The organism is Streptomyces sp. PTL18 (genome assembly GCF_059510295.1).
This window is the reverse complement of record NZ_JCAJZO010000006.1, coordinates 1-56,164: the sequence shown is the minus strand read 5'-3', so window position 1 is coordinate 56,164 and position 56,164 is coordinate 1. Positions and strand designations below refer to the sequence as shown.

The following is a 56,164-nucleotide window of genomic DNA, read 5'->3' as shown; positions in this document are numbered from 1 at the left end:
ACCGGAATGTAAGAGTCCGCACCATGCGGGCCCATAGCGGGCTTACGCTCAGCTCATCCACACCGGAGCTTCACACTTGGAGCACCGGTATTCCGCAAGCCGCACCAAGGGGGGAGGCGGCAGCCGTTCCGTGGTCCGGAAGGGGGTGGACCTCGCGTGGACCGCGGGGTACGCACCGGACCGCGGAACGGCTGCCCCCGCTTTGCCTCCCTCAGCTCCCCTGGCGGCCGTCCTCGGCGGCGGCTTCGCTCCGCCCGCGCCTGCGCAGCGCGTAGACCCCGCCGGCCAGCAGCGCCGCCGCTCCCCCGGCTCCGCCGATCAGCCCCCACGACGAGCCGCCGTGCGCCGCGGCGGCCGCCCTGTGGGACGCCTGCGGCCCCGGCGCGGGTGTCGCCCTCGCCCCGCCCTCGCTGAGCGGCTCGACCAGGGTGCCGACGGGGTCGGCCTTCCCGGCCTGCGCGAAGCCCCAGTCGAGCAGGGAGGCGGTCTCCCGGTAGACGCCGTTGCCACCGGGCTCGGGGTGCAGAACGGTCACGAGGAGGGTGCGCCCGCCGCGCGTGGCGGCGCCGGTGAAGGTGTTGCCCGCGTTGCTGGTGTACCCGTTCTTGACGCCGATGAGCCCCTGGTAGGGGCCGAGACCCCAGGCACCGGTCAGCAGACGGTCGGTGTTCTGGATCTGGAACGTCTTCTTCCCGCCCGCCGGGAAGTCCGCGGTCCGCGTCGAGCAGTAGCCGCGGAAGTCGCCGTTCTTCAGGCCGTGACGGGCGAACAGCGTCAGATCGTAGGCGGAGGAGAGCTGCCCGGGATGGTCGAAGCCGTCGGGGCTCATCACATGGGTGTCGAGGGCCTGCAGATCCTCCGCCTTGGCCTGCATCTCGGCGACCGTCCTCGCGATCCCGCCGTTCATGTGGCTGAGCACGTGGACCGCGTCGTTGCCGGAGCGCAGGAACACGCCGAGCCACAACTGCTCGACGGTGTACGTGATTCCGGGCTTGATGCCGACGAGGCTGGACCCGGCGGGGACGTCCGCGAGGTCGGCGTCGGTCACCGTGTGGGTCCCGGTCCGCTCGAACTTCTTGAGCACCGTGTCCGCGAACAGCATCTTCAGTGTGGAGGCGGGCGCGAGCCGCCGGTGCGCGTTGCACGCGGCGAGCACCTCACCGCTGTCGTGGTCGGCGACGAGCCAGGCGCGGGCGGTGAGCTTCTTGGGCAGCGCGGCGGCCCCCTGCACCTGGACGCCGGCCAGGCCCAGCCGTTCGCCACCGATGGTGGGGGCCGGCGCCGCGGCCGCGGGCACGGACAGGGTCAGCGGCGTGGCGGCGGCGAGCCCGAGGACGGCGCGCCGGGACAGTCGCGCACCGGACGGGGAAAGAGAAGAGGAAAAACGCACCCCGGGACGGTACAAAGCGAATCCCCGGCGACACACAGCGGGATGACAAAGGCGCGGCAAAGTCCGGGTTGTGTCCGGAAACCGTACGTGGCGCAGAACACACCACTCACCAGCGATTTCCCGGAACCACACCGTCAACGGCCGCAGAATGCGCTGTCTTGGGGAAATCCGACCCCTGACGCCCCCGGGCAACGCTTTCTGAAGCCCTCACACATTTCTTACTCCGACCGCGCAACGCCTTCCCCCCGCCGTGTGTCCGCGCCGTGACCGCCCCCACGGCGGGCGACCGGCGGATGCCGGGGTGCGCTCACCTCCCCAGGATCCGGTCCACCTCCTCCAGTTGCCCGGCGGTCAGCGGCCCCTTCCCGAGTGCGCCGGCGTTCTCCTCGGCCTGGGCGACCGAGCGGAAGCCCGGGACGGGGACGGTGAGCGGGCTGCGGGCCCGGATCCAGGCGAGGGCACCCTGGGCGAGCGTACGGCCGCCGCTGGTCAGGACGTCCCGGAGGGCCTCGACGCGCCGCAGCCATTCGGCGTCGGCACCCCCGCAGTTGGACCGCACGCGAGGACAAGCCCTGGTGCGCACGAGGGCAGGCCCTTGCGACCGGATCTCTGCGCCTCGCACCCGGGTCGCCGCGCCTCGTGCCACCCGAACGGCATCGTGAACAGGTCGGCCGGTGTGAGGGGTGGGACGGTGGGAACGCGGAGGGGACTGTTCCTGTTGCCTGCCAGGGGAGTGACCGTGACCTGTTGCGACCGACGTGACGTGGGCCTGCTGCTGCTCAGGCTGGGCGTCGGCGGGGTACTGGCGGCGCACGGCGCGCAGAAGCTGCTGGGCTGGTTCGGCGGGGGCGGCCTCGAGGGCACCGGGCAGTGGATGGAGTCCGTGGGCTATCGGCCGGGCAAGCCGAGCGCGCTGGCCTCCGGGCTGGTGGAGGCGGGCGGCGGCACCCTGCTGGCACTGGGCCTCGCGACACCGGCGGCGGGCGCCGCGGTGGCCGGCGGAATGGCGGGGGCCACCGCCGTGCACGCCCCGCAGGGCTTCTTCGCCCAGGGTGGCGGTTACGAGTACCCGGCGTCCCTCGGCCTGACGGCGGCGAGCCTGGCGGTCACCGGACCGGGCCGGATCTCCCTGGACGCGCTGTCCGGTCACGCCTTCAACCGCGACTGGATGGTCCCGGCGGCGTTCGCGCTGGCGGCGGCCGGGACGGCGCTGGTGGTGGGGGCGCGGGCCAGGCGGCTGCGGCAGAAGACGGGGGGCGAGGGCGAACAGGAGGCGCTCTTCGAGGAGTAGCGCTCCGGGGAGTGGCCGCGCCATGGCAGTCTGCGGGCATGAGCGAGCAGGTGATGTCCCCGGACCTGAAGCAGTCGGACCTCTGGGATTCGATCGGCCGGCTGCACGCGTGGCTGGACGCGAACCGGGCGCGTGACGGCGCGGACGGGCTGCTGCTGCGCGTGCTGAAACTGTCGGAGGAGGTCGGCGAGGTCGCGCAGGCGGTGATCGGCGCGACGGCGAGCGGCGCATCTGGAAGGCGGGCGCGGTCGACCGGGACCGGGACGGCACCTGGACCGTTCTCGGCTTCTCGCTCCCGGAGTCCTGGCAGCGTCAGCGGCACGATCTGCGCTCGCAGCTGACCTGGGCGGGGTTCGGGGCGCTGTTCAGCGGGCTGTGGATCGCGCCGGGCGAGGTCGATGTCAGCGCGGCGGCGGAGGCGGAGGGTGACGGGGAGGAACGGACCGTGCTCGCCGCCGGGTGAGACGGGATGGCGGGACACGCAGCCTCTCGCGGGCCCCGGGTGTTCGCCCCCGGAACCGCGCTGCCGGCCGAGCGACAGGGCGAAAGCCGATTGACCGCGGCCCGAGCGGGCACACAAAGGGCATGGTCGGCGACACGGACGACGACAGGTCGATGCGCCGGCAGGGCTCGAGCGGCCACCGGACGGTGCCGCACACCGCCGATGTGCGGATCGAGGCCTGGGGCGTCAGCCGGGAGAGCTGCCTGGCGCAGGCGGCGACCGGCCTCGTGGACTGCTTCGCCGACCTGTCCACGGCCCGGCCCACCGCCGTGGAACGCGTGCGCCTGGCCGAGAACGACGACGACGATCTGCTGGCCGCGCTCCTCGAGGAGGTCGTCTACCGGCTGGAGGTCCACGGCCAGGTGCCTGTGGACGTGGAGGCCGAGGCCGACGACGACGGACTCGAGGTGCGGCTGACGGTCACCGGGCTGTCGGACGTGGAGATCACCGGTGCGGTGCCGAAGGGCGTGTCGTGGCACGGCCTGCACATGGGCCCGGACCCGTACGGCTGGTCGTGCACGGTGATCGTGGACGTGTGAGGCCGTGGTCGACGGCCGTCGATCCGTGTGGTCCGCAGGGGTTCCGTGGCGTCATCCCTTGACCACGCCGAGCGGTTTCAGGCGGGCGACGACACGGCACAGCCCGGCACTCTCACTCGCCGCCACCACCTCCCCCACGTCCTTGTACGCCTCCGGGGCCTCCTCGGCCAGGCCGCGCCAGGAGAGCGGACGCGCAGCGATGCCGTCCCGCTCGAGCCTGGCCCGCAGCTCCCTGCCCGTGATCGAACGGGCGGCCTGGTGCCGGCTCATCCTGCGCCCCGCCCCATGGCAGGTGGAGAAGAACGCACCACCGCCGGGCACACCCGCCAGGACGTAGGAGGCGGTTCCCATGGTCCCGGGAATGAGCACGGGCTGTCCCTGCCGGCGGAGGTCCTCGGGAAGGTCGGGATGCCCGGGCGGGAACGCCCGGGTGGCCCCCTTGCGGTGCACGCACAGCCGCCGCTGCCGCCCGCCCACGTCATGGGTCTCCAGCTTGGCGAGGTTGTGCGACACGTCGTACACGAGGGACAGCCGGACGTCGGCGGCGCGACGGAAGACCCGCCGGGCGGCTTCGGTGAGCAGCTGGCGGTTGGCGCGCCCGTAGTTGGCGGCGGCGGCCATCGCCCCCAGGTACGCCTGCCCCTCCGGTGACGTGACCGGGGTGCAGGCCAGCTGCCGATCGGGCACGGCGATGCGGTACCGCGCCATGGCCCGATCCATCGCCCGCACATGATCGGTACAGATCTGGTGACCGAGCCCGCGCGACCCGCAGTGGATCATCACGGTCACCTGCCCGCGAGCGATCCCGAAGGCGTCGGCGGCCGCGTCGTCGTACACCTCGGCGACCTGCTGCACTTCCAGGAAGTGATTGGCCGATCCGAGGCTCCCCACCTGCCCGAGCCCCCGCTCCCGGGCCCGCCCCCCGACCTGCCGGACATCGGCGTCACGGACCGCTCCCCCGTCCTCGCACCGGACAAGATCCCGTTCTTCCCCATGCCCCTGCTCCACGGCATGACGGGCTCCGCCCTCCAGCACGCGCTCCAGCTCCCCGCCGCCGCTGAGCCGCCACACGCCACCGGGCCCGGCACCGCGCGGAATCGTCTGGCCGAGCCCGTCCATGACCGCGTCAAGGGCCGGCCGGAGCGCGTCACGATCACAGTCCGCAACCAGCAACCGCACCCCACAGGAGATGTCGAACCCGACCCCTCCCGGCGACACCACGCCCCCGTCGTCGACGTCGGTCGCGGCGACACCGCCGATGGGGAAGCCGTAGCCCCAGTGGATGTCGGGCATGGCGTAGGAGGCGTCGACGATACCGGGCAGGGTGGCCACGTTGACGACCTGCTGCAGAGCCTGCTGGGCGTCGCTGAGAAGGGCCCGGGAGGCGAACACGACGCCCGGGACGCGCATGTCGCCGTGTTGCTGGATGCGGAAGCGGTGGGGGGCTTCTTCGAGGAGGTCCACGGTGGTCTCCTGCGGTGCTGACGACGCGGGTCAGTGTCCGGCCAGTGCCCACCCTGCTCGGGTTTCCGCCGTGAACGGCACCGCACAGGGGACCGCTACGGCTGAAGGTGCCGGTCCCCCGTTCCCACGTCGACCATCCCCGCGGCGAGCGTCGCCCCGTCCTGCGGGTCGATGAGCAGGAACGAGCCGGTTCGTCTGTTCTCCCGGTAGTCGTCGACCACGAGGGGCTCGGCGGTGCGGATCCGTACGCCGCCGATGTCGTTGACGGAGAGACCGTCCTCGCAGGGCAGCCGACGGGCGTCGGTGACGTCCATACCGTAGTCGATCACCTCCACCATCGCCTGGACCGTCCGGGTGGTGTGCTTGAGCAGCACACGCTGTCGCGCCCGCAGCGGGCGATCGTGCAGATGGCACACCTTGGCGGTGATGTGCCGCAGCAACTGTGGAGCAGGGCCCGCGGTCAGCATGTCGCCCCGGGAGATGTCGACCTCGTCGGCGAGTCGAACGGCCACCGACTGCGGTGCCCGCACGCTGCCGGTCTCCCGGCCGAGCACACTGAGGCCCACGACCGTGCTGGTCTCCCCGGACGGTTGTACGACGACGCGGTCGCCGACCTCGAGGACACCGGAGGCGAGTTGCCCGGCCGGCCAACGCTCCACCACCTGCCGGTGCTCCGAGGGGTGCCGGATCACGTACTGCACCGGCAGGCGCAGCGGCTTGCCCACCGGATCCGCTCCGACCGGGACGTTCTCCAGATGGGACAGCAGTGTGTCGCCGTCGTACCAGTCCATCCTGGTCGAGGGTTCGACCACGTTGTCGCCGGTCAGCGCGGACATCGGGATGGCGGTGACGTCCGCGATCCCCACCTCGCGCGCCCGCCGGGCGAACTCGTCCGCCATCGCGGTGAAGGCGGACTCCCGGTAGCCGACGGTGTCCATCTTGTTGACCGCCAGCACGACGTGCGGCACCCGCAGCAGAGCCGCGATCGCGCCGTGTCGCATCGTCTGCGCGACCACGCCGTTGCGCGCGTCGACCAGGATCACCGCCAGGTCGGCGGTGGAGGCGCCGGTGACCATGTTGCGCGTGTACTGCACATGGCCGGGGGTGTCCGCGAGGATGAACCGGCGCGCGGGGGTCGCGAAGTAGCGGTAGGCCACGTCGATGGTGATGCCCTGTTCCCGTTCCGCCCGCAGGCCGTCGGTGAGCAGAGCCAGGTCGGGGCCGTCCTGACCCCGTCTGCGGGACGCCTCCTCGATGGCCGTCGCCTGGTCGGCGAGGACGGACTTGGTGTCGTAGAGCAGCCGTCCGACCAAGGTGGACTTGCCGTCGTCGACCGACCCGCAGGTGGCCAGCCGCAACAGGCCACCCGAGAGCCGGCCGGTGGAGCACGTGTGATCTGCCGTTTCGGCGACGCCTGTCGACATGTCTAGAAGTACCCTTCTCGCTTGCGGTCCTCCATGGCTGCCTCGGACAACCGGTCGTCGGCCCTGCTCGCGCCGCGCTCGGTCACACGGCTCGCGGCGATCTCCGCGATCACCTCGCCCACCGTCGAGGCGGACGAGTCGATCGCGCCGGTGCAGGACATGTCACCGACCGTGCGGTACCGGACCCGGCGCTCGCGCAGGGACTCGTCGTCCCGGGGGCCGCCCCAGTCGCCGGGCGCCAGCCACATGCCGTCGCGCCGGAACACCTTGCGCCAGTGCGCGAAGTAGATCTCCGGCAGTTCGATGCCCTCGTGCTCGATGTACTGCCACACGTCCAGCTCGGTCCAGTTGGACAGCGGGAAGACCCGGAAGTGCTCGCCGGGCTGGTGGTGACCGTTGTAGAGCTGCCACAGTTCGGGCCGCTGCCGGCGCGGCTCCCAGGCACCGAACTCGTCCCGCAGGCTGAACACCCGTTCCTTGGCGCGTGCCTTCTCCTCGTCGCGCCGGCCGCCGCCGAACACGGCGCCGAAGCGGCCGTCGCGGATGGCGTCCAGCAGGGGAAGGGTCTGGAGCGGATTGCGGGTGCCGTCCGGGCGCTCGCGGAGCCTTCCGTCGTCGATGTACGACTGCACGGACGCCACGCCGAGCCGGAGGCCGTGCTTCTCGACGATCCGGTCGCGGTAGGCGATCACCTCGGGGAAGTTGTGACCGGTGTCCACGTGCAACAGGGAGAAGGGCAGTGGTGCCGGGGCGAACGCCTTGAGCGCCACGTGCAGCATGACGATCGAGTCCTTGCCACCGGAGAACAGCAGCGTCGACCGGTCGAACTCCCCCGCCACCTCGCGGAAGATGTGGGCCGCCTCGGCCTCCAGCGTTTCGAGGTGCGTCAGCCGGGGCACCGGCACCCGTTCCACTCGCGGGCCGATGCGTCCGGGACGGCCGGCGGGCGCGATCCGCGCCGGGGCTGTCACGACAGACCCCGTGCCGTGAGCAGCGCGCGCACCTGGCGGACCGACTCGTCGACCGTCCGGTGCTGGGTGTGGACCCGCAGATCGGGATCGACCGGCGCCTCGTAGGGGTCGTCCACGCCGGTGAGACCACTGATCTCACCTGCCGCCTGCCTGGCGTAGAGGCTCTTGACGTCCCGGCCGGCGCAGACCTCCGCCGGGGTCGCCACGTGCACCTCGACGTAGGGGACGCCGCGCGCCGCGTGCAGGTCGCGGACCGCGGCGCGGGACAGTGCGTAGGGGGCGATGACCGGCACCAGCACCGTGACGCCGTGCTCGGCGAGCAGCCCGGCCACGTAGCCGATCCGCCGCACGTTGGTGTCCCTGTCCTCCTTCGAGAATCCGAGGTCCGCGGAGAGTGCGGCTCGGACCTCGTCACCGTCGAGCACCTGGACCCGGTGTCCACCGGCGCGCAGCCGCTCGGCGAGACCCACCGCGATGGTGGTCTTGCCCGCGCTCGGCAGGCCGGTCAGCCAGACCGTGCCGCCCTGCCACTTCGCTGGTGTGCCGTTCGGTTCGCTCATGTGGGGATCTCCCTCTCGCGTGAGCTCTGGGTGGGCGCCCCCGCACGGGAGATGCGCACTGTGATGCCGGTCCCCGTGCGTACTCGTGACGACGGTCGGCGGATGGGTGGTCACGATGTCTCCAGTCGGCCGGGGTTCACAGGGGGTGGAGACCGGGGAAGGTCAGGCCGAGGTTCTCGGGCCGGCCCATGCGGATGTTGAGGCACTGCAGGGCGTTGCCGGCGCCGCCCTTGACCAGGTTGTCCAGGGCGGCGATCGTGGTCAGGCGACCGCTGTCCGCATCGACCGCGTAGCCGACGTCGCAGTAGTTGGAGCCCAGGAGGATCTTGGGGTCCGGGTAGCGGAAGGTGCCGCGTTCATGCGCGACGACCCGGACGAAGGGTTCCTCGGCGTACTGCTCGCGAAAGGCCCGGCGCACGGTCTGCTTGTCCACGCCGGGGCGCAGCGTGGCGTGGCAGATGGTCTGGACCCCGCGGACCGCTTCGACGCCGGTGGCGGTCATCGCGGCCGACAGGCCCAGGTGCCGCGAGATCTCGGCTTCGTGGCGGTGCCCGGTGGGCGCGAACACGCGCATGGAACCGCTGCGTTCGGCGTGCAGGTTGGCGGAGCCGGCCGTGGCCCCCGAGCCGCTGGAACCGGTACGGGCGTCCAACTGGGCCCCTTGCTCCGGATCGATCAGATCCAGGGCCACCAGGGGGTACAGGGCGAGTACGCCGGCCATGGCCATGCAACCGGGAACACTGATCAGGTCCGCGGTGCGCAGACGGTCGCGGTGCAGTTCGGGAAGGCCGGGCACGAAATCGCCCAGCAGATGCGGGGCCTGGTGCTCCTCGCCGTAGTAACGCCTGAAGACTTCGGTGTCATCGAGCCGGAAGTCCCCGGTCAGGTCGAGGACCAGCTTGGACCGCTGCGTCCAGTGATCGATCTGGGTCATCGCCACCCGGTGCGGCAGCGCCAGGAACACCGCGTCGCACTCCCCGACCTCGTCTGCCGAGCAGAACGTCAGATCGGTGGCGGACCGCAGGTTCGGATGCACACCGTCGACCCGCTTCCCCGGGAAACGGGACGAGACCGCGCCCACCACCTCCACCTCGGGATGTCCCAGCAGCAGGCGCAGCAACTCCCCGCCGATATAACCGGCCGCACCGGCCACCGCCACCCGCATCACGACCGCATCCCCCTCGCTGCAATACGCCGACGCACCACCACGACTCCTTTCGGTCCGAACGACGACCCGTGCGAAGAAAGCTACGAACCCGTGCGCCCCACCCGCGTCCGCGACGAGCACAGCCTCGAGGAGGCGTTCGACTTAGATTTCCGTCGCGCGGCTACGCACCTCGATTACCCGACGTGAGCGCCGTGTGTGCCAGTCTTGAGATCGGCCCCTATGCGTCGTGGAGTTCAGTGCGGCGTCGCCAGCGCTGCCATCACGTCACCGAGAGAGAGACGGACCAGATGAGGGTCACTCAGAACCCTGACTTTCGGCGGCTGCGGGCCGCGCAGGGCGTCAGTCAAATAGGCAGCCAGATCGGCTTCCTGGCGCTGCCGCTCGCCGCCCTCCAGGTGCTGCACGCCAGTGTGTTCGAGGTCAGTGTGCTCACCGCCGCGCAGATCGTGCCCTTCCTGCTGATCGGGCTGCCCGCCGGGGTGTGGGTCGACCGGATGCCCCGAAGGCCCGTTCTGATCAGCACCGACCTCTTCCGCGGGCTGCTGCTGTTCACCGTCCCGCTGGCCTACGCACTGGACATGCTCACCCTCGGCCAGCTCTATGTGGTCGCGTTCGGGCAGGGTGTCGCCACCGTGTTCTTCGACGTCGCCTACCAGTCGTATCTGCCGGACGTCGTCGAGGCAGATCAGCTGACCGAAGGCAACGCCCAGCTGGAGCTGGCGCGGTCCGCGTCGCAGTTGATCGGTCCCAGCGCGGGCGGCTGGCTGATCTCGGCGTTGAAGGCCCCGGTCGCGCTGGGCGTCGACGCTCTGTCCTACCTGTACTCCGCGTTCATGGTGTCGCGCATCCCCGCCGAGCGGGAGAAGCCGGTGGTGATGGACGGCAACCGGACGACCTGGTCGGTGCTGTGGAAGGAGGTCGGCGAGGGACTGACCTTCGTGCGTCACCACCGCCTGCTGGCCCCGCTGGCCGGGGTCGGGGGGCTCCTCAACTTCTCCTACGGCATGGTCGCAGCCATTTTCACCACCTACACGGTGCGTGAACTGGGCTTCTCCGCCGCCAAACTGGGCACGGTGATGGCGATCGGGTCGCTCGGCGTCGTCCTGGGAGCCGTCGTGGCCCGCCGGTTGTCACAGCGCCTGGGCACCGGACCGAGCATCGTGCTGGGTGCGCTCCTCAACGGCGTCGGCCCTCTCTTCACCCCCGCCGCGCCCGCCTCGGCCCCCGAAGTGGTCATCACCTGCGGCCTGTTCCTGCAGTCGTTCGGCGTGGTCCTCTTCAACGTGAACCAGGTCAGCCTGCGTCAGAGCATCACCCCGCGACCGCTCATGGGCCGCATGACCGCCACGATCCGGTTCGTCATGTGGGGCACGCTTCCCGTCGGATCGCTGTGCGCCGGTGCGCTCGCCTCGAACATCGGCCTGCACCGCGCCCTGTGGGTGTCGGCGGCGGTCGGCGCCCTGGCGTTCCTCGGGGCGCTGTTCTCCGGCGTGCGGACCGTGGGCACGAGGAAGGTTCCGCTGCCGGCCTCGGCAGCCGACAGCGCGGTGGCCGACGAACCGGCAGAGCAGTGCGAGCGCACCGACGTCAGGTGAGTCCGCGACGAACGCACTCGCGAGCGTGTTGACCCGAATTTCCTGCGGTTGAGCCTCTCGATTACCACGATGTGACCCCGGTCCTGCCATTTTTGATGCCGGCCCGTTTTCTTGGTGCCAGACCTGGATGTGAGATCTGGAGGTCGCTCCGTGAAATCCGTACTCATCCTCTCCAAATGGAATGCCGGCGCGGTGGCCCCTGCCGCCGATCAGCTGCGAGCCCGCGGACTCCGGTCGGTACTGATATCCGAGATTCCGGACACTCGCCACCGCGACGCATGCGATGACCATGTCGTGGTGGACTGGGACAGCGAGGACCTGCCCACGCTCATCGCCCGGCTCGACGAGCGCGACATCGTCCCCGTCGCCGTGGTCAACCTGATGGAACCGTTGCTCCCCTGGCAGGGCGGCCTGGCCGCGCACTACGGCCTTCCGGGCGCCGGCGTCGGCCTCGATGTGCTGGCCAGCAAGACGCTGGTCCGGGAGCGTATGCGAGACCTGGGGCTGTCCTCCATCGGCTTCTGCGACAACCCGGCGGAGGTGGACTTCTTCCCCGCCATCGTCAAGCCCTCGCGGGAATCCACGGCCTCGCGGTTGGTTCGCCGGGTGGACGGCCCGGACGAGCTCCTCGCCTATGAGCGCCACCTGGCGGAGCGCGGCTTCGGCGACACGGAAATGATCATCGAGGAGTATCTGCCCGGTGTCGAGTTCTCCGTGGACGGACCCGTCGTGGACGGCCGCTTCCATCCGGTCCTGGCGGTCGAGAAGCCCGACCACGACGACGTCAGGCACCACGACGCGGGGCTTCGGGTCCATCCGCCGCAGCAGGATCACGTGCGTGCCGGTGTGCCTGTCCTGACCGAGATGCTCAACGCGCTCTGCGCCGCCCTCCGCCTCGACCAACTCTGGCTGCACGTCGAGGGCCGGGCCGACGAGAACGGCCGGACGGAGCTGGTGGAGATCAATCCCCGTTTCGGTGGCGGCATGTATCCGACGGCGATACGGGAGATCAGCGGGATCGACCCGGTGGAGGCGATCGTCTCCATGGCGCTGGGCGAGTTCACGCTGGAACGGGTGGGCCCGCTTCGCGACCGGACGATCATCGGGTGGGTCGACGTGGAAGCCGAAGAGCTCGGCCGGGTGGAGGTCGGCGCCACGGAGGACGACCTGTGCGCACTCCCGGGCGTCATCAAGGCGGTGGTCGTCGACGGCTACCGGGTGACCGACCTGGAGCAGGAGAACTACTTTCTCCGCTTCGCGATCACCGCCGATTCCGTGAGTGAGTTGCGCGCTCGCGCGGCACACGTCCTGGGCACCGTCGGTGAATGGCACGTCGTATGAAATTCCCTGAAGGTCAACGCGATGCGTCCCCGGTGATAAGTCTGCCACGGACGCGCAACGCACCCGCACGCCGGTAGCGTCCCAACAACGCGGCAGCTCGCATTCCTGCCCCTGACCGGAGGAGACCGAGAGAATGGATGGACTGAATTTCACGCTCGGCAATGCGCGTGACGACCTGCTTCGGGACAGTGACGACTGGGACAAGTTCAGCCAGTTCTGGGAGGACCTGCCGCTGGACCCGTACATGGGAGACGGCGGCACTTATCGTCGCCGCAAGCACTCCGTGATCTCATACACCGTCGCCGACGGCACCGTCGCGTCGGTCGCCCAGGACGGCTTCCTGCAGAGCAGGGAGATAAACCGTCTGAACGGCGGCGTCGTCCGCCGCTTCGAACCGGTGGACCAGGCTCTGCTGGACACTTCCGTGTTCCGGCGGATGCTGGCGCACTTCGTCGCGCGCATCGCGGAGATCACGCCAGACGGTGAACCTGTGGCTCCTGTCCGTCGGATCAACATCCATCAGCACCGCATCGTCGCCACCGAGAAGGAAGCCGGGAATCCGACCCCGGAGGGAATCCACCGGGACGGGGTCGAGCACATCGTCATGATGCTGATCGCACGGAACGGCATCACCGGCGGGGCCAGCACGCTCTACGACAACGCCGAGTCACCGGTACTGACCCACACCCTGAGCGACCCCGGGGACTACATATTCCTGGACGACCGCACAGGTCTGCATTCCGTGTCTCCGGTACGGGTGGCCCCGGCGGCTCCGGAGGGGTACCGCGACATGTTCTTCCTGGAGTTCTGCTGACGAAGAGGAGCTCCCGAGACAGGTGCACCCGGCCGGCGCCGGGGAACACGTGGAGCGGGGCGGAGCGGGCGGAGGACCCCCGGTGGTCCGGGCCCGGCAGCCCGGCGAGGACCGCTGTCGCTGCTCCGCCCCGCCGGGTACCCGGCTCCTTCGCGCAGCCGGGCGGAAAGGCGCCGGGGTCGAACGCCGCGGGTGATCCGGGCGGCACGGGCGGGTCACCTCACCGGTCCGCAGCGTCACCGGGCCGAGCCGGCAGTGGACCATCCGGCCGCTCCGCCGGATCGGGCGGCTGCCCGGAGCGGCCGATCGCCGTGGCTCGGGGCCCGGTGCACGCCTCCGCCGACGCCCGACCGCCCCCTGGCTCTCGTTCTCGGCCAGGGGGCGACGTGACGCCTCACGACGATCACCTCGGCGCGGGTGGCGACGTTCTCGCGGGTGTGCAGCGCCGTGCGCCCGCCGCGCGGGTGAGTCCGTCCATGTCCTCCCCGGCCCGGGCGGCCTGCCGGCCGACCGCGTTGCCGCCGGAGCGGACCGGCATCCGCCGCACCATCAGGCCCGGCTCGATACCGAAGGCCTCCTCCACCGTCCAGGTCCACGCCCCAGCCCCGACCCGCGAAGTACGGGGCCGGCCATCACTCACCGGGCCGGTGCGGCCATCGCCCGGGCTCCGTTCGCATAGCGGGACAGCACGACCTGAGCGTCTTCGCTCTTGAGAGCCGACAGCAGCTCGGACACCTGCTCGTGACCGCGCACGACGTTGACGGTGCGGCACTGACGGGTGATCAGGACGGCTCCCTCGTGGAGCTGCTGGTAGCCGAAGAGGCGTGAGGTACGCATGGTTCTCCGATCGATGAGGGCCAAGGGTCATCGGCTCGGACGGCCACCTCCGACCGTCCTGCCGCGTGAAAGAAGCTACGCGCAGCCCGGCACCGCGCGCGTCCGCGGCAAATTCAATGACGGAGATGCACCGCGTTGATTCAAGGCCCTTTCGGCTACGAGCCCCGTGTGCCGAGGTAAGCGACGCGCTTAGTCGCAGGAGAGAAAGATCAACACGACGTGTCTCCGCGAATGCATTCACCGGGGACGCACCTGACGTCGGTGCGGCCGTACCGTCTTTTCCGATGTGGCAGACCGGCGGTCCGCCTCGGAACAACCGATTGAAAGGAATTCACCACATGCCCACCATGCAGGCCTGTCCTGAATGTGAGGACGAGGTGCAGATCAGCCAATCGGCGCGGCTCAACGAGATCATCGATTGCGCGGGCTGCCGAAGCGAACTGGAGATCGTGGCGCTGAGTCCGACGGTGCTCGCCCGCGCGCCCGAGGTCGAAGAGGACTGGGGAGAGTAGCGGCCGCGATCAGGCACGCGCGGTTCATCCGGGCTCGACCACGGCCCGCGTCAGGGACGGTCGGCCCTCCCCGCCCCGTATCCCATCCGATTCCCGGCGAACTGGAGACACTGTGACCACCGGACCGCTCATGGTCATCAAGTGCGGCGGCAATCCGTCCGTCGACGCCGCGGGCATCTGCGCCGACGTCGCCAGGCTCGCCGGCGAAGGACAGTCGATCCTCCTGGTGCACGGCGGCTCCGGGGAGATCGCACGACTGGCCGGGAGACTCGGTGTCCCGCAACGCACCCTCGTCGCCCCGGACGAGGTGTCCACCCGGTACACCGACCCGGCGACCCTGGAGGTGGTCATCCTCGCGCTGGCCGGCGGGGTCAAACCGAAGATCGTCGCGGAGCTGTCCAGGCTCGGGGTGCCCTCGGTCGGTCTCACCGGCCTGGACGGCGGCATGCTGCGCGCCCGCCGCAAGTCCGTCGTGCGCTCCGTGGTGGACGGCCGCACGACCCTGGTCCGGGACAATCTCAGCGGCCGTCTCGGCGAGGTGCGTACCGAACTCGCCGAATCCCTGCTGCGCTCCGGCTTCGTGCCGGTGGTCTCGCCGCCCGCGATCGACGAGCACGGTCAGCCGGTGAACGTCGACGCCGACCGGGTCGCGGCCGCGCTCGCGGCGGCACTCGGTGCCGACCGGCTGGTGCTGCTGACCGGCGCACCGGGAGTGCTCGCCGATCCCTCCGACGAGACCAGCGTGCTGAGCACCTACGAGGTACCCGCGGCCGGTGCGCCCGGTCGGCGCATCGGCGGTGGCATGGCGCTCAAGCTCGTCGCGGCGCGGGAGGCGCTGACCGGCGGAGTGCCGTCGGTCCGCATCGCGGACGGGCGGGTGCCGGACCCGGTCAGCCGAGCCCTGGCCGGATCCGGCACCGCCGTGACGATGAGTCCGCGATCCGATCACCGGCTCGACCCTGCCCTTCCGTCCGCGGTATCCGCCCCACAAGGAAAGTAGTTGACGATGCCAAGCAGTTCCTCGGCGCAAACCAAGCGCGTTGCGTTCGTCGACGCGTTCGCGATGGGACGCCTCCTTCTGCCCGTCATGAACCGGCTCGGCATGGAGTGCGTGCACGTCCAGTCGCCGCACCCCGACGTCCACCTGGTCCGGCTGCCGTTCCCCGAAGGCTTCGTGGCCAACGTGCGGCACCACGGCGACGTCGCGGCCACCGCCTCCGCGCTGCGCGAGCTCGGGGTCGGCTGGGTGATCTCCTCGGGGGAGTCGGGCGTCGAGCTGACCGACCGGCTCGCCGCCGAACTCGGCACTCCCGGCAACGGGATGAGCCGGCCCACGTCCCGCCGCAACAAGTACGACATGGTCCTGGCCCTGCGCGCCGCAGGCGTGGAGTCCGCGGCCACGATCGTCTCTGCCGACGCCGACGAGATCATCGAATGGGCCGAGACGACCGCGGGTTATCCGGTCGTCCTGAAGCCGGTCTCCAGCTGCGGCACCGACAACGTCGTGGCGTGTTCGTCCGCGGACCAGGTCCGTGCCGTCCACGAAAAGATCATGACCAGTCCCGACCGCCACGGCCTGCCCAACACGGTCGTCCTCGCGCAGGAGTTCCTGGACGGGGACGAGTACTTCGTCAACACGGTCAGCCGGGACGGCAGGCACCACACCGTCGAGATCTGGCGGTACTACAAGACGCGGCTCCCCGGCGGCAACATCATCTACGACTACAACGAGCCGCTGTCACCGGACGATCCGGAGGCCAAGAGGGTGGAGGCCTACGCCCACCGCGTGCTCGACGCCCTGGAGGTCCGGAACTGGGCCAGCCACACCGAGATCATGATGACCGCCAGGGGACCGGTGCTCGTCGAGTGTGCCGCACGCTTCGGCGGGGGGCAGGTCCCGGACATCGCCCGTCGCTGCCTGGGCACCAACCAGATCGAGCTCGTGGGCCTGTCCGTGGTGGACCCCGACGAGTTCGACCGACTGCCCACCACCGCGTACCAGTTGCTGGAACGTCTGCGGTACGTGCATCTCATCAACCCGAATGACCACGGCGTGGCCCCGTCCGACGAGGCGATGGCCGCCATCCGCGCACTCCCGTCCTACGCGCACGCCGTCACGACGCATCCGGCGGGGGACCCGCTTCCCCGGACGGTCGACGTCGCGACCCAGCCGGGGTACGTGATCCTCATCTCCGAGGATCCGGAACAGCTCCGTGCGGACTATCAAAAGCTCCGGGACATCGAACGCGACCACCTCTACGCCAACAGCCCACGATAGAAGACCGGGCCGCCGAGTCGGAGTGCGGCGCACCAGACGGAGGAGCCACGTTGTCCAGCAATGTCACACCCGCCGGCCGACAGCCGGTCGCGGCGGTCCACGTGCGCCCCGAGTCGGCGGCGTGAGTACGGAGACGGCGGACCGGGCGCGCGCCGGCGAGCCGCGATTCCGTGACGCCCTGCGCGGTCTGCCCCGCCGGGTCTGGATCATCAGTCTCGGCAACCTGATCCTCCAGGCCGGCAGTTTCCTGCCGGTGTTCATCGTGCTCTACGTGACCCAGCGCGGTCATTCCGCCGGGGCCGCGGGGCTCGTGCTGGGCGCGTCCGGTCTGGGCCGGGTCCTGGGCAACGTCATCGGTGGCCATCTCACCGACACCATCGGCCGACGATGGGCCATCCTGCTGTCCGTCATGGCCACCTCCGGGCTGACGGCGTCCGTGCCGTTCCTCGGACCGCTCCCGGCGATCATCGCCGTGGTCGGCCTCATCGGCCTGGTGTCGCAGATCTACCGGCCGGCCATGGCGGCGGTGCTGATCGACTCCGTGACGTCCGCCCGGCAACGGCTCGCCGCCTTCGGGGTGCTCCGGTTCGCCCAGAACATCGGCTCCACCCTGGGCGGCGTGCTCGGCGGCGTGTTGGCGAGCATCTCCTATGCGGGGCTCTTCCTGGTGGAGGCCGCCGCGCTCCTGCTGTTCGGCGTGATCGTGGCCGTGCTGCTGCGCGACGCACCGCAGCCGCGGTCCGGTTCCGGCACCGCGGAGACACGGGCGGACCCGGCGGTCGGATACCGGCAGGTGCTCGCCGACCGCACCCTGGTGCGCTTTCTGCTGATGACGGTGTTCTCCATGTTCGCCTACATCCAGACCGCCGTCGGTCTGCCCCTGCACGTTCACGACGTGGGGCTGAGCCCGCGTGACTTCGGTCTTCTCATGGGGCTCAACGGTCTGCTGGTGGTGCTGCTGGAGCTGCCCATCACCGGCGTGCTCTCGCGGTACCGGCCGGAGTACGTACTGGCCGTCGCCAACCTGCTCACGTGCGGCGGTCTCGCGCTGTCCGGGTTCACCGCCGGAATGGCCCTGCTGGCGGCGACGGTCGTGATCTGGACGTTCGGCGAGATGGCGTATTCCTCCGTCGTCCAGTCCCACCTGGCGAGTCTGACTCCGCCGGGCATGGTCGGGCGTTACCAGGGGCTGTACGGCGCGGCATACGCGCTCGGCACGGGCGCCGGACCCGTCATCGGCGCTGCCGTGTACGCGATCGGCCCGTGGGTGCTGTGGACCCTGGTCGGCGTGCTGGGGCTGGTGTGCGCCCGGCTCAGTCTGCGGCTGCGCGGCCCGGACGCCGTGGCCGACGAAGCGACGTCCCAGCCCGGCGACGCACCACCTGGGCGCACCATCTGACGGAGGACTCCGTCCTGGGCCGGGGTCGGCATGCCGACCCCGGCTTCGGCTTTCCCGACCCACCGGGGCCAGTACAGGCGCCGCACGCCTTCGTGTCGCTGCCGCGGTCCCCCGCTTCTTGCCGCTGCCGTGGTCTTGTCGCTGCCGTGGTCCCGCTGCCTGTCGCTGCCGTGGTCTTGTCGCTGCCGTGGTCCCGCTGCCTGTCGCTGCCGTGGCCTTGTCGCTGCCGTGGTCTCCACGAAAACACCGCGGGCCGCAGGGGTTCTCCTCCCTGCGGCCCGCGGCGGCGTGTTCCGGCCCGCCGGCCTACGCCTGGCCCCGGGGCCGCAGCCGCAGGCCGTGCATGCCGTTGTCCACGGCGAGCACCGTGCCCACCGAAGCGCTCGACAACGGGCTCGCCAAGTAGGCGATCGCGCCCGCCACCTCGTCGGCCGTCACCAGACGACCCGTGGGCTGGAACGCGTCGAGCGCGGCCCGGGCGGCCACCGGATCAGCCGCCCGCTCCAGCGACCGGCCGATCCACGGGGTGTCCGCGGAGCCGGGGGCGACGCAGTTGACCCGGATGCCCTCGCGGACGTGATCCGCCGCCATGGCCAGCGTCAGCGCGTACACCGCCCCCTTGCTGGTCGAATACAGCGCTCGCTGCTCCACCCCGGCCCACGCCACGATCGAGCAGGTGTTGACGATCGACGCGGCGGGTGAGCGCCGCAGGTGCGGTATCGCGTGCCGGGCGACCCGGACCATCCCGACCACGTTGACGTCCAGTACGCGCAACCACTCGTCATCACCGTTCGCGGTGACGTCCCCTATGGCGCCGATGCCGGCGTTGTTCACCACGACGTCCAGCCTGCCGAACCGCTCGACCACGGCGTCGACGGCGGCTTTGACCTGGACGTCGTCGGTGACGTCGACCTGGACGCCCATGATGCCGTCCGGGAGCCCCTCGGGCTTCAGATCGAGAGCGGCGACCCGGGCTCCCCTGCTGCTGAGCAGATTCGCGGTGGCCAGGCCGATTCCCGACGCACCGCCGGTGACGATCGCGACCAGTCCTGCGAAGTCACTCATGAGTTCTCTCCAGTCCACTCGATGGTCAAGCCGGCCCGATACGGCGGTCCGGTTCAGGCCAGCACGTCGGCGATCATGTCGACGCCGAGGTCGATCTCCTCACGGGTGACGACCAGCGGGGGCGCCACCCGGAGGTGTCCCTTGGCCTCCTTGCACAGCAGGCCGCGCTCGGCCAGCGCCTCCGTCACCCGGCGCCCGGCCACACGCTCTTCGCTGAGCTGCACACCGGCCCACAGGCCACGCCCACGGACCTCGGACACGCCGTCCAGTTCGCCCAGGCGGAAGTGCAGGTGCGCGCCGAGTTCGCGGGAGCGCTCCTGGAACTCCCCGGTGGCCAGCAGCCGCACGGTCGCGCGGCCGACCGCGCACGCCAGCGGGTTGCCGCCGAAGGTCGAGCCGTGGTCGCCGGGCGTGATCACGCCGAGGACGTCGGCGCGGCCGATCACCGCGGACAGCGGCAGGAGTCCGCCGCTCAGGCTCTTGCCCAGGGTGTACATGTCCGCACGGACCCCCTCGTGGTCCAGCGCCAGGGTCGTGCCGGCGCGGGCCAGTCCGCACTGGACCTCGTCGGCGACGAACAACGTGTTGCTGTCGTCGCAGAGTTCACGGACCTCGGCGAGGTATCCCTTCGGCGGGACGACCACGCCGGCCTCGCCCTGGATCGGTTCCAGCAGGACCGCCGCCGTGTTCTCGGTGATCGCCGAGCGCAGCGCCTCGATGTCGCCGAACGGCACCACCTTGAAGCCGGGCGTGAACGGGCCGAAACCGGCCTGGTGGTTCGGGTGCGTGGAGAACGAGACGATGGTCGTGGTACGGCCGTGGAAGTTCGCGTCCGCGACGATGATCTCGGCGGCTCCGTCCGGCACGCCCTTGACCTGGTAGGCCCACTTCCTGGCGATCTTCACCGCCGTGTCGACGGCCTCGCCGCCGGAGTTGGAGGGCAGGACCATCTCGGTGCCCGTCAGCTCCGCCAGTTCCCGGCAGAACGGCGCGTACTGGTCGTGGTGGAACGCACGGGTGCTCAGCGTCAGCCGGTCGAGCTGTGCCTTCGCCGCGGCGACGAGGTCGGGGTGCTGGTGGCCGAAGTTGACCGCGGAGTACCCCCCGTGGAAGTCGAGGTAGCGCCGGCCTTCCAGATCGTTCATCCAGGCGCCTTCCCCGTGGGTGAGCACCACGGGGAACGGCACGGAGTCATGAGCCCCCCAGCGCGCGGCAAGGTCCATGTGGTCCTGAGAGGAGAGGACGTCCACAGTCATGGCGATACTCCTTTTGCAGGCTCCCTGACGGGGCCGTTGTCGTCGACAATCTGTGCCACATGGGGAAACTACGAACCCACCGCACCGCACACGTCCGCGACAAACGCACCGCGCCTACGCGCTCCGATTACTCACGTCGAATCCGTGGTGTCCGCCGGGGCGAGTGGCCGCGCAGGGAACGAACTGACGCCCGCCACGGTAAGCAAGGCGTTCAGCCGTGGCAGAGCAAAGTCAGCGCGACGTGTCCCCGCGAATGAAATTGTCGCGGACGCACAGGGTGTCGGTGCGGTCATACGGTCCTTCTCGGCGCGGCAGACCGGTCGTGTCGGCCCAACAGCCAACGGTCCTGTTACGGAGGTCACGTGTCAGCGGTGTCGACGATCGAATGGACGGAAGAATTCGCCCGGGCTGTACGCAGACTCATCGACGTCTCCGTCGACGACTACTACAACCCGTACCGGACCTTTGAGTGGCCCGAATCCATCACGCCGGACGGTCTGTGGATGAGTCGGGAGCTGCTGTCCGTCTACGGCACTGCCGCAGAACGGGAGCTGAGCCCCGAACAGCTCGTGGAACTCTCGCGCTGGGAGAGCGTCAACCTCTACAGCCTGATCGCCCACGGCATCAGGGAGCTGCTCATCGAGGTGATGCGCCGCATCCACACGCCCGGCTACGAGATCCCCACGCCGTACTTCCACCACTTCATCGGCGAAGAGAACGAGCACATGTGGTTCTTCGCCGAATTCTGCCTGCGCTATGCCGGTCGCATTTATCCGGACCGGCGGATGGTGTTCCCGACGGATGAGCGCGCACCGGAGATGAACAACTTCATCGTCTTCAGCCAGATCCTCATCTTCGAGCAGATCGGTGACTACTTCAACGCCCACATGGCGGCCGACGAGAAACTGCCGGACACGGTACGGGCGGTCAACCGAATCCACCACCGTGACGAGTCCCGGCACATCGCTTTCGGCGGCAAGCTCGTGAAGGCGCTCTTCGACGAGGTCCGCCGGACGCACTCCGCCGAGGAGGTCGAAGAGGTCGGCCATTATCTGCGCGGCTACATCGACCTGATCATCCAGATGCTGTACAGCCGCGACGCCTACCAGGACGCCGGTATCCCCGATCCCGCGCGATTCCGTGCCTCCGTCATGGCTGATCCGGCAAGGGCGCCGATCAACGCTCGCATCATCGAACGAACCAACAACTTCTACCGACGCATCGGCCTGTTCCACTGACGGGAGATCTCATGCCGACGTTTGTCGCACCTGGAATCGCGGTCCTCGAATCCGAGGAGGCCGCCCTGTTCGATGCTCTTGAGGCCCGCTTCCAGGACATCGCTCTCGCGCTGGGGGCCCGACCGGTGGCCGGCCCGGCCCTGCTCCCCGAGGAGGACCTGGCACGCCTGGACTTCTTCCGCAACTTCCCCCACCTCGGACTGCCCGTGACCACGCTCACGGACCAGGCCCGTGAGGAACTGGCGCGGGGGGAGGCCACGACTCCGTCCCCCGAGCACCCTCTCGTGTCGACCGGCTGCTACCTGCCCACGGCGACCTGCTACGGCCTGCTGGTGTCACGTCGGCAGCGGGACATCGCGACCCCCGAGGTCATCACGGCGATCGGTCGCTGCTTCAGGAACGAGGAGCACTACGACGGCCTGCGCCGGCTCCGTGCCTTCCATATGCGCGAAGCGCTCTACATCGGCAGCCAGGACGGTGTGGTGGACCATCTGAACCGGTCCACCGAGCTCGTCCTGGGCCTGGCCGACCAGCTCGGGATCAAGATGCGCAAGGAGCCCGCGACCGATCCGTTCTACCTCGGTGACGGGGCGCGGTCGGTCCTCAACCAGCTGGATCCGGTGAAGTTCGAGTTCGTGTCGGACGACGGGACCGCCATCGCGTCGGTCAACCGCCACCGCAACTTCTTCGGTGAGCGCCTGAACATCTCCTTCGGGGAGGAATCCGCCTACAGCGGGTGTCTGGCGTTCGGTGTGGAGCGCTGGGTCCATGCGCTCCTGCAGGTGCACGGCGACCCCCAGCGGGCGCTCGTCGCAGTCAACGAATCGGCAGCTTAGGAAGGTGTGAACATGGAGGAAATCATCAACTGGATCCGGTCCAAGAACCCGGGTCTGGACGCAGAGATCGCCGGCGACACCGATCTCATCGAATCCCGGCTCATCGCGTCGGTCTCGTTCCTGGAATTCATCGGTCTTCTGGAGGAGCTCACCGGAAGGCAGATCGACGTCAGCTCGTTGAGCGTGGCCGACTTCCGCACCATCGACCGGATCAACGAGAACTTCTTCGCACCGGTGGCCTGAACCGCCGGCCTGAACGAGAGAATCGGAGGAGCGTCGTGGACGTTGTGCCCGGGATGCCGGCTGGTGCGCTCCTCGGTGGTACCTCGCCGCGGCGGCTCGGAGAGCTGCCCGGGCCGGAGCACGGAGAGAAGGGCGGGATCGCCGGGTGCAGCGCCGGGCAGGCCCGGACCCGGCGATCCGAACCGCAGGGCGGAGCAGAGTGTCCGTGACCGACGTCTGGTACGTCGGCGTCGACCAGGTGCCCGAGTCGCTCGCCGTACTCCTGGACGAGCGCGACCGCGCCCGCCGTCGACGGATCCTGCTCGAGGCGGACCGCAATCGCGCTCTCGCCGCATGGGTGCTGGCGCGCCTCGTCCTCGGCGACAGGCTGGGCCGGGATCCGTCGGCCCTGAGCTTCGACCGGACCTGCGCCCACTGCGGTGACCCGGGACACGGGAAACCGGTCGTGGAGTCCGCCGACCCAGGTCTGGACTTCTCGCTCTCCCACGCCGGAGGGCTCGCCGTGGTCGCCGTCTCGGATCGGACCGTCGGCCTCGACATCGAGGACGCCACGGCCGGGGCGCGGCCACCGGCTGCGGCGCTGACGGAGCGGGAACGCGCGACCTGCTCGGACTACGCCGACTTCGCACGACTGTGGACGCGCAAGGAAGCCGTGCTCAAGGCCGCCGGCAAGGGACTTCAGATCCATCCGGGGCGCATCGAGGTTCTCGGATCCACGCTGCGTGCGCTGCCCGAGGAACTCGGGCGCCCGGAGGAGTACACGCTCCGGGACCTCCCGCTGCCCGCCCCGTACGTGGGGTCGCTCGCGGTGCTCGGGCCCGCGCCCTCTCCGTCCGTCCGCAGCGGCACGGACCTCGTCAGGGATGCCGCGCAGGTGTTCCCGTCGCTGCTCCCTCACAGCCGCATCCACGGATAGCCGTTCGCCGGCGATCCACCGCGTGGTCGGTGGTTCGACCGAAAGCGCCGCGGGCCGCGGGGAAGAGATCCCCGCGGCCCGCGGCCGTGTGCCTGCGTCACCTTCCACCCCGGGGCTCAGATCCTGCGGGCGACTCCACCGTAAAGGGCGGATTCGGTCCGGGGCCCGGCAGTCTCCCCGGTGGGATGCCATTGAGATGCCAATACCACACCGGGCGGGACCAACTCGAAATCACCGAAGAAACGGGCGACCTGTTCCCGGGTTCGAGGATGCATGTCCTCGAAGGCGCGCTTCAGCGTCTCCTCGTTGTTACGGTCCCCCCAGGGAATGTCGCCCGCGATGTGGGAGACGACGAGATAGCTGCCCCGGGGCAGAGCCTCGCGCAGCGCCGCGGTGATCCGGGCCGGGTCCGCGCTTTCCGGAACGAAGTGCAGGACCGCGCCCAGGACACAGGCCACCGGACGGCCGGAACGGATCAGGGCCTGGACGGCCGGCCGGGCCAGCAGCTCTTCGGGGTTCTGGATGTCGCCCAGGACGAAGTCCGCTCCCTTCTGACCGGCGATGAGCTCGCGCGTGCGCCGCCCGACCTCGGGATCGACGTCGCAGTAGACGACGGAACCCGAAGGGGACTCCCGCAGGGCGATCTCGTGCGTGTTCGGCGACACGGGGAAGCCGGAACCGATGTCGATGAACTGGTCGACGCCCTGCTGGACCAGCCAGCGCACCGCCCGTGACAGAAAGGCGCGGTTCGCCTGCATCGTCGTCAGCAGGTCGGGGGCCTGCATACGGATCCAGGCACCGGCCGCCCGGTCGGCCTCAAGACCGTTCTCGCCGCCTATGAAGTAGTCGTAGACCCGTGCGGGGTGCGGATCCGGGCGTTTCTCAAGGTTTTCGATGGTCATGATGCGGCGCACTTCCCCTCGATTCCGTATGGCGCTCTGGATCGTTGCCGAGGAAAAGGGTGGCACGGACGGGGGCCATGCCGAAGTAAGCAGCATGCTTAGCCGCGGGAAAGAAAGATCAACGCAATGCGCCCCGGGCATGAACTTGTCGCGGACGCGCCTGGTGTCGACGCGATCGTAGCGTTCTTCCCGGTGCGACTCCCGCACCTCATCGTGCACCGTCGACACCGAAGAAATGGGGGCGTTTCAATGCCGCTTCATCCCGTCGTCGAGGGTATCAGGAACTATCGCCTGGCAACCGGCTTCACCCCGCTCTACACCATGTCGGTGGAAGAGGCCCGAAAAGCGGATGCCGCAACGGAAGCCTCGGTCTGGGACTGGATCGAACAGCCCAAAGAGATATTCGACATGGATATCACCGGTCCGGCCGGCCCGATGACGCTCAGGGTCTACCGCCCGCAGACGGAAAGCGAAGACCCGCTTCCCGTACTGGTCTATTTCTTCGGCGGCGGTTTCGTCGTCGGCTCCCTGGACACGTCCGAGGCGTTCTGCCGTGCACTGTGCAGCATGGTTTCCTGCGTGGTCGTCTCCGTGAGCTACCGGCTGGCGCCCGAGCACCCGTTCCCGGCAGCCATCGACGACTGCTTCGCCGCCGTGAGATGGGTGGCGGAGAACGGGTCCCGGATCGGCGTCGACGGTTCGCGCATCGCCGTCGCAGGGGACAGCAACGGCGGCACCCTGGCTGCGGCGGTCTCCCTGATGGCCAGGGACGAGGACGGGCCTCGGATCAGCGCCCAGGTGCTCGTCTACCCGGCGATGCGCTACGGCTCGGCGACGGATTCCATGCGCGAGAACAGGGATCCGATGTTCTTCAACGGCCACTCGGTCCCGTGGTTCTGGGACCTTTACCTCGCCGATCCCGCCGACGGCGACTCGCCCTACGCCTCACCGCTCAACGCAACCGACCACAGCGGGCTTCCCGCCGCACTCATGATCACGGCCGAGTTCTGTCCACTGCGTGACGAGGGCGGGGCCTACGCGGAGGCACTCGCACTCGCCCAGGTGCCGGTGGAGCACCGCCAGTACGCGGATCTGCCGCACGGCTTTCTGTCCATGGCGGCAGTACTCGACACCGCCAGGGAGGCACTGGACGGGATCGTCGATTTCCTGCGCGGGCGGTTGGGACTGAACGAAATTGGATGTGAGAGCAGTGGTACCTGAAACACCCGCGACGTCCGAGCCCGAAAACGGCTTGACCGACGTCGACCTCGCCATCGTCGGTGCCGGCCCCACCGGCCTGTACGGCGCGTACTACGCGGGTTTCCGCGGCCTGAGCACCGCGGTCATCGACGCGCTGCCCGAACCGGGCGGTCAGGTGGCTTCGATGTATCCCGAGAAGCTGCTGTACGACATCGCCGCGCACCCCGCCGTCACGGGCCGCGAGCTCGTCGACAACCTGGTGCGCCAGGCAGCGCCCTTCGAGCCCCGCTACCTGCTCGGCCACACGGCCACCACCCTGACGGCGGACGGCCCCGGCTGGATCCTCGGCACCGACCGCGGTGCCCGGATCCGCGCCGGAGCCGTCCTCGTCGCCGCCGGTCTGGGCAAGGTCACCCCGCGCAAGCTGCCCTGTGCGGTTCCGTACGAGGGCCGAGGCGTGGTCTACCACGTACCGCGTCTGGAGGAGCACCGGGGCCGCGACGTGGTGATCGCCGGCGGTGGGGACAGCGCGGTGGACTGGGCGGCGGCGCTGGCCCCGATCGCCCGGTCGCTCACCCTCGTCCATCGCCGGGCGTCCTTCCGCGCCCATGAGCACAGTGTGCGGCAGCTGTACGGGGCCCCCGTACGCGTCCTCACCGAGGCCCAGGTGGTCGCCTGTCACGGAGCCGGCCGCCTGGGATCCGTGGACGTCCGCACCGCGAGCGGCGCCACGCTGAACCTGCCCGCGCACACGCTGATCACCGCACTGGGCTTCGCCACCAACCTCGGTCCCCTGACCGGCTGGGGGATGGAGCTGCAGTACCGGCAGGTCCGCGTCGACGCCGCCATGCGCACGAGCCTTCCCGGGGTGTACGCCGTCGGCGACGGCTGCACCCATCCGGGCCGCGTTCCCCTCATCTCGGTCGGCTTCGGCGAGGCCGCCACCGCCGTCAACCACGCCGCCGTGGCACTGCGCCCCGGCGCCCGCCTCGCCCCCGGCCACTCCTCTGACGCCCATCCCGAACTGGTCCCTGCGTAGGAGCTGAGACAGCGTTGGTTCTGAACAAACTCACCCTGATGCCGCACGGCCTGGAGATCCTCCTCCCGGCCGGTGCACCGCTCACCGACCTGGAGAACGAGACCTCTCACCGGGTGATCCCCTTCGGATGCCAGTCGGGCGCCTGTGGCGCCTGCGTCATCGAGGTGCTGGACGGGTCCGACTCGCTCGGGGAGATGGACGCCGACGAGAGCGACTTCCTGGAGGACCTGGGACGGACGGGCGGCGACTTCCGTCTCGCCTGCCAGTGCCGCCTCATGGACGCCGCGACCGTCCAGGTCGCGGAGGAGCAGTGAGGGACCTGCGGGACGGGGGCGGGCACTAGGGGTGTTTCGACACACCTCCAGGGGCCTCGGTCCGCCGAGTCGTCCACCCCGCCCCCTCCCTCCCGGCGGCAGGGCCGCCTCCGTCCGACTCAGCTCGCACCGCCGCACCACCATCACGTCTTCCGCCCGTGCACGCAGAGGAGTTTCCATGACCGTGATCGACTCGTCGGCCCCGAGGGTGCGTACCACCGTACCGCCGACATCCCCGCGGACCACGTCTGCCGACCCCCGGGAGACGATGCGGCGCCTGCCCCGGCTGCTGCAGTTCCCGGCCACGCTGTTCACCGGCAAGGCCCTGCCGGGGCAGGTGTCCCCGGGCTGGACACCCGGCTTCCACCTGGCCACCGCCACGGTTTCGGTGGTGCTGGGGACGCTGGTCGGCGTACTCGCCCACACCCTCGGCCACCTCCTGCTGCTGCCCGTCGGCTGGGCGGTGACCCTGCACGGGATGCGCAACCTGCGCATGATGGTCTATCACCAGTGCTCGCACCGGAACATGTACCGCCGGCGTCGAGTGGACCGGGCCATCGGCCACGCCATCTCCAGCCTGCTCGTCATCCAGAACTTCCAGCGCTACAGCCGGGAGCACGTCCGCGACCACCACGCGGCGCAGCACATGACGCTCAAGGACCCCACCGTCCAGGCGTTCCTGGTCAGTCTGCAGATGCATCCGGGTATGACCCGCCGACAGATGTGGCGCCGGCTGCTGCTGAAGCTCGTCTCACCGCGGTTCCACTTCAGTTTCGCGGTGTCCCGCATCCGCTCCTTCTGGAGCGAGTCGGCCCGCAGCGAGAAGGCGTCGGCGCTCCTGGTGTACGGCACGGCCGTCACCGCCACGGTGCTCACCGGCACCTGGCAGACCCTGCTCGCCGTCTGGTTCGTGCCGCTGTTCCCGCTGTTCCAGATCAGCAACACCCTGCGGCTGTGCGTCAAGCACACCTTTCCCGTCCCGGGCGTCGTGACCCGGCACGGACGCGCGTACTTCTCCAGCCTGACCAACGCCATCTTCATCGGTGACGCGCTGCCCTCCCCGGACCTGTCCCTCGGCCGCCGCGTCGGTGCCTGGGCCCGCTGGACACTTCGTCTCGTCCTCCTGCACGCCCCGTCGCGCTACCTGGTCCTGACCGGTGACACCGTCGTACACGACTTCCACCACCGCTACCCGGCCGCCCCCCAGTGGGCGAACTACGTCTTCGCCCGCCAGCAGGACATCGACTCCGGGCACCAGGGCTGGCCGCCCTACCACGAGGTCTGGGGGCTGATCCCGGCGATCTCCTACGTCTTCGACTCCCTGTCGGCCGCCGATGCCGAGGAGTTCGACGTGAACCGGCTGAAGGCGGTCAGCAAGCGCGAGCTGTTCGCGGCCTTCGACGACTGACGTATGCGACCCGAACGATGAGGAACCCCTGATGCCTTCGGTACCGAACCAGCTCAGCCAACCGACAGCCACCCGCAAGGTCATCCTCGGCGTGGCGGCCAGCGACAGTCACGCCGTGGCCAACCACCTGATCGCCTTCTCTCTGCGCGGCCTCGGCTTCGACGTCGTGAACCTCGGCACCTGCACTCCGGTCGAGGAGTTCGCCCAGGCCTGCCAGGAACATCCGGATGCCGAAGCGGTCGTCATCGGCAGCCTCAACGGCCATGTCCACGAGGACCTGCGCGGCCTCGCACAGGCCAAGGCCGACGGGCGGATCCACGTCCCCGTCGTGGTCGGCGGCAACCTGTCCGTCGGCAGCCACAAGGACGGCACGGCCCACGACCGGCTCTACGCCATCGGTGTCAACCACATCCTGTCGGACCCGGCCAAGCTGCCGGCGCTCCTCGACGAACTGCGCGCCGCACGCAACCGCCCTGTGGCGGCGTCATGAGGACCGGGCACCGCGCCCTGGCATCGGTCGCCGTGCTCGGAGACGGCGCCGGCGTGCCCTCCCCCGCCGAGTCCGCCGCCTACATCGGATCGCTGGGCAAGCCCACGGCCGCCGAGGTCCTGGCTTCCTGCCGCGCCGCCGGGAGGGTCGCCGTGCAGCCCCGCTGCGGCGTCGGCGGCCATGCGGAGATGAAGGCGCTGCTGACCGCTCTCGAAGCGGAGGCGGCACCGGACATCCTCACCCTCACCATCGACTCGCACACCCGCCTGCTGCGCTTCGAAGAGGCGCTGCGCACCCTCAACGTCCGACCCGCGGACCTCAACGGCTACCCGCTGGTCGCCCACGGCTGGCGGCGGGGCCGGGAGCTGAACGAGGCGGTGACCGCTCCTCTGGAGATCAGGCACGGCTCGCCCGACGCCCGCGCCCTGTTCGACGTGTCCGTCGCCGCGGGCATCACCTCCTTCGAGGGCGGTGGAATCTCCTACAACCTGCCCTACTGCAAGGCCGTGCCGCTCGAGCAGTCGCTGCGCGCCTGGCAGGACGTCGACCGGCGCTGCGGGGAGATGGCCGAGCACGGCGTGGTCATCGACCGCGAGCTGTTCGGCACCCTCACCGCGGTCCTCGTGCCGCCCTCGATCAGCCTGGCGGTCAGCGTCATCGAGGCCGTGCTGGCGGCCCGGGCGGGAGTGCGCTGCATCTCGGTGTCCTATCCGCAGGGCGGCCACCTGGCGCAGGACGTGGCGGCGCTGCGCTGCATCCCGGTCCTGGCCGGACGCTACCTCCCGGCGGACGTCCAGGTGCACGCCGTGCTCCACGAGTTCATGGGGGTCTTCCCGCGCGAGCGCGCCCACGCCGAGGACCTGATCCTCTACGGAGCGCTCGTTTCGCGGCTGGGCGGTGCCTCGAAGCTGATCACCAAGACCTACCAGGAGGCCTTCGGGATCCCCGACACACAGGCCAATGTGGAGGGGCTGCGGCTGGCGGACCGGGCCAACTCCCCCCTCCTGGGCTTCATGACGGCCGACGCGGACCGGGTCGCCGAGGAGATGGAGTGGATTCTGCAGGAGGTCGCCGAACTCGTCGACCCTCTGCTGGCCCGGCCGGATCTCATCACGGCCGTTGCCGAGGCGTTCGGCGACGGCACCCTCGACATCCCGTTCAGCGCCAGCCGCTGCGCCCGGTCCGCGCTGGTCCCCCGGCGCGACGCCCAGGGCGCCATCCGCTACCTGTCCGCCGGTTCCCTGCCTTTCTCCCCGGCCGTGCTGCGCCGTAACAGGGAACTGCTGGGCACGTGCGGTGAAGCGGACCTGGAACTGGGCTCCCTGCTGGGCGGGCTCACCGGGGACATCGACTACTTCCGCCATCTCTTCCACGAGACGGAGTGAGGAACAGCCCGGGACTACGGGCCGGCCGTCCGTCGGCCGGCCCGTCCACGGGATCCGCCCTCCACCGGCATTCGCCGAACAACACATCCAGGAGCAGCAATGCGCGCAATCGTCGTCGGCCGCCATGGCGGGCCGGAGGTGCTCGTCCTCGCCGAACGCCCGGACCCGGTTCCGGGACCGGGGCAGCTCACGGTCCGACTGGCCGCCGCGGGCGTCAACTTCAAGGACCTCCACGAACGCGCGGGCCGCGGCCCCTCGCCCGTGCCGTTCGTCCCCGGCAGCGAGGGTGCGGGCACCGTTGTGGACACCGGTCCCGGCGTCGACGGCTTCGCGCCCGGCGACCGCGTCGCCTGGTGGGCCGCCCCCGGGAGCTACGCGGAGCAGGTGGTCGTGAACGCGTCCGCCGCCGTGCGTGTACCGCACGACATGACGGACGAGGACGCGGCCGCCGTACTCCTCCAGGGTCTGACCGCCCACTACCTGACGACCTCGACCCACCCGGCGGCCGAGGGGGAAACCGCTCTGGTGCACGCCGCGGCGGGAGGCCTCGGACAGCACCTGGTACGGCTGCTGGCGCGGCGTGGCGTCCGGGTGATCGGCACGGTGTCCACCGAGACCAAGGCCGACGTCGCGCGGGCGGCCGGGGCGCACGAGGTGATCGTCCGTGGCGCGCCGGGCACCGTCCCGGCCGAGGAGCTCGCCGGGCGCGTCAGGGAGCTGACCGGCGGCCACGGGGTCGATGTCGTCTACGACAGTGTCGGCAAGGACACCGCGGAAGCGGGCCTGCTGGCGCTGCGCCGCCGCGGCCTGTTCGTGCTCGTCGGAGCGGCTTCGGGGCCCATGCCGCCGCTGGACCCGCAGTCCCTCGCCTCCCGGGGCTCGCTGTTCCTCACCCGTCCCACCCTCGTCGACCATGCGACCGACCCCGCCGAACTGGCCGGTCGCGCCGCCGACGTCTTCGAGTGGGTGCGCGACGGCACGCTGCGGGTCGCCGTCGGCGGGCGTTACGGCCTGCACGAGGCCGCGAGGGCCCACGCCGACCTGGCCTCCGGCACCACCAGCGGCAAGCTCCTGCTCCTCCCCCAGCGCTGATCCGACGAGCCGTCGGTCCCGCCCCAGCATTCGACTGGAGAATCTCATGTGGACATCCCTGCTCTTCGCCGCGGTGGTGGTGTGTGCCGCCTACACGGTGCGAGGACTCACCGGGTTCGGGTCCGGCCCGATCATGGCGCCGCTGCTCGCCCTGGTGATGGACCTCAAGACCGTCATCGCCGTGTCCGTCTTCCTGCAGTTCGCGGTGGGCGGCTACATGGCTTTCCGGACCAGGCGGTCCGTCGACCGTTCCGTGGTCGCGCGAGCCGCCCTGCCCGGCATCGTGGGCGCCGTCGCCGGCGCGTGGCTGCTTTCCTATCTGCCGGTCCGGGCCTTGCTGTTCCTGGTCGGCTTCGGCACCCTCTGGTACGCGGTGCGGATGCTGCGCGGCCAACAGGCCCGTACGACCGAGCCGTCAGCGGCGGCGGCTCTCGGAGCGGGCGGACTCAGCGGCCTGCTGGAGGGAATGTTCGGTGCCGGCGGACCGCCGTTCGTCGTCTTCCTCAACCGCAACCAGCCCGACAAGTCCCGACTGCGCGGGACGGTCCTGAGCTACTTCATCCTCATCGACGGCTTCCTCACGCTGTGCTACTTCGCGCTGCCCCGGCTGGTGTCGTCCGCCGCCGTGGTGGACCGGGCTGCCGTCGTGACCGGCCTGCTGATGCTGGTTCCCGCGGTCGCCGGCGCCGTGATCGGCGACGTCCTGCACCGCCGTGCCTCCCCGGCGGCGTTCCGCGCCGGCGTCAGCGCCACGCTCGTCCTGTCCGGTCTGGCCGTGCTCGTCAAGGCGGTATAGCGCGGACTTCCGCTCCGGCCCGCGGTCCGTGTCCCGGCAGCCGAGTCGGGTGGCCGTGATGCGGATCGACACGGAAGCCTCGCGGTCGAAGACCTGCGAGGCTTCCGTTCGTGGGGGCGCCGCCGAAGCTCGCAGCCGCACGGTCAGGCCGTACGGTCGCGGACGAGGGCGGCGAGCCGCGCGAGACCCTCGTCGATCCGTTCGGGGGTGAGCACACTGAAGGAGAGGCGGATCTGGTGCGTACCTCCACCCTGGGGGTAGAAGTAGCGCATCGGGGTCCACAGCACCCCGAACCGGCTTGCCGAGTACTCGAGCATCGCGGCGTCGGCCTCGAAGGGCAGGGAGACCACCGCGAACATGCCACCGCCCGGGATGTTCCAGGTCGTCCGGGGACGCGAGCCGTCGTCCGGAGCGGGGAAGTGCCTGTCCAGGCCGGCCAGGACCGCGGCGAGGTTGCGACGGTAGATCTCCGTCTCACGCTCGGTGGCCCTGGTCATGCTGTAGTCGTTCGCCAGCAGCTTCCCGCCGATCACGGCCTGGGAGATGGTCGACGTGTTCAGCGTCAGCATGCTCTTGAGCTTGGCGAGCTGGTCGGCCAGCAGCGGGCCCTCGCCGGCACCGATGCCCGAGACCAGCTGGTCGGCGACCAGATACCCCACGCGAGCGCCCGGGAAGGCCGTCTTGGCGAACGAGCCCACATACACGACGCGTCGAGCGGTGTCCAGTGACTTGAGCGAGGGCAGGCGCCGGCCATCGGCGTTGAACAGGGAGTACGGGTTGTCCTCGATGATGAGGACGTCCTCGCGCTCCGCGACGTCGAGGAGCCGCCGGCGATCGGCGAGGCTCATGCTGAGCCCACTGGGGTTGGCGAAGTCCGGCACCACGTAGCAGGCGCGCGGGTTCAGTCCCCGCTGCCGGGCCCGGCCCACCTGGGTCACCAGGTCCTCGACGTCGATGCCCCCGGTGCCCTCCGCGACGGGTAGGACCGGCATGTCCATCAGGCGCGCCGCGCCGAGGAACCCCACGTAGGTCGGTGCCGGAGCCAGGATGACGTCCTCACTGCCCGTGCGCAGGGCGCGCAGCAGCAGGATCATCGCCTCCTGGCAACCCGTGGTGACCACGACGGACTCGGGGACCACGCTCACCCCTTCGTCGACGGCCAGGTGCCGCACCAGGAGGTCCGTCAGCAGCCCCTTGGTGTGACCGTACTGGAAAAGCGCTGTCCGTACCTGGTCGGGGCCGAGGCCGCGCTCCACTTCGAGATATTTGCGGAACCGCTCCAGGTGGTCGTGGATCTGCAGCGGGTCGTAGAACTCCTCGTAGGGCCGCCCTGCCGCGAAGGACACGGCCTCCGGGTACCGCCCCGTGATCTCGTTGAGGAGCGTCATGGAACTCAGCACCGGGTCGGACAAGGAGCCGTGCAGATCCCCCCGTTGCAACGTGGCACCACTGGCGCTGCCTGTGCTCATGAATACACCCTTCCGTGTGGTGCGGGTCAGATGTGCGGGCTCCTCCGGGGAGCTGTTTCGATGCCGTACGAGGCGGCCAACCGCCGTATGTCCCGCTCGACTTCCGCGGTGCTCGTTCCGGAGAACGCGAATTTGCCGGCGGTGGGGAAGACCGTGATGTCGCCGTTGAGCGCCTGGCCGACGTTGGGGACGTCGGACAGCACCACTGAGTCCGGGCACGTGTCGAGGCCCCGGATCCGCCTGACCACGCAGGGCTCGCTCTCCGGCAGCGCGGCGTAGAGCCAGCCGGAGGCGCCGACGCCCTCGTGGTCGAGGATGCCGGTGACGGACCCGACCTCGGACGGCAGGCCCATGCAGGCGAGGACGGACTCGCGGACCAGGTCCACGCCGTAGACCGCGCGGATGGAATCGCTGATGTAGGCGCCGCCGAAGCGGTTGCCGATCTCGAGGAAGACCAGCTCTTCGTCGGGGGTGAGAAACAGCTCCAGGTGGAAGGTGCTGGTGTGCAGCCTCAGTGATTTCAGCACGAGTGCGGTGAAGTCGGTGATCCGTGCCAGTATCGAGGCGTCGTCGAACGTGACGCCCGAGAGGTGCTGCCGGCCGTTCTGGAAGTTGAGGCAGTCGCCGATGTACCGAGAGGCGCTGATGAAACGGATCTCACCGTCCCGCACCACTCCGTCGACATGGCACACGTCGCCCTCGATGAACTCCTCGACCTCGTGATCGTCGGGGATGCCGTGGGCCCGGGCATGGGCGAGGAACTCCGTTCCGTCGCCGAAGACCGCGATGCCGAAACTGCCGGCCTGCCGTTGTGGCTTGAGGACGAGCCGGCCCGGCACCGCGTCCGCGATCTTCTCGAGGTCGGCGTACGGAGTGCTCGCGTCCACCGCCCAGAACGCGGGGACGCGTATGCCACCGCTCCGCATGGCCTCCTTCATACGGACCTTGTCGCGGCAGAGCAGCGCCGTCTCGGTGTCGACTCCCGGCACACCGAAGTGGTCGCGCAGTCGCGCCGCCGGCAGTGTGACGTGTTCGTACATGGCGACGACGGCGGTCGGCGGGCCGAGTTCCGCGGCGAACTCCTCGACCAGGTGGATCATCTGGTCGAGGACCTGGTCGTAGGTGTCGAACTCCAGCGTGTGCGGCACGTCGAGAACGCCGATGCGGGCGAAGCGCTGCCGCGCGGTGGGTGACATGCGCTCGGCGACATGCCGGTGCACCAGCAGGGACACCTGGTGTTCGCCGAACTCGATCGAGTCGATGTGCTGTTCGGCGAAGCCGACATGGACTACATGGCTGCTCGTGGTATCCACGGCGCTGGCCTCCTTCGAGGGTCCAAGTGTCACGAGTGGGAGGTGATCAGGTCGGTGCGGCCGCGGTCGAGGGCGGTACGGACCGTCCTCACCACCCGCTCCGCGGTGAGGCCGTAGTGGTTGACGAGGTGTTCCTGGTTGCCGACCGTGTCGACGAACTGATCCGGCATGCCGAGTCTCAGCACTCTCGTGGGCACCGCCTCCGCCAGTGCTTCGGCCACCGCGCCACCGAGACCGCCGCCGCGCCAGTGCTCCTCCAGCGTCACCACGAGCGAGGCCGGCCGGGCCGCGGCCACCAGCGTCCGGGTGTCGAACGGCCGCAGGGTGTGCATGTTCAGCACGGTTGCCTCGACGCCCTGTTCGGCCAGGACGTCCGCCGCGGTGAGGCAGGCGAGCACGGGGTACGGACCACAGCTCGCGAGCACCACGTCGCCGCCCTGCCGCAGCGTCTGCGCCTTCCCGATGACCGGCGGCGGGGCCGCGGGCAGGTCCGGTGTCGGTTTGCGGCCGAGCCGGACGTAGAGCGGTCCGGGCAGGTCCAGGCTCTGCTCGACGAACGCCTCCGTGGCGGCGGCATCGGCGGGCACCACCACGGTCATCCCGGGCAGTACCCGCATCACGGCGAGATCCTCCAGGGCCTGGTGCGTCGGACCGAGGTGGCCCGCGGCGAGACCGCCATGGGTGGCCATGACGCGGACCGGCAACCGGTTGTAGGCGATGTCGATCTTGATCGCTTCCAGTGCCCGGGACGTGGCGAAGGCGGCCATCGTGTTGACGAACGGGATCCGCCCGCACGCCGCCATCCCCGCGGCGATGCCCATCAGGTTGTGCTCGGCGATACCGAGGTTGAGGTACTGGTCGCCGGCCGCCTCGGCGTACTCGGCGTTGAAGAGACCGGTGTCGGAGTCCAGGCACATCAGCTCGGGATGCCGCTGCAGCAACGGCAGCAGACTGTCCCGGTACGCCTCTCGGGTCGCGCGGCTCATCCGGCGGCCTCCGTGTCTCGTAGGGCGCGGACCGCCCGCGCGTGGTTGCGCGGTGACAGGGTCACGTAGTGGCCGGCACTGCGGCCGGCGAGGAACGGCAGCCCCTGGCCCTTGACCGTGCGGGCGATCAGCACGCTCGGCCTGCCCGGTTCCCACGGCGCGGCGCCCAGATGCTCCGCCAGTCGGTCCGGGTCGTGGCCGTCCACGTCGCGGACCGCCCAGCCGAAACTGCGCCAGCGGTCGGCCAGCGGTTCCATCGGCGCGATGCCGTCGGTGGAGCCGGTCAGCTGCAGTCCGTTGCGGTCCACCACCGCGACCAGCCGGTCGAGGCGCAGCGACGCTGCCGCGATGGCCGCCTCCCACACCGAGCCCTCCTGGAGCTCGCCGTCGCCGAGCAGGACGAAGGTGCGCGCGTCGCGCCCGGCGTACCGGGCGGCCAGCGCGAACCCGCAGCCCAGCGCGAGTGCGTGGCCGAGGGATCCGGTCGGCATCTCCACACCGGGTACCGCACGCACCGGATGACCCATCAGCCTGCTGCCGGGGCGGGCGTATCCGGCGAGCTCCTCGACCGGGAAGAAACCTCGTTCGGCCAGTGTCGCGTAGAGGCCGACGGCGGCGTGACCCTTGCTGAGCAGAAAGCGGTCGCGATCCGGATCGTCCGGCCGCAGCGGGTCCACGTTCAGCACCGAGAAGTACAGCGCGGCGAGCACGTCGGCACAGGAGAGGGCACCGCCGAGGTGGCCGCCCTCGGGCCCCGCGCACATGTCGACGACATGGGAGCGGATACGTGCGGAGACCGTGTGCAGGAGGTCCCGTTGCAGGACCGGGGTGACGGTCATGAGGCCGCCTTCGCGAGCGTGGCCACCATGTCCCCGTTCGCCCACACCTTCTCGAAGGCGTCCGCGTACAGGCCGAGCAGTTCGCCCGCCCCCGGGTGGAGGTGACGCTTCTGGATGGTCAGGGAGTCGGCGATGACCGCGCGGGTCACCGGATAGCCCGCACCCGCGACCGTTCCGCGGGCGCCGGTCACGGACCACGGGTAGCCCGAGCCGAAGCCGACGCGGTCCACGAACACGTTCTGGTCGGGCAGCGGCATGAGCTGGTACTGCGACATCGGTACGCCCTCGGCGCGCAGCAGTCGCCGCAGAGCCGAGCGCAACGCCTCCGGCCGCACCCCGTCCAGGCCGAACGCGGCCGGGTCGAACCGGAACCGCAGGATGTGCCAGGCGTGGGTGGTGGCCGGCAGCGCGGTCGGCACCTGCAGGCCGGGCAGCTGCGCGAGCCGCGCGAGGAACTCGGTGACGTTGTGCTGCCGCGCGCGCTCGTAGCCGTCGTACCGGGCGAGCTGCGCGTTGGTGAACGCGGCCTGGAGAGCGTTCATCTTGTGGTTCCAGCCCAGGCCGTAGGACACGTAGTCGCGCTCGCGGCCGGCCTCGATCACCTCGCCGAACTGCCTGCCGCGGCGCATCGCCTCGGCCAGTTCGGCGTCGCGGGTCACCAGCAGGCCGCCCTCGCCGCAGGTCGGTATGTTCTTGCTGACCTGGAGGCTGAAGGCACCCGCGTCGCCGATCCCGCCGACCGGCCGCCCACGGTGGGTGGCTCCGGGGGCCTGTGCCGCGTCCTCGATCACCGCGAGGCCGTACCTGCGCGCGATCGCGGTGATCCGGTCCATGTCGGCGGGCGCGCCGTGCAGGTGCACGGGGATGATCGCCCTGGTCCGGGGTGTGATGCGGCGCTCCACGTCGTCCGGGTCGATGTTGAAGGTGACCGGGTCGATGTCGGCGAAGACCGGAACGGCCATCTGGTGCACCGGTGCGAGCCCGGTCGCGATGAAGCTGAGCGCGGGCACGATCACCTCGTCCCCCGGTCCGACGCCGAGCGCGGCCAGCGCCAGGGCCAGTGCCGCGGTGCCGTTGGACACCGCGACGCAGTGCTCGAAACCGAAACGACGGGCCCAGTTCTCCTCCAGGTCGGACACCGGATTCACACCGTCGGTGTCGGACACCAGTCGTGCGCCGTCGAGGGCGTCGAGGACGGCCTTGCGGTCCTCCTCCTCGACCAACGGCCACTGCACACGGCGCCGGTTCCTCGGCACGGCCGCCGTGCCGCCGAACGCTGCCAGCTTGCTCATCACTCTCCACTCCACAGGGCCACGGTGGTCGATATGTGTGTGGTCACAGCCGTGCCGCCGCCGCGCCGACGGCAGCGACCGCACGCTCGTACGCGCCGCGCAGCGCCGTGGCGTGGTGCGCGATGTCGGGTGCGGCCGCGCTCGGGTCCTCCAGTCCGTGTGCACCGGTGAACCGCAGTCCGGTCCACGCGTGTGCGACGGCCTCGACCGCGCGTCCCGCTCCGGCGAGCGCCGGGTCGTCCCATGCGCGGCCGCAGCGGCGCAGCAGCTCACCGTGGAGCGACGCCTGCGCCTGCATGGCCCAGCCGAACGGGTACAGCTCGCGCAGCGCGCCGGCGTCCGCGGCCCGGCACCGCTCGAGCAGTTCCGCGGCGAACGCGTCGTATCCGGCGAGGCCGGTACGGGCGGAGCCGGCCGTGGTGAAGCCGTCGACGTCGGTGCGCAGGTGGCCGCCGAGCAGTTCGGGCGTCAGGGGCGCCGGCGGGGCGTCGAGGCGTACGTCGAGACAGCGCCGGCCGATCCGTGAGTCGCTGAAGAACGCGTCCTGGACGTCGGTCGGGTTGGCCGAACCCCAGCTCAGCAGGAACTTCTCGATCGGGACGGCACCGCGGAACGCGGGCGGCATCGCGTCCGAGACGTAGACCACGCCGCGGGTCTCGTCGAGGCCGTAGATCACCACGAGGTGCGCGGCGTGCACGTCTCCGTACGCGGGCCGGAACGGCAGGTGGTAGTTGTCCACGGCCGCGATGACCAGGCGGTCGTCGGCCAGCGCCGCGCGCACCTCCCGCCAGACGTCGTTCTCGTCGGCGGGCTGCCACCAGCGGGCGTGCAGTTCGTGGTGGGGTGCCAGCGCGGCACCGAGGTCGGTGCCACCGGACTCGTCGGCGGGGCACGGGTAGTAGAACTCCTCGGACCTGACGTCACCCGGCAGGTGCAGGAACCGCCACCCCGCGCCGAGCACGGCCAGCGGGTCGGCCCCCTCCCGTATCAGGACCGAACCGAACGTGGACTGGAGGCAGCTGACGAGGTCGCGGTACCACCACTCGGGTTCCGGTCCGGTGATCATGTACGTCCGTGTCGTCACGTCGACGGTCATGTCAGGTCTCCGTCCGCTGGAGGGTGACCGCGAAGACATGCACCGCGACATTGCGGGGCAGCAGGATGCCGGTGAGGCCGGCCCGCCGGGTCACCGGCACGCGCTGCGCCCACATCACCGCCGGAACACCTCGTTGCACGTGGTGCGGGTAGTGCATGACGAGGCTCTCGAACGCCTTGACCTCGCCGAACCACGCGGGTGCCGCCCAGAAGTCGGAGACCCGCAGCGGTTCCGTGTCGACCGAGCCGTCGGTGAAGCTCAGCTCGACGGTGTCCTCGCAGCGCCGTTCGGACGCCGCCAGGACATGGATCCAGTCGTAGCGGCCCTCGAGGACACGCATGAACTGTCCGGCACAGCGAACGTTGTCCGGTCCGTCGCAGACCGGAGGAAACTCGAAGGGAACACCGTCCACATGGACGAGGCTCCCGCCCGCGGGCAGATATTCAGCCGCGAACGAGTTCCTCCATACATTGAATGCGCCCGCCCCGGTCTCCGTCGCCGCGGAGATGGCCGTGTTGTTGCGATGGCCGGAAATGTCGACCGGTTGGTACATTCTTGTTCTGACAGTCACTGAAACACCGCCTTACATTCCAAACCTAGCCCGGTCGTTCAGACTTTTCGTCCGCACCGTAACTACCCTGAATACCCGATTCGCCGCCAGGTGCACTCTCCGGGTAATCATGTCGACTATTCCGGTCCGAGCGGTCACGGCCGGAGCGCGACGGCGCGCAGCTTCTCGTAGTACGGCAGGTGGTAATCGCGGTAGGCGCGCAGCACCGGGTCCGCCGCGACCGCCTCGGCTCCGCGGCTCCCGCTTCGGGTGAAGCCGGCGGTCTCACTGGTCGACTTGTGCCACTTGCCGGTCGACCGCCATTCCGACCGCATGCCCGGCTCCCAGCTCAGCGCGTCCGGGAGGAAGGGGATGCCCACCTCGGCGCAGTACGCCCGCACGGTCTCGGCCGGCCGGTCCAGCAGGTCGTCGGAGTCGATCACGACCGGCGTCGTGCCGGTGGCGGCCTGCACGGCGGTGAAGATCTCGTACAGCCGGGCGAAGCCGATCTCGTCGCGGCCGAGGTTCGGGTTGAGCGCGTGGTGCGACGCGATGGCCTCGGCCGGGTCGCGGATGATGAAGGTGTGCGTCGCGGCCGAGAGGAAGTCCTCGTCGGCGAGGAGCGCCGGGTAGTGGAAGTCCGTGGTGTCCTTGAAGAACACCGGCTTCCGAGTCGCGATGGCACGCAGCGCCGCGAGCACGTCCTGCTCGTCGCGCGCGATCCGGTCGCCGACCTCCACCTCACCGAAGTCGACCACTCGGGAGAACGGTTCGTGCACGACGACGCGGTCGTCCCGCTCCGTCATCATCCGTGCGAACGCGGTGGAGCGGCAGCGCGGCGCACTCCACAGGGCGAGCACCGGGATCCGCTCCGATTCGTGTCCCACAATTCCCCCTCTTCTCTGACAGCAGTGAGCTATTGCGGCAGGTATTCGAATCCATTCAAGAGTGGCACAGCGGCCGCCGGAGCCAGGTAATCAGAATTCGCAGCCGCAGCGGGAGGAGCCAACACGACGAGCACCCGCGAATAAACTTCCCGCGGAGGCACACGGCGCCGGTTCGCCCGTAGTCTCCTTTCTACGCGGAAGGCCGGTCATGCCGTCCGACTAACCAGTGGTTCTAATACGGAGGTCACGTGTCAGCGACACCGGAGCGCCCAGGTGACCGCAGGATCGCGGTGCTCGCCAGCAGGGTCGGCGCGGACGAGAAGAGGTTGTTCGACGCGTTCGACCGGCGAGGTGTCCCCTTCGACCATGTCGACCCGCGCCGGCAGTGGTTCCCGGCCGGTCGGCGCGACCAGCCCTGGAGTCTCGCGCTGAACCGGGAGATCGGTCAGGTCCGCGCGGCGTACGCGGCCCGCTGCCTCACGGCGGCGGGGGTCGATGTGGTCAACAGCGCGGACGCGACCGAGGTGTGCGGCGACAAATGGCGCACCACCATGGCCCTGGAGGCGGCCGGGGTGCCGACTCCGCGCACCGCGCTCGGCCTCACCCCGCAGGCCGCGCTGGCCGCCCTGGACTCCATCGGCTACCCGGCGCTGATCAAACCGCTGGTCGGCTCATGGGGCAGGCTGGTGGTCCAACTGCCCGACCGCGCCGGCGCGGAAGGGGTGCTCGAGTACGCCGCCGCACTGCCCGGCCCGCAGTCGCACCTCGGGTATGTGCAGGAGCTGATCGAGAAACCCGACCGGGACATCAGGGTGATCGTGGTCGGTGGTCAGGTGCTGGGCGCCGTCTACCGGACCGGCGAGTCCTTGCGCACCAATGTGGCACTCGGCGGGCAGACCCGGCCGTGCGAGGTCACACCGGAGATCGACAAGCTCTCCCTCAACGCGGCCGCCGCCGTCGGCGCCGACATCGCCGGTGTCGACCTGATCGAGGACAGCGACGGCCGACTGCTGGTCCTGGAGGTCAATCACCGGGTCGAGTTCTCCGGCTTCCAGTCCGCGCTCGCCGACCGGGTCGACGTCGCGGACCACATCGTCGACCACCTACTGGAACGAGCGCAACGATGAACTGGGCGTTCACTTCTTCCGGCAACGTCACCGAGACGTACGCCGCCGGACTGCTGCGCGAGATGCTGGAGATCCCCTCCTCTTCCTACCAGGAACGCGAGCTGGCCGACTATCTGGCCGAAGCGATGACGGACCTGGGCTTCCGGTCGCACATCGACGGCGTGGGCAATGTGATCGGCGTGATCGAACGCGGAGACGGCCCGACCGTGATGCTCCTCGGGCACATGGACACCGTCTCGGGCCAGTTCCCGGTCCGCTCCGAGGACGGCAGGCTCTACGGCCGCGGCGCGGTGGACGCGAAGGGACCGCTCGCGGCGATGATCTGTGCCGCGGCCGGCGCGGTGCACTTCCCCGGCCGGATCGTGGTGGTGGGCGTCGTCGAGGAGGAGACCCCGCGCTCGCGGGGCGCGATGGCGATCCGCGCCACCCACGCCCGGCCGGACGCGCTGATCATCGGCGAACCCAGCGGCTGGTCGAGCGTGGTACTCGGCTACAAGGGCAAGCTGGACCTGCGCTACACCGTCAAGTGCCCCGCCACCCACCCGAGCAACCCGGTGCCGAAGGCGTCCGAACTGGCCGTCGCCTGCTGGGACGCGCTGGTCGATCTGCTCGGGCCGGACGCGAGCCACGGTGTGTTCGACCAGCCGGGTGCGACCCTGTGCCGGCTCAACGGTGATCTGACCACGGCGACGGCGGACCTCAGCATCCGCATCCCCCCGGGATTCGCCGTCGACGAGCTGGTGAGCGGGCTGCGTGACCGGCTGCCGGCCGGCCGCCTCGAAGTACTGAACTCGGTGGCGGCCTGCCGGGTGGGCCGGGCCGACCCGGCGGTGCGCGCGCTGGTGTCCGGCATCCGGCGACTGCACGCACGGCCCCGCCTCGTGGTGAAGACGGCCACCTCGGACATGAACACCCTCGCCGAGGTCTGGGACGTCCCGATGGCGACCTACGGCCCGGGCGACAGCAGTCTCGATCACGCCGACGACGAGCACATCGTGCTCTCGGACTACCTGCGCGGCATCGACGTACTGACCACTGCCATCTCGGAGTTGGCCCACCTGCCCGTGCGCTCGGACGACCGGACGGGCCAGGCGCCGCTGCCGGTGAGGAGTCTCAGGTGACCGACATGACCCAGCGCCTCGCCGCGCTGCCCGCACAGCGCCGCGCGCGGTTCCTGACCCGGCTGAGGGAACATGCGGAAGCCGTGGCGAGGCGAGGCCCCACATCGCGCGGCACCACAGGTCCGGCGCCGCTGTCGCACGCCCAGCAGACCCTGCGGTTCTTCGACCACCCGGCGCCGGACAGCCCTGCCTCCGGCACGCCGCTGTGCCTGCGTCTGCGGGGCGGACTGGACACGGACGCGCTGCGCTCGGCGCTGGCCGCGGTCGTGTCCAGGCACGAGGCACTGCGGACCACGATCGTGGCACGAGAGGGCGCTCCGATGCAGGTCGTCGCCACCGAGGTCCCGGTCGAACTGCCGGTGGTCGAGGCGGCGGGGAACGACCACGAGCAGCGGTTGGCCGCCGCGCGGGCACTGGTCGAGCGACGGGTCGAGGAACCGTTCGACCTGAGCCGGACGCCGATGTGGCGCGCGGTGCTGATCAGGGTGGCGCCGGACGACCACCTGTTCCTGTTCCACGTACCCACCGTCGTCTGCGACGCCCGGTCACGCGGCGTGCTGATGCGGGAACTCGCCGAGTTCTACCGGTCGTTGCGCGACGGCGACGCACCGCGGTTGCCCGGCCTTCCCGTGCAGTACCCGGACTACGCGGTGTGGCAGCGCGACCGGCTCGGCAGCGCGGCTCTGGACGAACGCGCCGCGTACTGGCGGGACAGGCTGGCAGGGGCCGAGGTACCGGAGTTCCCGACCGACCGGCCGCGGGGCGAGACCCGGACCTTCGCGGGCGGCAGGGTCCGCCGAACCGTCGGGCACGAGGCCCTGGAGCGAGCCGGGGAACTGGCCCGGCAAGAGGGCGCGAGTCCGTCCGACGTCCTCGTCGCCGCCTTCTTCACACTGCTGCACCGCTACTCCGGCCTGGACGACCTGGTGATCGGTTCACCCGACGCGAACCGGGGGCACGACGCCGTGTCCTCGGTGGTGGGACTCTTCACCGACATGCGGGTGCTGCGCGCGGACGTCTCCGGCGACCCGACCTTCCGCGAGTTGGTCCAGCGGGTCGGGCGCGTCTCGTCCGAGGCGTCCGAGCGGGGCGGCCTGCCGTTCGACAAGCTGGTCGACGCGGTGGATCCGGTCGTCGACCCGTCGCGCTCACCGGTCTTCCAGATCGTGTTCGGTGTGGAGAACGCGGACACCACGACCGGCCTGCCCGGTGTCACCACCTCGCACGAGGACGTCCGGACCGGCACCTCCCGGTTCGACATGAGCTGGAACCTGGTGGAGCAGGCGGCTCCCGGAGTCGACGCCCTGCTGGCCATCGAGTTCAACACCGACCTGTTCGACGCCGAGAGCATCGCCCGGTTCGCCCGGCACTACGACGGGCTGCTGCACACCCTGACCGCCGCCCCGGACGCCCCCCTGTCCTCCGCGGAGGTGCTGAGCCCGGCGGACAAGGAGTTCCTGGCCGAGGTCGGCAAGGGCCCGATGCGGCCGATGCGCGACTCGACCGTCGTGGCGGAGTTCGAGGCGCGCGTCCAGGAGTCCCCGGACAGCGTGGCGGTCGTCGTCGCCGGCGTCGAGACCAGCTACGCCGAACTCAACGCCCGGGCGAACCGGCTCGCCGCCCTGCTGCGCGAGCGCGGCGTCGAGGCGGGCGCCCGGGTCGGCCTGTGTCTGCGCAGGAACGTGGACGTGCCGACCGCGATCCTCGCGGTGCTCAAGACCGGTGCGGCCTATGTGCCGCTCGACACGGCGCATCCCTCCGGGCGGGTCGCGGAGATCGCCGCCGACGCGGGCGTGCGGATGGTGATCGCACACGCCGACGCCGGCAGGACCCTGAGCGAGGTCGACGCACCCGTCGTGACGCTGGACGCCGTCCGCGAGGAACTGGCGGCGCTGCCCGCCCACAACCCCCCGCTCGCGGCGCGGCCCGGCGACGTGGCGTACGTCATCTACACCTCCGGCAGCACCGGCAAGCCGAAGGGTGTGCTGCTCGAGCACCGAGGTGTGGTCAACTTCATCGACTCCACGCGGGAGTTGTTCGACCTGACACCGGCCGACCGGGTGCTCGGGTTCGCCTCGGTGACCTTCGACGTCTCCGTCTTCGAGACGTTCTCGGCGCTGCTGACCGGAGCCCGCCTCTGCCTGGCGACCGACGACGAACGGCTGTCCGTGGAGCGGCTCCAGTCGCTGATGGAACAGGCCGGCATCACCGTCATCGACCTGCCTCCGACCGTGATGCCGCTGCTGACGCCCGAGAGGTTCACCGACCTGCGGATCGCGTTCGTCGGCGGCGAGGCGTTCAGCGGTGAGCTGGTGAACCGGTGGAACCCGGGCAGGCGGCTGTTCAATGGCTACGGGCCGACCGAGTGCACGGTGACGATGATCGTGGAGGAGTGCCCGGGCAGCTGGGACGCCTCGCCGCCGATCGGCCTGCCCATGACCAACCATGTGGCGCACGTGCTCGATCGCGACCTGCGCCAGGTGCCGATCGGTGTGCCGGGCGAACTGGTCATCGGCGGTGCCGGGTTGGCGCGCGGCTACCTCAACCGGGAGGAGCTGACCGCGGAGAAGTTCATCGCCGACCCGTTCGGCACCGCGCCCGGCGGACGGCTGTACCGGACCGGAGACCTGGTGAAACGGCTGGCGGACGGACGGCTCGTCTTCCTCGGCCGGATCGACCAGCAGGTCAAGATCCGCGGCCTGCGGATCGAACTGGGCGAGGTGGAGTCGGCGTTGACCGGCTTCGACGGAATCGGGCCGGTCAGCGTTCGTGCGTGGACCGACGGCAACGGGGACAAGCACCTGGTCGGCCATCTGACCGGCATCACCGAGCAGCAGGTACCGGCGGTACGCGCACATCTGGGCACACTTCTGCCGTCGTACATGATCCCGTCGTACTTCGTGGTCCTCGACGAGCTGCCGCTCACCAGCAGCGGCAAGGTCGACTGGCGCAGGCTGCCCGCACCGGACCTGAGCCGTACGGGCGGGAGGGCCGGCGACGAGACGCTCACCGCGACGGAGCGCCGACTGCTGCGCGATGTGCTCGCTCCCCTGCTGCACGACGACCGGATCGGTGTGCACGACGACTTCTTCCTGGCCGGCGGCAACAGCCTCCAGGCCGTGCAGCTGATGTCGGCGATCAACCGCAGGTTCGGGGTGGAGATCGCGCTCGGCGACTTCTTCGCCTCGCCCACCGTCGCCCACCTGGCCGCCACCATCGACACCGTCCGCGCCGCACGGCGCGATGGCGACGGCGATCCGCTCGATACGCTGGAGAGCCTGTCCGCACAGCGAACCGCGCCGGACGGCGACCGGGCACCGGTGGTGATGCGTGCGTCGGGTCCGGCGCAGGCGATCCTGCTGCATCCGTCGGGCGGTGAACTGTTCTGCTACATACCGCTGGCCAGGGCACTGCGCGAGGACATCGGGGTGACCGGCTTCGCCGCCGATCCACGCGACGCCCTCATCGCTCCGCAGGACGCACTGGCGGCGGCCGCGGCCGGGATCGCGCGCTCCCTGGTGGAAGCCGGCCTGCCCCCGTCGTGCTGCCTGGCCGGCTGGTCCTACGGCGGTGTGCTCGCCTTCGAGGTCGCACGGCAGATCGAGGAGAAGACCGGGGAACGACCGCCGTTGGTCCTGCTGGACGCCGCCTACGACGAGGACCCCCTCCCCCTCGACGAGGCGACGGTACGGCAGCGGTTCGTGCACGACGTCGCCAGGCTGACCGGACGCGACGGCCCCGAGGTGCGCGCGGTCCTCGACGACCCCGCCGTCGGCGTGGCCGACGTCAAGGAGACACTGACCCGCCTCGGCGTCGAACTGGAGCTCACCGAGCAGGAGTCGGTCTCCCGCTTCGAGACGTTCCGGTCCTCCGCACTGTCCATGCAGGCGTACCGCCCGCCGGGCCCGTACGGCGGACCGGTCACCGTGCTCACCGCCTCACCCCACATCGCCATGGAGGAGCAGTGGCGGACGGTGTGCACGGGCCCGTTCCGGGCCGAAAGCGTACCCGGCGACCACTACACCCTTTTCACGGAACCGGCGTTGAGCCGGGTCGTCGCGGCGATCGAAGAGACGCTCGCCTCTTGAGGAGACGTACATGCGGTTCGGATTCACCGAGGATCAACAACGGTTCCGGGCGGAGGTGCGGAAGGCCCTGCGCTCCGCCGAGGTGCGTGCCGCGGCGGCGGAGGCCACCGGCGCCGACGGTGTCGAGCCGGACGCACGTCCGCTCTACCGGCTGCTCGGCAAGCTGGGGTTGCTCGCCGTGCACTGGCCCGTCGAGTTCGGCGGAGAGGGCCGCCCGCTGACCGATGCCGCGATCGTCGCCGAGGAACTGGTGCGCGCGGGAGTGCCGGACACCTTCCACGTCAACACCATCCAGATCGTCGGCCAGTTCCTGCTGATGGCGGGCAGCGAGGAGCAGAAGCGCCGGTATCTGCCGGCGCTGGCGCGCGGTGAGAGTTTCGCCTCGGTGCTCTACACCGAACCGGACGCGGCATCGGACCTCGGTGCGCTGCGTGCCGTGGCCGAACCCGACGGCGACGGCTACCGGATCAGCGGCACGAAGGTGTTCAGCCTCAAGACACGCTTCGTCGACCTCGGACTGTGCGCGGCCCGTACGACGCAGGGTGCCGGGAAGTACCAGGGAATCAGCTTGTTCCTGGTCGACATGGGCGCCCCCGGTGTGGCGGTGTCGGTGATACCCGGCGTCGGCGACGAGCACTTCCACCGGGTGGACCTCGACTCGGTTCCGGTGTCGGGCGACGACCTCCTCGGTCCGCGCGACGAGGGGTGGCCGCTGCTCAACGAGGCACTGGCCATCGAACGCACCGGTCTCGACTACCACCTCAAGGCGGAGCACTGGCTCCAGGCCGCGCTGGACGCGCTGCTCGACGGCGACCCGGACTCCTCGCACGACGACCGCCTGGAGCAGATCGGCCGCTGGTACGGCGCGCTGACGGCCGACCACGTCCTCGCCTGGGAGGTCCTCACCGGCCTCGCGTCGGACCGGATCGACCAGGTCTCGACGGCCGTCGCCAAGTACCACAGCAGCGAGCTCGCCCAGAGCATCGCGGCGTGGGCCGCCGACATCCCCGGTCCCGGGCAGCGGGCGAACCGCAGCAGGGCCGCTCTGACCCTGGACTCCGCCTACCGGGAGGCGCCGGGGCTGACGCTGTCGGCAGGGACCTCCGAGGTGATGCTCCAGATCGTGGCCGCCGCGTTCGACTCCATCGGACAGGAAGAGCACTGACATGGACCTCACCCCCGATCCGCTCGTCATCCAGCTGCGCAAGGCGCTGCGTACGGGCCTTGCCGGCGTCCCCGCCCGGATGGAGTTGCACGGCGCACCGGTGACCGACGGAGCCCTCGGCCCCACCCGGACGGTGCTCGACGAACTGGGCGCGGCCGACTTCGAACGGCCGGCCTCCGCCGGCGGCCTCGACCTCGGCCTGACGGCCGGGGTGCTGGTCAGCGAGGAGCTCGGCCGCGCCGCCTGCGGAAACTCCTACCGGGCCGACGCGACGGCAGCCGACATGGGCGGTCCGGCCGGCGCGGCACTGGCGGGCTGGGAAGCGCTGCCGGTCGGCAGTGGGGTCACCGCGACCCCGCGAGCGGGTGGCTGGGAGCTGACCGGCGCGGTCACGGTCGACGACGTGAGCGCCGGGACACTTCTGGTGGCGACCAGGACGGGCGGCGGGTCGGTACTCGTCGCGGTGGAGCGCGGGGCACCCGGCTGCACCACGGAGAGCGGGTGCTGGCCGCCGGTCGCCCGGTTCGAAGCCACGCCGGTCACCACGGCGGACGTGCTCGGGACTCTGGACGACTCGCCCACCGGTCCGCTCACCCGGGCACGTCTGCGGCAGGCCGCCTACCTGCTGGGCATCGCCGACGGCGCGCACCGGGTCGCGGTGGAATACACCGGTTTCCGGCGGCAGTTCGGTACCAGGCTGCGTGATCTGCCCGCGGTCGCGTTCCCGCTGGCGCGGGCCCTGGTGACGCTGCGCGCGACCAGGGCGGCGGTGTACCGGGGGGCCTGGTCGGTCGACTCGGAGGCGGACGCCGTCGGCGTGGCGCCGGTCGTGGCGCTGGCGATGGCCGCCGAGACCGCACGCGACGTGGTGCGGCTGAGCATGCAGAGCTGCGGGGTGCGCGCGATGACGGCGGAACTCGGCCTGCACCGGTACTTCAGGCTGGCCGCGGCGGAGTCCGTCCGGTACGGCGATCCCGCCGCGCTGTGGCGCACCGTCGGCGCCGACCGCATCCGCACGGCGCGGCGCGCCGCGGCCGGCACGGAGCTTCCGGTCGCGGCGACAACCCGGCCGTAGGGGATCAACTGGCGCGCAGGCTCCCCGTCGACAACATTCTCTCGTCGCCGAGGGGCCGGTCGGCCGAGTGGGTGAGCCCGGTCCGGTAGGCCAGTGACACGAGCTCGGCGCGGTCGCGGACGCCGAGCTTGGTCCGCACTCGGTAGAGATGGGTACGGACCGTGGCCTCACCGATGATCAGTTCGCGGGCGACCTCCTCGGTCGACATGCCGAGCGCGACCATCCTGGTCACTTCACGTTCCCGCGGGGTCAGCTCGGTCATCTCCGGGCACGTCACGGCCTGCTGGGGCTCCGGCTGCGCACGGAACCAGGTGACCAGGCGCTCCGCTATGTCGGGAGCGAGCATGGTCTGTCCGGCGGCCGCCGCCTGGATCGCGGTGATCAGCTCCTGCGGGCTGGCGTCCTTGCCGAGCAGACAGCTCGCGCCGGCGTGCAGCACGTCGCTCACCGTCTTGTCGGCGTTGGACGCGGTGAACACGACGACGTTGGGCGGCTCGTCCTCCTTGCCGAGTCTGCGGATCATCTCAAGGCCGGAAATGGTCTGGAGGTTCAGATCCGTGACCACGACATCGGGCCGCACGGTGCGCACAAGAACGATGGCTTCCATGCCGTTGTGGGTCGTGCCGATCACATCGATGTCCGGCACCGCGTCGAGGAGGGTCTTGAGACCATCCGCGATCACGGGCAGCTGATCACAGATGAGCACCCGAATAGTCATGATGTTCCCCCTGGTGAGGATTGGGTAGAAGCCTCGCTGTCACAAACGGGATCGCGGCGCCCCGATATCGCGAGGCTCGCTCCAGAGCAGTGACTCTTCCGGGTGGCTGGACCGGTGGGGCGCGCAACCAGTGGTTGCGGCCCACCCGCTCAGCCGTTGCCGTTGTTGTCCGTCCCAGAGACGGTCAGGTCCGTCGAAGAGGCAAGGGCGACGGTGCGCTGCTGGGCCGTCCCCGGCGCGTCGGCGTCGGAGGAGGCCGTGAATCCCCCCACAAGCGCCCCGAGAGCGATGACGGAGGCGGCGGCGATAGGGGCGAAGCGCATGGGTGAACTCCTTTGGGAAGGAAGGCCGTTTCGACTTCACCGATGTTCGCGATCGGCCTTCCCGGCCCGTTCCCCTCCGGACACCCGCCCGATCCCCCTGTCGTGGACCGCACGACCCGGGGGCTCAGCGTGCGCTCTCCGGCACCTTCATGAGGGAGAAGAGGTCGTCCGCGGCCGAGCGGTGCTGCTCGGCCAGCTGCGCGTCTCCCTGGGCCTCGGCGGTACGGCCGAGGCCCCACAGCGCGCAGGCCTCGTCGTAGCGCAACTCCATACGGCAGGCGATCTCGTGGGCCAGCAGCTGCTGAGCCCGCGCCGTGTCCAGGTCCCCCTGCGCGTACCGCACGCGCCCCACCGAGAGGTGCACGGTGGCACGGTGGATGTCGTCGGTGCTGCTGGTGGCCTTGGCGAGTGCGTGGTCGGCGCTGTCCGCCGCCTCGTCCAGCTCGCCCATGCGCGCCAGCACATCGGCCCTGCGGGCGAGTACGAGCGGCAGCACCGAGGGCATGCTCATGCGCTGGCACCGCTCCAGCGCCGCGTCGGCCCAGGCGAGCGCCTCCTCGAGGCGGCCGAGGCGCTCGATCGCCTGGGACAGATTGCTCAGCGCGTCCACGGAGAGCTGTATCTCCTTGATCGAGTCGAAGATGGCCACCGCCCTCTCCGCCGACGCCGCCGCCTCGTCGAACAGCCCCAGCCGCACCTGGACCAGGCTGAGCGTGCTCAGCGACGAGCCGTCGAGGCGGGTGAAGCCGAGCTCCTGCGCTCGCGCGTTGGCCTCCTGGCACAGGTGCAGGGCGCGTTCCAGCTCACCCATGCTGTTGCACGCCTGTCCCAGCCGGGCCCGGCACTCCGCCTCGCTGTGCACGTCGGCCATCTGCCGGGACAGGTCCACGGCTTCCTCCAGCCGGGCGACGGCCTCGCTCAACTGCCCCAGCCGCCACTTGCCCATGGCCAGGTTCATCAGGTTCAGCCGGGTCAACGACCGGTCCCCGAGCTGTCGCGACGCGCTGACCCCCTTCTCCAACGCCGCGTTCGCGCTGGCGTCGTAGGCGCGGATGCTGGAGTGGAAGCCCAACTCACGCGGCAGCCGCGCAGCGTGCCACAGCAGTCCCTCCTGGTACGCGGCGTCCACCGCCGCCAGCAGACTCTCGCGGTGCTGGTCGAGCCACTGGAGCGCCTTGTCCTTGTGGTCGAGCTCGTCGCGCTCCTGGCCTTTTTCGTCGGCGTCTCCGAAGTGGCGCCGTCCGGGGAACAGCGTGTCGCAGGCACGTTCCGCCGCGATCAGGTAGTGATCCAGCAGTCGCCGCACCGCCTGCCCGTCCTCGGGCGCCTTCTGGCTCTGCGCGACTCGCTGCACGAAGCTGCGCACCAGATCGTGCAGCGCGTACACCCCCGGCTCCCTGGCCTCCAGCAGCCGTACGTCCACCAGTTCTTCCAGCACGTCCTCGGCCGCCAGCACATCGGTGTCCAGCAGCGCGGCGGCCTCCTCGGCGTCCAGATAGCGTCCGGGGTGGTGCCCCAGCAGCCGGAAGGCCGTTCGCTGTTCCGGGGGCATGGACTGGTACGACAGCAGCAGGGCGCCCGCCACTCCTCTGCCCTCGCTGGTGAGTTCGTCCAGGCGCCGGTCGTGGTCCCGCAGCCGTTCGACGAGTCGCTGGACCGTCCACTGCGGGCGGTTCGCCAGCCGGGCGGCGGCGATCCGGACCGCCAGCGGTAGCCCTCCGCACAGTCGCAGCAGCTCACGGGCCGCGACCGGCTCTCTCTCGACGCGTTCGGGACCGAGGGTGTTGCGCAGGATCTGGTGGCTCTCCGGCTCCGGAAGGGCGCCCAGGGAGAGCCATTCGGCTCCGTCCAGTCCGGTCAGCCGCGGGCGGCTGGTGATCAGGACCAGGCTGTCGGACGAGGCCGGAATCAGCTCCCGCACCTGCTCCGACGCGGCGGCATTGTCCAGAACCAGGAGCATGCGACGGCCCCGCATGTACGACTGCCACCGCGCGGCGCGTCCCGCCGGCACCGTGGGCAGCTCCTCGCTGGGGATACCGGCGGCGGCGAGCAGGTCCCCCTGTGCCTGGAACGCGCTCAGCGGCGTCTGACCCGGTGTGAAGCCGTGCAGGTCGATGAAGAGACTGCCGTCCGGATACTGCTCGGCCAGTTGATGGGCGGCGCGGATGGCCAGTGCCGTCTTGCCGCCTCCACCCATGCCGTCGAGGGCCAGGACCGTCGGTGCCCCCTCCACGGCACGCCTGGCCGCGTCGCAGACCCACTCCAACTCCGAGCTGCGGCCTGAGAAGTCGGGCACGTCGAACGGCAGCGCGTGCGGCGCCTCCGCCACCTGGTGCGGGGCACGGGACACGGCGCGTTCCGGGCGGGTGAGCGACGGGTCCTGACGCAGGATGCGTTCGTGCAGTCCGGTCAGCTCCGCGCCGGGGTCGATGCCCAGTTCGTCCGCGAGGTGCCCTCGGGTACGGGCGAACTCGTCCAGCGCGGCGGCCTGTTGGCCGGAGTGGTAGAGGGCGAGCATCAGCCGGCTGCGCAGCGTCTCGCGCAGCGGATGCTCGTCGACGAGGACACGCAGCTCACCCGTGATCTCGGCGGCCTCGCCCGCGTCGATGCACAGATCGTAGAGCTGCTCGGCGGCGGTCAGCCGCTGCTCCTCCAGAGCCGTCGAGGCGGCGTCGACCACACGTCCGCCGGAACCGGACAGCACGGGCCCTCGCCACAGCGCCAGCGCCTCACGCAACTGTGCCGCGGCCCGCTCGGTCTCCCCCGCCTCCAGCGATGCCCTGGCCTGCCGCAACAGGTTCTGGTGGCGCAGCAGATCGAGTTGCTCGGTGTCGACGACCGCGCGGTATCCGGGTCCGTCCGTGACGATGATGTCGGGGCCGTGCGGAATACGGCTGCGCAGTTTGGCAACCGTCTTGCGCACCTGGTGCTCGGCGCTGTCCGGCGGTTCGTCGTTCCATGCGGCCGCCACCAGACGGGAGACGGGCACGACGCGCCCCGCCTCCAGGAGCAGCATCACGAGAACGCGTCGCTGCAGCGCCCCGTTGACCGATACGAGTTCGCTGCCGCTACGGACTTCCAAGGATCCCAGAACGGCGAATTCCGGTCTGGTTCCTATGTCGTCTTCAATTTGACTCGATGTCGCGGCCCGCACCTTATCCTCCCCCGTCAGCGATGAGATGGGACACACGCCACAGAGGGTAGATCATCTCGCGGAGCACACGCACCAGGCATGTCGGATCCCGCGTCTCGTACCTCCGTGCCTCGCCTCGTGCAGAAGGAAAACATAACTACCCGGCGCGCGTCACCGGGCAGTTGGCCGGATATCGGTGACAAGATCCCGTCGCGCCTCGGCGACTCGTTCGTGGGTGACCTCGGGCGTGCTCCCCTCCACGACCACGTACGCGCGCCGGGCACGCGGATCATCGACTGACGCGATCCGGTCGCCGGATGTGTACGGAAAACGCGCTCCACGGACCCATGGGGTCACGGCGATGTCCTCCGTGCCGGTGAACGTCTCCAGCCGCCCTTCGGGCAGCAGGAAGAAGCCGACCTCAGCGTACTGGGAAGCCTTCGGCACGACCGGGCGGCCGCCCAGGAGGGCCGTGAAGACCGCCGCCTCCAGGTCGAACCCGCGCGCGATCTCGACGAGCAGGGGGATACGGTCGGCGCCCAGGTGCGCGCGGCAGGACACGATCCGCGGCCCGTAGGGCAGCAGCGCCACCTCTGTGTGCGCCGGGCCGAAGCGGTATCCGCTCGCCGTCAGTCGCTCCTCGACCACCGCCGAGATGATCTTTTGTTCGTCGTCGGTCAACGGCGCCGGGTGAAGGTAGCCCGTCACGAGGAAGTGCGGTGGCCCGGTGGTGCGTTGAGCCGTCATCCCCACGACGTGATGGGTCCCGTCCACGGTCAGCGTCTCGACGCTCACCCTGGGAGCCTCTGCGGGGACCGGCCCTTCCCCCTCGCGGGGCTGGAGCCGTTCGTACGCCGCCGGGGGGTTCGGAGACAGACCCAGCCGCCACGCCTCCCGGACCACCGGCAGGGTGGAACTGCCGTGGCCGCAGTGCAGCACCGCGTCGATGTCATGGCGCCGCGCGGTCCGCGCGATGGTCTCGCGCAGGCCCGTCTCGTCGGTGAAATCGGTGAGCAGCAGTTCCTCGGAGACCTCTTCGACGCGCGGCGCGAAGTCGGCCTCCAACTGCGACGGATCCCATACCGACCAGATACGGAACCCCCGCTCGGCTCCTTTTCGCACGAGTTGGTGACTCGGCATCACCAGGAGCAGCCTGAACTGCGAGCTTCCAGGGGTGTATGCACACATACACGTCACTGTGCAGTGCGGTCTTCCCTCCCCGATCCCCTTCCCTTCCCCCCGCCGGGCCGCCTCCCCTTCCCCTCGCCGGGCCGCCTCGGCCGCCGACGGATCAGTTGTTCGCGCTCCGGCCGAGAGTGGCACCGGGCGCTCGGAGACGGGTAAGCGGGATACGCAGCCGCAGCGGAGGAAAGTCAACGCGATGCGTCCTGGCGGGTGAACCTGTTGCGGACGCGCGGCGTGACGGTGTGTCCGTAGCGTCCGTTGTACTCGCCGGCACGGCCGGTGCAAGTCGCCCCGATATCACCGGTGATGACACGCCGATCGACATACAGAACCTGGCGGTGAGATGTCCGAAAATCAGTGGAACAGTGTCGCGGTGTATCACTACCATGCTGCCGAGCCAAGTCGTCCAGTCAAGGACATAGCGTTGTACACCCTGTGAAGCCTCCCGAGCGCTAATTCGTCGCGCGTCGCGCATGTGCGTCGCGCTTCTTTTTGCTGCGAGCTTCTCACTGAAACAGGTGTACTTCCGTGCTCGAAAACTGGGTAGTCAAACCCGTGTGTCTGCCGCTCATTCGCCGCCGTTGCCACGTGTGTGCGTCCGACAGCTTCCGGACAAGCGGCAAGTTCCGCGTCAACGCGAACCACAAACTCATCGACGTCTGGCTCCTCGCGCTCTGTACCGATTGCGGGGAGACCACAAAGCTCACGGTCATGGAGCGGATGAATGTGCGCTCCGTACGACCCGAGTTGCTGGACCGACTGCATGACAACGACCCCCACCTGGCGGCCGAACTGCTCCAGGATCCGGTCGTGCGGCGCCGCAATCGCATCGCCCTCGACTGGGACGACGCCTGGCGTCTCGACACCGGCGGATCGGATCATCGCACCGACGGATCGGAGCATCCGGACCGCGAGGTGATCGACGTCTCGGTCCGCTTCGCGGCGCGCATCCCCGTCCGGCCGGTACGGCTGATCGCTGAAGGCTGCGGTCTTTCACGGGCCGAGGTCGAAAAACTGATCGCGGACGGCCAACTCGTTTCGGCAGTCCGCCTGAACGGCAAGCTCTCCGGCGACTTCACCTTCACGCTCAAGCGCTGAACCCTCCTCCAGACCGGAGCCCTGTCCGGCGAGATCCGCCGGACAGGCCCTGGCAGCCCGATGCATGCGCGTCCGCGACAGGTTCGTTCGCCCGGACGCATCACCCGTGCTGCCGGCGGGGAAATTTCGGGGCCGAAGCGCAGCGCCTTGGCGAGAGCCAGCACCAGCGAGGGTGAGGCCTTGCGCGCGACGGCGCCTGAAGAGGACCACTTCGCCATCGTGCTGGGCCGTCCAACCTGCGGAGCACGATTCGTGCGGTGGTATTCGACGTGGGCGAGTGTCTTGTTGATGAGACCCGGGAGTACGGAACGTGGGCGGACTGGCTGGGGGTGCCACGGCACACCTTCGCGGCCATGTTCGGCGCCGTCATCGCCCAGGGGCGCGACTACCGCGAGACGTTCCAGGAGTTCCGGCCCGGGTTCGACCTGACCGCC

General features: G+C 70.1%; 52 protein-coding genes and 2 pseudogenes. 30 read left to right on the top strand and 24 right to left on the bottom strand.

The window, feature by feature from the left end:
• Positions 1 to 211: 211 nt before the first annotated feature.
• Positions 212 to 1,390: a D-alanyl-D-alanine carboxypeptidase family protein gene (locus AC5WS8_RS13455; RefSeq protein ID WP_496103591.1), complete on the bottom strand. Its 1,179-nt coding sequence runs from the start codon at positions 1,388 to 1,390 to the stop codon at positions 212 to 214.
• Between the two features lie 307 nt (positions 1,391 to 1,697).
• Positions 1,698 to 1,934 (bottom strand): annotated as a pseudogene (locus AC5WS8_RS13450) (aldo/keto reductase); the annotation flags it as partial.
• 195 nt (positions 1,935 to 2,129) lie between these two features.
• Here AC5WS8_RS13450 and AC5WS8_RS13445 point away from each other — a divergent pair.
• From AC5WS8_RS13445 to AC5WS8_RS13430, 4 genes are all read left to right on the top strand, one after another.
• Positions 2,130 to 2,681: a DoxX family protein gene (locus tag AC5WS8_RS13445; RefSeq protein WP_496103590.1), complete on the top strand. Its 552-nt coding sequence runs from the start codon at positions 2,130 to 2,132 to the stop codon at positions 2,679 to 2,681.
• 38 nt (positions 2,682 to 2,719) lie between these two features.
• Positions 2,720 to 3,022, top strand: coding sequence for a MazG-like family protein (locus AC5WS8_RS13440; RefSeq protein WP_496103589.1), 303 nt, complete (start codon positions 2,720 to 2,722; stop codon positions 3,020 to 3,022).
• Positions 2,911 to 3,144 carry a hypothetical protein gene (locus AC5WS8_RS13435; protein ID WP_496103908.1) on the top strand — a complete coding sequence of 78 codons (234 nt, stop codon included), beginning with the start codon at positions 2,911 to 2,913 and terminating at the stop codon, positions 3,142 to 3,144. Before AC5WS8_RS13440 ends, AC5WS8_RS13435 begins: the two co-directional genes overlap by 112 nt.
• Before the next feature lie 122 nt (positions 3,145 to 3,266).
• Positions 3,267 to 3,722, top strand: a complete 456-nt coding sequence (locus tag AC5WS8_RS13430; RefSeq protein ID WP_496103588.1) for an archease — start codon at positions 3,267 to 3,269, stop codon at positions 3,720 to 3,722.
• A 51-nt stretch (positions 3,723 to 3,773) separates the two neighbouring features.
• Here the strand turns inward: AC5WS8_RS13430 and AC5WS8_RS13425 are convergent, their stop codons facing one another.
• The 5 genes from AC5WS8_RS13425 to argC all read right to left on the bottom strand — a co-directional run bounded on the left by AC5WS8_RS13425 (position 3,774) and on the right by argC (position 9,306).
• The gene (locus AC5WS8_RS13425; protein WP_496103587.1) at positions 3,774 to 5,186 is read right to left on the bottom strand and encodes an RtcB family protein; all 1,413 of its coding nucleotides are present in this window, start codon (positions 5,184 to 5,186) and stop codon (positions 3,774 to 3,776) included.
• Positions 5,187 to 5,281: 95 nt separating this feature from the next.
• The gene (locus AC5WS8_RS13420; RefSeq protein WP_496103586.1) at positions 5,282 to 6,610 is read right to left on the bottom strand and encodes a sulfate adenylyltransferase subunit 1; all 1,329 of its coding nucleotides are present in this window, start codon (positions 6,608 to 6,610) and stop codon (positions 5,282 to 5,284) included.
• A gap of 2 nt (positions 6,611 to 6,612) precedes the next feature.
• A complete protein-coding gene (cysD, locus tag AC5WS8_RS13415; RefSeq protein WP_496103907.1) occupies positions 6,613 to 7,536 on the bottom strand; it encodes a sulfate adenylyltransferase subunit CysD in 924 nt (307 codons plus the stop codon).
• A 41-nt stretch (positions 7,537 to 7,577) separates the two neighbouring features.
• On the bottom strand, positions 7,578 to 8,141 hold the full coding sequence (cysC, locus tag AC5WS8_RS13410; RefSeq protein ID WP_496103585.1) for an adenylyl-sulfate kinase: 564 nt from the start codon (positions 8,139 to 8,141) through the stop codon (positions 7,578 to 7,580).
• Between the two features lie 136 nt (positions 8,142 to 8,277).
• The gene (gene argC, locus AC5WS8_RS13405; protein ID WP_496103584.1) at positions 8,278 to 9,306 is read right to left on the bottom strand and encodes an N-acetyl-gamma-glutamyl-phosphate reductase; all 1,029 of its coding nucleotides are present in this window, start codon (positions 9,304 to 9,306) and stop codon (positions 8,278 to 8,280) included.
• 290 nt (positions 9,307 to 9,596) lie between these two features.
• Here argC and AC5WS8_RS13400 point away from each other — a divergent pair, with 290 nt between their 5' ends.
• From AC5WS8_RS13400 to AC5WS8_RS13390, 3 genes are all read left to right on the top strand, one after another.
• Entirely contained in the window at positions 9,597 to 10,904 is a 1,308-nt protein-coding gene (locus AC5WS8_RS13400; protein ID WP_496103583.1) for an MFS transporter, read from the top strand.
• Between the two features lie 297 nt (positions 10,905 to 11,201).
• Positions 11,202 to 12,245, top strand: coding sequence for an ATP-grasp domain-containing protein (locus tag AC5WS8_RS13395; RefSeq protein WP_496103582.1), 1,044 nt, complete (start codon positions 11,202 to 11,204; stop codon positions 12,243 to 12,245).
• Positions 12,246 to 12,378: 133 nt separating this feature from the next.
• The gene (locus AC5WS8_RS13390) at positions 12,379 to 13,059 is read left to right on the top strand and encodes a 2OG-Fe dioxygenase family protein (RefSeq protein ID WP_496103581.1); all 681 of its coding nucleotides are present in this window, start codon (positions 12,379 to 12,381) and stop codon (positions 13,057 to 13,059) included.
• Positions 13,060 to 13,462: 403 nt separating this feature from the next.
• Here AC5WS8_RS13390 and AC5WS8_RS13385 read toward each other — a convergent pair whose 3' ends face one another.
• The gene (locus AC5WS8_RS13385; protein WP_496103580.1) at positions 13,463 to 13,642 is read right to left on the bottom strand and encodes a hypothetical protein; all 180 of its coding nucleotides are present in this window, start codon (positions 13,640 to 13,642) and stop codon (positions 13,463 to 13,465) included.
• 53 nt (positions 13,643 to 13,695) lie between these two features.
• Entirely contained in the window at positions 13,696 to 13,896 is a 201-nt protein-coding gene (locus tag AC5WS8_RS13380) for a hypothetical protein (RefSeq protein WP_496103579.1), read from the bottom strand.
• A gap of 338 nt (positions 13,897 to 14,234) precedes the next feature.
• Between AC5WS8_RS13380 and AC5WS8_RS13375 the strand changes: the two genes are divergently transcribed.
• From AC5WS8_RS13375 to AC5WS8_RS13360, 4 genes are all read left to right on the top strand, one after another.
• On the top strand, positions 14,235 to 14,408 hold the full coding sequence (locus AC5WS8_RS13375; protein WP_355900967.1) for a lysine biosynthesis protein LysW: 174 nt from the start codon (positions 14,235 to 14,237) through the stop codon (positions 14,406 to 14,408).
• A gap of 112 nt (positions 14,409 to 14,520) precedes the next feature.
• Complete coding sequence (locus AC5WS8_RS13370) at positions 14,521 to 15,408, top strand: [LysW]-aminoadipate kinase (RefSeq protein ID WP_496103578.1); 888 nt, start codon at positions 14,521 to 14,523, stop codon at positions 15,406 to 15,408.
• Positions 15,409 to 15,414: 6 nt separating this feature from the next.
• Positions 15,415 to 16,686, top strand: a complete 1,272-nt coding sequence (locus tag AC5WS8_RS13365; protein ID WP_496103577.1) for an ATP-grasp domain-containing protein — start codon at positions 15,415 to 15,417, stop codon at positions 16,684 to 16,686.
• A gap of 121 nt (positions 16,687 to 16,807) precedes the next feature.
• Entirely contained in the window at positions 16,808 to 18,085 is a 1,278-nt protein-coding gene (locus AC5WS8_RS13360; protein ID WP_496103576.1) for an MFS transporter, read from the top strand.
• 306 nt (positions 18,086 to 18,391) lie between these two features.
• Here the strand turns inward: AC5WS8_RS13360 and AC5WS8_RS13355 are convergent, their stop codons facing one another.
• Positions 18,392 to 19,150 carry an SDR family NAD(P)-dependent oxidoreductase gene (locus AC5WS8_RS13355; RefSeq protein ID WP_496103575.1) on the bottom strand — a complete coding sequence of 253 codons (759 nt, stop codon included), beginning with the start codon at positions 19,148 to 19,150 and terminating at the stop codon, positions 18,392 to 18,394.
• A 53-nt stretch (positions 19,151 to 19,203) separates the two neighbouring features.
• A complete protein-coding gene (gene rocD / locus AC5WS8_RS13350) occupies positions 19,204 to 20,406 on the bottom strand; it encodes an ornithine--oxo-acid transaminase (RefSeq protein ID WP_496103574.1) in 1,203 nt (400 codons plus the stop codon).
• A 371-nt stretch (positions 20,407 to 20,777) separates the two neighbouring features.
• On the opposite strand from rocD, the gene AC5WS8_RS13345 reads away from it, so the two are divergent.
• From AC5WS8_RS13345 to AC5WS8_RS13330, 4 genes are all read left to right on the top strand, one after another.
• Positions 20,778 to 21,644, top strand: a complete 867-nt coding sequence (locus tag AC5WS8_RS13345) for a diiron oxygenase (protein WP_496103573.1) — start codon at positions 20,778 to 20,780, stop codon at positions 21,642 to 21,644.
• Positions 21,645 to 21,655: 11 nt separating this feature from the next.
• Positions 21,656 to 22,480, top strand: a complete 825-nt coding sequence (locus AC5WS8_RS13340; protein ID WP_496103572.1) for an aminoacyl--tRNA ligase-related protein — start codon at positions 21,656 to 21,658, stop codon at positions 22,478 to 22,480.
• A gap of 12 nt (positions 22,481 to 22,492) precedes the next feature.
• A complete protein-coding gene (locus tag AC5WS8_RS13335; protein ID WP_496103571.1) occupies positions 22,493 to 22,723 on the top strand; it encodes an acyl carrier protein in 231 nt (76 codons plus the stop codon).
• Between the two features lie 205 nt (positions 22,724 to 22,928).
• Entirely contained in the window at positions 22,929 to 23,639 is a 711-nt protein-coding gene (locus AC5WS8_RS13330; protein WP_496103570.1) for a 4'-phosphopantetheinyl transferase family protein, read from the top strand.
• Positions 23,640 to 23,755: 116 nt separating this feature from the next.
• Here the strand turns inward: AC5WS8_RS13330 and AC5WS8_RS13325 are convergent, their stop codons facing one another.
• Positions 23,756 to 24,769 carry an SAM-dependent methyltransferase gene (locus AC5WS8_RS13325; RefSeq protein WP_496103569.1) on the bottom strand — a complete coding sequence of 338 codons (1,014 nt, stop codon included), beginning with the start codon at positions 24,767 to 24,769 and terminating at the stop codon, positions 23,756 to 23,758.
• Positions 24,770 to 24,790: 21 nt separating this feature from the next.
• Between AC5WS8_RS13325 and lipP1 the strand changes: the two genes are divergently transcribed.
• The 8 genes from lipP1 (at position 24,791) to AC5WS8_RS13285 (ending at position 32,265) form a co-directional block, all read left to right on the top strand.
• Entirely contained in the window at positions 24,791 to 25,762 is a 972-nt protein-coding gene (gene lipP1 / locus AC5WS8_RS13320) for a LipP1 family hormone-sensitive lipase (RefSeq protein WP_496103568.1), read from the top strand.
• A gap of 31 nt (positions 25,763 to 25,793) precedes the next feature.
• Positions 25,794 to 26,780 carry an NAD(P)/FAD-dependent oxidoreductase gene (locus AC5WS8_RS13315; RefSeq protein ID WP_496103567.1) on the top strand — a complete coding sequence of 329 codons (987 nt, stop codon included), beginning with the start codon at positions 25,794 to 25,796 and terminating at the stop codon, positions 26,778 to 26,780.
• Between the two features lie 14 nt (positions 26,781 to 26,794).
• Entirely contained in the window at positions 26,795 to 27,094 is a 300-nt protein-coding gene (locus tag AC5WS8_RS13310) for a 2Fe-2S iron-sulfur cluster-binding protein (RefSeq protein WP_355900953.1), read from the top strand.
• Positions 27,095 to 27,272: 178 nt separating this feature from the next.
• Positions 27,273 to 28,502: a fatty acid desaturase gene (locus AC5WS8_RS13305; RefSeq protein WP_496103566.1), complete on the top strand. Its 1,230-nt coding sequence runs from the start codon at positions 27,273 to 27,275 to the stop codon at positions 28,500 to 28,502.
• Between the two features lie 31 nt (positions 28,503 to 28,533).
• A complete protein-coding gene (locus tag AC5WS8_RS13300) occupies positions 28,534 to 28,992 on the top strand; it encodes a cobalamin-dependent protein (protein WP_496103565.1) in 459 nt (152 codons plus the stop codon).
• Complete coding sequence (locus tag AC5WS8_RS13295) at positions 28,989 to 30,377, top strand: methylaspartate mutase (protein ID WP_496103564.1); 1,389 nt, start codon at positions 28,989 to 28,991, stop codon at positions 30,375 to 30,377. Before AC5WS8_RS13300 ends, AC5WS8_RS13295 begins: the two co-directional genes overlap by 4 nt.
• 99 nt (positions 30,378 to 30,476) lie before the next feature.
• On the top strand, positions 30,477 to 31,469 hold the full coding sequence (locus tag AC5WS8_RS13290; protein ID WP_496103563.1) for a quinone oxidoreductase family protein: 993 nt from the start codon (positions 30,477 to 30,479) through the stop codon (positions 31,467 to 31,469).
• A gap of 46 nt (positions 31,470 to 31,515) precedes the next feature.
• Positions 31,516 to 32,265 carry a sulfite exporter TauE/SafE family protein gene (locus AC5WS8_RS13285; RefSeq protein ID WP_496103562.1) on the top strand — a complete coding sequence of 250 codons (750 nt, stop codon included), beginning with the start codon at positions 31,516 to 31,518 and terminating at the stop codon, positions 32,263 to 32,265.
• 143 nt (positions 32,266 to 32,408) lie between these two features.
• Here the strand turns inward: AC5WS8_RS13285 and AC5WS8_RS13280 are convergent, their stop codons facing one another.
• The 8 genes from AC5WS8_RS13280 to AC5WS8_RS13245 all read right to left on the bottom strand — a co-directional run bounded on the left by AC5WS8_RS13280 (position 32,409) and on the right by AC5WS8_RS13245 (position 40,697).
• Positions 32,409 to 33,734 carry an aminotransferase-like domain-containing protein gene (locus AC5WS8_RS13280; protein ID WP_496103561.1) on the bottom strand — a complete coding sequence of 442 codons (1,326 nt, stop codon included), beginning with the start codon at positions 33,732 to 33,734 and terminating at the stop codon, positions 32,409 to 32,411.
• A 26-nt stretch (positions 33,735 to 33,760) separates the two neighbouring features.
• Positions 33,761 to 35,047, bottom strand: a complete 1,287-nt coding sequence (locus AC5WS8_RS13275; RefSeq protein ID WP_496103560.1) for an ATP-grasp domain-containing protein — start codon at positions 35,045 to 35,047, stop codon at positions 33,761 to 33,763.
• A 29-nt stretch (positions 35,048 to 35,076) separates the two neighbouring features.
• Complete coding sequence (locus AC5WS8_RS13270; protein WP_496103559.1) at positions 35,077 to 36,033, bottom strand: transketolase family protein; 957 nt, start codon at positions 36,031 to 36,033, stop codon at positions 35,077 to 35,079.
• A complete protein-coding gene (locus tag AC5WS8_RS13265; protein WP_496103558.1) occupies positions 36,030 to 36,872 on the bottom strand; it encodes a transketolase in 843 nt (280 codons plus the stop codon). Before AC5WS8_RS13265 ends, AC5WS8_RS13270 begins: the two co-directional genes overlap by 4 nt.
• Positions 36,869 to 38,164, bottom strand: coding sequence for a DegT/DnrJ/EryC1/StrS family aminotransferase (locus tag AC5WS8_RS13260; protein ID WP_496103557.1), 1,296 nt, complete (start codon positions 38,162 to 38,164; stop codon positions 36,869 to 36,871). Before AC5WS8_RS13260 ends, AC5WS8_RS13265 begins: the two co-directional genes overlap by 4 nt.
• 43 nt (positions 38,165 to 38,207) lie before the next feature.
• Entirely contained in the window at positions 38,208 to 39,260 is a 1,053-nt protein-coding gene (locus AC5WS8_RS13255) for a BtrH N-terminal domain-containing protein (protein WP_496103556.1), read from the bottom strand.
• Between the two features lies 1 nt (position 39,261).
• Positions 39,262 to 39,813, bottom strand: coding sequence for a beta-sandwich domain-containing protein (locus AC5WS8_RS13250; protein WP_496103555.1), 552 nt, complete (start codon positions 39,811 to 39,813; stop codon positions 39,262 to 39,264).
• A gap of 152 nt (positions 39,814 to 39,965) precedes the next feature.
• A complete protein-coding gene (locus tag AC5WS8_RS13245; protein ID WP_496103554.1) occupies positions 39,966 to 40,697 on the bottom strand; it encodes a sulfotransferase-like domain-containing protein in 732 nt (243 codons plus the stop codon).
• 248 nt (positions 40,698 to 40,945) lie between these two features.
• Between AC5WS8_RS13245 and AC5WS8_RS13240 the strand changes: the two genes are divergently transcribed.
• Genes AC5WS8_RS13240 through AC5WS8_RS13220 form a run of 5 tightly spaced genes read left to right on the top strand, consistent with a single transcriptional unit; the run spans position 40,946 to position 49,273 of the window.
• Positions 40,946 to 41,824, top strand: a complete 879-nt coding sequence (locus AC5WS8_RS13240) for a RimK family alpha-L-glutamate ligase (protein WP_496103553.1) — start codon at positions 40,946 to 40,948, stop codon at positions 41,822 to 41,824.
• Positions 41,821 to 42,945 carry a M20/M25/M40 family metallo-hydrolase gene (locus AC5WS8_RS13235; RefSeq protein ID WP_496103552.1) on the top strand — a complete coding sequence of 375 codons (1,125 nt, stop codon included), beginning with the start codon at positions 41,821 to 41,823 and terminating at the stop codon, positions 42,943 to 42,945. The genes AC5WS8_RS13240 and AC5WS8_RS13235 overlap by 4 nt, the downstream gene beginning before the upstream one ends.
• Before the next feature lie 5 nt (positions 42,946 to 42,950).
• Positions 42,951 to 47,033, top strand: a complete 4,083-nt coding sequence (locus tag AC5WS8_RS13230; protein WP_496103906.1) for a non-ribosomal peptide synthetase — start codon at positions 42,951 to 42,953, stop codon at positions 47,031 to 47,033.
• Positions 47,034 to 47,043: 10 nt separating this feature from the next.
• On the top strand, positions 47,044 to 48,198 hold the full coding sequence (locus tag AC5WS8_RS13225; RefSeq protein WP_496103551.1) for an acyl-CoA dehydrogenase family protein: 1,155 nt from the start codon (positions 47,044 to 47,046) through the stop codon (positions 48,196 to 48,198).
• Between the two features lies 1 nt (position 48,199).
• Positions 48,200 to 49,273, top strand: coding sequence for an acyl-CoA dehydrogenase family protein (locus AC5WS8_RS13220; protein WP_496103550.1), 1,074 nt, complete (start codon positions 48,200 to 48,202; stop codon positions 49,271 to 49,273).
• Positions 49,274 to 49,277: 4 nt separating this feature from the next.
• Here the strand turns inward: AC5WS8_RS13220 and AC5WS8_RS13215 are convergent, their stop codons facing one another.
• From AC5WS8_RS13215 to AC5WS8_RS13200, 4 genes are all read right to left on the bottom strand, one after another.
• On the bottom strand, positions 49,278 to 49,991 hold the full coding sequence (locus AC5WS8_RS13215; protein WP_496103549.1) for a response regulator: 714 nt from the start codon (positions 49,989 to 49,991) through the stop codon (positions 49,278 to 49,280).
• 149 nt (positions 49,992 to 50,140) lie between these two features.
• Positions 50,141 to 50,314 (bottom strand): hypothetical protein, encoded by a 174-nt coding sequence (locus tag AC5WS8_RS13210; RefSeq protein WP_496103548.1) that lies wholly within the window; start codon positions 50,312 to 50,314, stop codon positions 50,141 to 50,143.
• Positions 50,315 to 50,438: 124 nt separating this feature from the next.
• A complete protein-coding gene (locus AC5WS8_RS13205) occupies positions 50,439 to 53,396 on the bottom strand; it encodes an AfsR/SARP family transcriptional regulator (protein WP_496103547.1) in 2,958 nt (985 codons plus the stop codon).
• 222 nt (positions 53,397 to 53,618) lie between these two features.
• Positions 53,619 to 54,569, bottom strand: a complete 951-nt coding sequence (locus AC5WS8_RS13200) for a phosphoribosylglycinamide synthetase (RefSeq protein ID WP_496103546.1) — start codon at positions 54,567 to 54,569, stop codon at positions 53,619 to 53,621.
• Between the two features lie 591 nt (positions 54,570 to 55,160).
• Here AC5WS8_RS13200 and AC5WS8_RS13195 point away from each other — a divergent pair.
• Both AC5WS8_RS13195 and AC5WS8_RS13190 read left to right on the top strand, forming a co-directional pair.
• Entirely contained in the window at positions 55,161 to 55,730 is a 570-nt protein-coding gene (locus tag AC5WS8_RS13195) for a DUF1062 domain-containing protein (protein WP_496103545.1), read from the top strand.
• 248 nt (positions 55,731 to 55,978) lie between these two features.
• Positions 55,979 to 56,164 (top strand): annotated as a pseudogene (locus AC5WS8_RS13190) (haloacid dehalogenase); the annotation flags it as partial.

What these genes read in the sequence shown, in the direction of transcription:
- AC5WS8_RS13270 (WP_496103559.1), bottom strand. Translation starts at nt 36,033, where the DNA reads ATGAGCCGCGCGACCCGAGAGGCGTACCGGGACAGTCTGCTGCCGTTG.
- AC5WS8_RS13220 (WP_496103550.1), top strand. Translation starts at nt 48,200, where the DNA reads ATGGACCTCACCCCCGATCCGCTCGTCATCCAGCTGCGCAAGGCGCTG.
- AC5WS8_RS13355 (WP_496103575.1), bottom strand. Translation starts at nt 19,150, where the DNA reads ATGAGTGACTTCGCAGGACTGGTCGCGATCGTCACCGGCGGTGCGTCG.
- rocD (WP_496103574.1), bottom strand. Translation starts at nt 20,406, where the DNA reads ATGACTGTGGACGTCCTCTCCTCTCAGGACCACATGGACCTTGCCGCG.
- AC5WS8_RS13300 (WP_496103565.1), top strand. Translation starts at nt 28,534, where the DNA reads ATGCCTTCGGTACCGAACCAGCTCAGCCAACCGACAGCCACCCGCAAG.
- AC5WS8_RS13260 (WP_496103557.1), bottom strand. Translation starts at nt 38,164, where the DNA reads ATGAGCAAGCTGGCAGCGTTCGGCGGCACGGCGGCCGTGCCGAGGAAC.
- AC5WS8_RS13305 (WP_496103566.1), top strand. Translation starts at nt 27,273, where the DNA reads ATGACCGTGATCGACTCGTCGGCCCCGAGGGTGCGTACCACCGTACCG.
- AC5WS8_RS13400 (WP_496103583.1), top strand. Translation starts at nt 9,597, where the DNA reads ATGAGGGTCACTCAGAACCCTGACTTTCGGCGGCTGCGGGCCGCGCAG.
- AC5WS8_RS13225 (WP_496103551.1), top strand. Translation starts at nt 47,044, where the DNA reads ATGCGGTTCGGATTCACCGAGGATCAACAACGGTTCCGGGCGGAGGTG.
- AC5WS8_RS13210 (WP_496103548.1), bottom strand. Translation starts at nt 50,314, where the DNA reads ATGCGCTTCGCCCCTATCGCCGCCGCCTCCGTCATCGCTCTCGGGGCG.
- AC5WS8_RS13280 (WP_496103561.1), bottom strand. Translation starts at nt 33,734, where the DNA reads ATGAGCACAGGCAGCGCCAGTGGTGCCACGTTGCAACGGGGGGATCTG.
- AC5WS8_RS13390 (WP_496103581.1), top strand. Translation starts at nt 12,379, where the DNA reads ATGGATGGACTGAATTTCACGCTCGGCAATGCGCGTGACGACCTGCTT.
- AC5WS8_RS13380 (WP_496103579.1), bottom strand. Translation starts at nt 13,896, where the DNA reads ATGCGTACCTCACGCCTCTTCGGCTACCAGCAGCTCCACGAGGGAGCC.
- AC5WS8_RS13230 (WP_496103906.1), top strand. Translation starts at nt 42,951, where the DNA reads ATGACCCAGCGCCTCGCCGCGCTGCCCGCACAGCGCCGCGCGCGGTTC.
- AC5WS8_RS13215 (WP_496103549.1), bottom strand. Translation starts at nt 49,991, where the DNA reads ATGACTATTCGGGTGCTCATCTGTGATCAGCTGCCCGTGATCGCGGAT.
- AC5WS8_RS13340 (WP_496103572.1), top strand. Translation starts at nt 21,656, where the DNA reads ATGCCGACGTTTGTCGCACCTGGAATCGCGGTCCTCGAATCCGAGGAG.
- cysC (WP_496103585.1), bottom strand. Translation starts at nt 8,141, where the DNA reads ATGAGCGAACCGAACGGCACACCAGCGAAGTGGCAGGGCGGCACGGTC.
- AC5WS8_RS13265 (WP_496103558.1), bottom strand. Translation starts at nt 36,872, where the DNA reads ATGACCGTCACCCCGGTCCTGCAACGGGACCTCCTGCACACGGTCTCC.
- AC5WS8_RS13290 (WP_496103563.1), top strand. Translation starts at nt 30,477, where the DNA reads ATGCGCGCAATCGTCGTCGGCCGCCATGGCGGGCCGGAGGTGCTCGTC.
- AC5WS8_RS13430 (WP_496103588.1), top strand. Translation starts at nt 3,267, where the DNA reads ATGGTCGGCGACACGGACGACGACAGGTCGATGCGCCGGCAGGGCTCG.
- AC5WS8_RS13285 (WP_496103562.1), top strand. Translation starts at nt 31,516, where the DNA reads ATGTGGACATCCCTGCTCTTCGCCGCGGTGGTGGTGTGTGCCGCCTAC.
- AC5WS8_RS13335 (WP_496103571.1), top strand. Translation starts at nt 22,493, where the DNA reads ATGGAGGAAATCATCAACTGGATCCGGTCCAAGAACCCGGGTCTGGAC.
- AC5WS8_RS13420 (WP_496103586.1), bottom strand. Translation starts at nt 6,610, where the DNA reads ATGTCGACAGGCGTCGCCGAAACGGCAGATCACACGTGCTCCACCGGC.
- argC (WP_496103584.1), bottom strand. Translation starts at nt 9,306, where the DNA reads ATGCGGGTGGCGGTGGCCGGTGCGGCCGGTTATATCGGCGGGGAGTTG.
- AC5WS8_RS13250 (WP_496103555.1), bottom strand. Translation starts at nt 39,813, where the DNA reads ATGTACCAACCGGTCGACATTTCCGGCCATCGCAACAACACGGCCATC.
- AC5WS8_RS13235 (WP_496103552.1), top strand. Translation starts at nt 41,821, where the DNA reads ATGAACTGGGCGTTCACTTCTTCCGGCAACGTCACCGAGACGTACGCC.
- AC5WS8_RS13440 (WP_496103589.1), top strand. Translation starts at nt 2,720, where the DNA reads ATGAGCGAGCAGGTGATGTCCCCGGACCTGAAGCAGTCGGACCTCTGG.
- lipP1 (WP_496103568.1), top strand. Translation starts at nt 24,791, where the DNA reads ATGCCGCTTCATCCCGTCGTCGAGGGTATCAGGAACTATCGCCTGGCA.
- AC5WS8_RS13375 (WP_355900967.1), top strand. Translation starts at nt 14,235, where the DNA reads ATGCCCACCATGCAGGCCTGTCCTGAATGTGAGGACGAGGTGCAGATC.
- AC5WS8_RS13365 (WP_496103577.1), top strand. Translation starts at nt 15,415, where the DNA reads ATGCCAAGCAGTTCCTCGGCGCAAACCAAGCGCGTTGCGTTCGTCGAC.
- AC5WS8_RS13295 (WP_496103564.1), top strand. Translation starts at nt 28,989, where the DNA reads ATGAGGACCGGGCACCGCGCCCTGGCATCGGTCGCCGTGCTCGGAGAC.
- AC5WS8_RS13255 (WP_496103556.1), bottom strand. Translation starts at nt 39,260, where the DNA reads ATGACCGTCGACGTGACGACACGGACGTACATGATCACCGGACCGGAA.